Here is a 57,671-nt window from a genome sequence, read left to right on the forward strand (position 1 = left end):
TGTCGTCAACCTCACAACCACCCGGCACCGCTTCGTTCTGCGTCGCTGCATCAGCAGCAGAGAAACGAGATTATGGAGAACGACTGACACGTCGTCAACCCCCTTTTGTGAATTTTCTTTTGACCAAGCGCCGATCGACGCCAGAAACAGGCGTCCCCTATATATAGGGAGAGTGGTGCAAACGCGACCCTGTCGTGTCAGGACGACCGAACTCATCTATAGTGAGAAGCTTGAAATAAGCGAATGTGCACGCACCTAGATGCATCGACCCGGCGACCGCTCTACGCCCGACCAGCGGCCCAAGGACGAACCTGCGACAAACGCGCATGATGAAATGATGTGCACAGGATGAGCGCAAAGGCCCAAGCTCGGATATAATGCGAGCCGCGCGAATTTCGCACATTTCTATCGGCCCGCTTCGAGCGGGCTCATCTTTTTTGCTCCCCAGAGCACAGCCAAACAACCGCGTTGAGTCACTCAGGTGATGTTGAGCCATGCTCGAAACGCCTGACGGTCGCGTCTTGCGTCTCATAGCGAAGCCTCTAGAGGAGAATACGTGAACCCTTTTGATCGCGAAGATTCGCAACACGAAACCGCCACCTACACCGCCAAAGCGCCCTCGGGCCGTACGGCCAAGGGCAAGGGCGCCGGTAAAGCGATCCCCGTGGCGGCCGAGCTGCCGCCGCAGCAAGCCGAAGAACGTCAGCGCCAGATGCGTGCGCTGATCCAGCTGGGTAAGGAGCAAGGCTACCTGACCCACGCGCAGATCAACGACCATCTGCCCGACAACTTCGCGCAAACGGCCGCGATCGACAGCATTGTCAGCGCGTTCAACGACATGGGTGTGCAGGTCTACGAACAGGCCCCGGACGCGGAAACGCTGCTGCTGAACTCGAACGCCCCCGCCGTGGTGTCGGACGATCAGGCGGACGAGGAAACCGAAGTCGCCCTGTCGACCGTCGATTCCGAATTCGGCCGCACGACCGACCCGGTGCGCATGTACATGCGTGAGATGGGCGCGACCGAACTGCTGACGCGCGCCGGCGAAATCGCGATTGCGAAGCGCATCGAAGACGGCCTTCACGAAATGGTGCAGGCGATTGCCGCTTGCCCGCTCGCGATCTCGGCCATTCTGGCGAGCGCCCAGCAGGTCGCCGACGGCGAACTGCGCATCGACGAACTGGTCGACGGTCTGAATGAAGACACGCTCGCCGCCGAAGAAGACAGCGCAAGCGCGGACGCATCCGCCGATGTCGACGCCGACACGGACGGCGACGACGAAGAAGACAGCGACGACGACGTCGGCCCGGCCGACTCCTCGGCAGCGGACGAAGCACGCCTGAAGCAACTCACGAGCGACTGCCTGGAAATCTTCGCCCAGGTCGGCATGCTGTCCGACCAGATGAACGCGTCGCACACGCGCGGCGACGTCACCTCGAAAGCGTACCAGCGCGCGCGCGAAGAGATCCAGCAGCACCTTGCGAAGATCCGCTTCACGGCACGCACGATCGACCGCCTGTGCGGCGACGTGCAGCAACAGGTTGCACAAGTTCGCGCGATCGAACGCAACATTCTGCAAATCGTCGTATCGAAGAGCGGCATGCCGCGCGAGAAGTTCATCGAGTCGTTTGCCGGTCATGAGGCCGACCTCGGCTGGACGGAACGCGCCGCGCGCTCGGCGTCGTCGTACGGCGCGGCGCTGGAGCGCCATCTGCCGGCGATTCAGTCCGAACAGCAAAAGTTGATCGAAATTGAAGCGACGGTTTCGCTGCCGTTGAAGCATCTGAAAGAGATCAACCGCCAGATGGTCGCGGCCGAATCGAAGATGCGCAAGGCGAAGAGCGAGATGATCGAGGCGAACCTGCGTCTCGTGATCTCGATCGCGAAGAAGTACGTGAACCGCGGCATGCTGTTCCTCGACCTGATCCAGGAAGGCAACATCGGCTTGATGAAGGCCGTGGACAAGTTCGAATACCGTCGCGGCTGGAAGTTTTCCACGTACGCAACGTGGTGGGTTCGTCAGGCCGTGACGCGCTCGCTCGCCGACCAGGCTCGCACGATCCGCGTGCCGGTGCACATGATCGAAACGATCAACAAGCTGAACCGCATTTCGCGCGAAATCCTGCAGCAGACCGGTCAGGAAGCGCATCCGTCCGTGCTGGCAGAACGCATGGAACTCTCGGAAGAGAAGGTGCGCGGCATTCTGAAGATCGCGAAGCAACCGGTGTCGATGGAAACGCCGGTCGGTGACGACGGCGACGCCACGCTCGGCGACATGATCGAAGACTCGGCAGCGTCCTCGCCGGCCGACGCAGCGATGCAAGCCGACTTGCGCGCCGCCATCGACGACGCACTCGACTCGCTGTCGCCGCGTGAAGCCAAGGTGCTGCGTATGCGCTACGGCATCAACACGAAGTCGGACCACACGCTCGAAGAAGTCGGCAAGCAATTCGACGTCACGCGTGAGCGGATTCGTCAGATCGAGAGCAAGGCCATGCGCAAGCTGATGCACCCGAGCCGCGCCGACCGCCTGAAGTCGTTCCTCGACCGCTAAGCCAGTCGCTAAGTCAGCAATAGCGCTTGTCGTGCGTCACGCACGGCAAGCGCTTTTTTTTGTCCCTCTCTCAAGCAAGCAGCGAAATGATCCCGCCGATCGTGATTCCCGCTGCCAGCCACCGCCCCGCCGTATAGAACGCGTTGTGCGCTTCCTGAGGCTGATCCGGACGCTCGAGCCCGAGCGTGCCGTACGCAAACGATTTGACCGCTGAGACGCCGGATGCCGGTGCGCCCTCGTCCGCGGAATCGTTCAGCGCTTCACCCTGACCCGTCTTGCCATCTTGAGCCGCCGTCGCCGCGCCGTCCGCGGAGATACGGACGGCGTCGTCCTGCGTGGGTGCATCCACCGTCGATGTCTGCATGACGGCGTCGTCCGCCGCGGACGGGCTTTTCGTCGCCGCGCGATCCGGTCCCGGCAGTGTCGACGACAACGCACTGTCGATTTGCATAGTAACCTCCGTTGGTTTCGCTTATTCGATGCGCCGGCCGCCGTCCGCTAGCGGCAACTCGAAGTACGCTCATGCAGCTGCGCCGTGAACGGCATGTCGACGGCGCACGGCCGGTTACAACACCTATCGACCCCAGTGCGCCGAAACTTGAGCACAGGTAAGAAAGGGTAAGCGCTTTCCTTTGGATCGCTGCGTCCTCGCGCCGCCGGGCGATCACGCGTGACGTAGTGGAAGAGCGGGGATTGGACTCTGACCTTTGACCGTCAGACGGCCGGCAGCGAGCCTCACGAGCCGCCTTCTCGCTGAAGGCGTGCTCGCGGTCGAATTTGTCCACAGCATTTGTCCACAGAAACTGTTCGCAAGCCTGTGGACAACCTGCGCATGACTCATCCAACTCCTTGAACGCATTGGCTTTCACCGCTGCGCTCTCAATGAGGCGCGTGCCTCACGGCTTGCCGCACATCGCGCGAACAGCGGCCCATTCGCGCGGCGTCAGCGCGCTCTCACCGAGCGGGGACCCTTGGCTTTGCTTTTGCCGATCGCTCGTCCGCGGATGATCCGAGAGGAATTCCACCGCAGCGCCGGCACTGCCATTGCGCTTGTCGTTGCGTGCGTCAGTCAGCGCAAAAAACCCGGCGAGCCCGTCGCTGCGCAAGCCGCTTGCTTGCAGATAGGCGACGCCGTTCGCATCGGCGAGGCGCTCCATATCGCGGCTATACGACAAACCCACGAGCCGCCCAGCCAGCGACGAGACGTCGGCAAAACCGAGATTGATGCCGAGCGTCGCACTAATCACACCGATGCCGGCGCCGCGAAACAACGCGACCATCGGATCACGCCGCGCGATATGCCCCGTCTCGTGCGCCATGACACCGGCCAGTTGATCGGCATTGCCGACCTTCTCGATCAGACCGCGCATGATCACCATGCGCGCGCCAGGCAGCGTCAGCGCATTGACCATCTTGCGGTCGATCACCTCCAGTTGGACCGGCTGCGCAATACCCGCCGCGTGAGCGAGCCGCGCTTCGAGTTGCTCGAGCGCGCGCTGTCCCTCTTCGCCGCGACACACGTTGTGCTTGCCGACGACGACCGATTCCACCATCTCGCCGAGCTGGTTTTCCGCGCTGCGCGGCACCAGCGCCGCACCCACCGTGGGCAGTCGCACGACGAGCACGAACGCGAGCACTAGCGCCACCACGCCGACCGCCGTCCAGCCGAGATAGTGCCGCCGCTTCATGCGCCGTGGCACGATCTGCGCCGGCAACGCGGCGGCGTCAGTCGACACGCGACCCGGTTCGCCTTTGCACGACAACGCGACTCGTCCTTCCGGATCGGGTTCGCCGACGATCAGCCGCGCGCGCGGCCACACCGCCAGTTCACCCGCTACGCCGTCGATGAAGAGAAACGTGTCGCTCCAGCGCAGCGTCGCGGCATGAGCCGCGGCACTGCGGCCGTCGTAATAGCGCGTGCCCGTCGAGCGCGCGTCCTCTGAATCAGCGAGGGTCAACACCGCCTCAGAATCAGAACGCGCCGCCGTGATCGAGCAGGTTCAGCATGCCCTCGCCGGTACGCGGCGGCGCCTGATCGCTTTGAGCCAGTGTCTGCGGATCGAGTTGACCGGATACCTGCAGCGTATCCGCCGCGAGTCGCATCACACGATGTAGCACGATCGGTAAACCCAAACCCAGCGTGAACACGACGATGGCCAGGTTGCCGAGGATCATGCCGAGCAGACGCCCCGCCGTGATGCTACTGCCGAAGCGCAGTTGCGAGCCCAACGTCGTATTGCCCATGACATGGCGCGTGACCAGCGCCAGGTAGAAGCACTGAATCAGCAACGCGCCGACGATGAACAGCACGTAAAACAGAAACACCGAGCCGACAGCGGCGAGCGCGGCGGGATCGTTGCCCTTCAGCGGAGCGTGGCCGATAGGCAGCAAAGCCATGAAGCTTTTGAGGAAAATCGCCCCGAGCACGACCAGCAGCGCGACCACGCCCACAAACGTCCCGACGAAAGCGAGATATAACGCGCGAGCGCGGCCTTCGAAATGAAACGGCAAGCTGCCGAAACTGCTTGCGTTGATGCGGCGTTCCGCGAGGCGCATCGACACCCACGGCGCCATCTGACCGAGCGTGACGATGCACAGCAGGCCATACAGCAGCACATACACGCCATAGACGAAGGACGAGCCGGTCATGCCGCCGCGAATCCCGCACCACTGCGTGCGGCTCAGGCGATAACGCTGCGCGCTGAAATAGGCGCCCGCCGCGACCACCGCGATCACGATGTAGAGCGCCAGAAGCGGCACCGCTCCTAACAACGCACTTCCCGTAACGGCGCGCAGAACCACGCTGAGAATACCCGCGCCGACAATTGCGCCGATCATAATCGCGATCGCCAGCAAAAACCCTTTGAACAATTCCCCGCCGGTGCCGGTGTATTCAAATCGCTCACCTTGAAAACGCATGCGCGACCAGATATATCGGCGAGTATTGGTGGTCGCCCAAAATCGATAAATACCTAGCGTGATGATCTGCAGCAGCAAATTTTTGATGAAGATCCCGTACAACTCCCCAATCTTGCCGTCATAGGTCAAGAGCGGCTGCTTCTGGTCGAGTGAATTCATTTTTCTTCTGCCCCATTTCACGAACTGACGTTTTTATGGCCCGCGTTGGCGTTGGTGTAGGCGTTGCGGGCTGGCGACCGCGCCACGCCGCGCCGCGCAAAACTGACTCACGTCGCGCAAGCATTTGAAAACCGGCTGACGAAACAAAGCAAGCCGACGAGTACGATCATTACACGCTTTCGTTGATTTATAAACACGCTTCCTACTTAACGAAATCTCGCCTTTATTAAGTGAAGGTTTATCAACAAATTAAACCATTTCGCATCATCGCGACCAGAAAAATCAGAAGCCGCTCGCTTCCGCAGTTTTTACGGCAATACAAACGTTTTCACGAGCGTCAACTCACCGGCCTTGCGCATGGGCACGCGAATCGTTTCGCTCTTTTCGTTCGGCGTATTCTCGTTCGTGATGATGGTCACTTGCGCGACGGTCATATCGGCGCCGCTATTGCCGCTGCCGTAGTAATTCACATAAACCAGATACGTGCCCTTCAACGGCGCCGCGGACGAGTAAATCTCCGGCCCATAGCCGGTCGTCACGTCGACGTCGAGCGCGCCGCCGTTCGGCGCGACGCGCTCGCCGTACCAGGTGTGCGCGCCGTCGGGCGAGACGACGTGCAGATCGAGATCGGTGCCGTCGGTATCCCACGCGAGCAGCACGCGCAGCTTCGGTTGGGTCTTGCCGCTGTAGGCGTCGTAGAACTGCACGCGCTTGCGGCTGCCATCCGACGCACGCAGTTCGACGCCGTTACTGCCTGCGGGAAACGCATACGGACGCGAGAATTTGCCGTCCTCTTCCACGCGCTGCGGCAGCGGCGTGCCGTCGACCACCAGCGTGCCCACCGAGGTCCCCTTCTTCTTCGGCGCGTTGCGGATCTGCCCTTCGATCAGCGCGAATCTGGACTGCCCTTCCGGCGTCGACACCGCCACCGCCGGGTAATGCACGTCCTGCGTATAGCGCTCGCTATCGCCGCTCGTGTTGCGCCAGCCGTTCAACGGCGCGGCGAAGTCGATGTCGCTCGCGTGCGCCGCCGGCGCCGCCAGCGAGCAGGCCAAGCAGGCTAAACATGCACCTGCGAGCCGACCGCGGCTCGCCTTCATCCAACCCGTCGTCTCGACCTTCATCGTCACTGCTCCCATCCCGCTGTCAGAGTCGCTCGCTTTTCACGAGCATCAGGTCGCCGATCTTGCGCAGCGGCACGACCATCGTTTCACGCCGTTCGTTCGGCGTGTTTTCGTTGAACACCAGCGTCAACGTCGCCGTGATCACGTCGCGATCGTGCGCGGCGGCGTCGAAGTTGTAGCCGGTCGAATCGAAGTTGCCCCAGTAATTCAGAAAGAACAGCCACGTGCCATGCTCGGGCGCCGCCGACGAAAAAATCCCCGGCCCCGCGCCGTCCACCGAATCGACGTCGAAACCACTGCCGTCTTCGAGTGTCGGGTTGGCGAAGAACGCATGCAAGCCGCCCGGCGTGATCACATGCAGATCGACCTGCGCGTGCGGATCATCCCACGTGACCATCGCACGTAGCCTCGCCTGCGGCTTGCTGCGGTCGGCCTCGTAGAACTGCATGCGCTGGTGTTGTTTGCCATCGGCGGAAATCAGCTCGATGCTGTTTGAACCCGCGCCGAACGCCCAGGGCCGCGCGAACGCGCCTTCGTCGTCGGTATAAAGCGGCGTGGGGTTGCCGTTGACGACTAGCGTCGGCGGCTTGCGCGCGTGTTTGTCGATGTGTTTCAGACGTCCTTCGATCAGCGTGCGATAGCGCTGCGCGCCACGATCGACCGGCGGCCGTGGATACGCCGCGACGAAATGTTCGCCTTCGTTGGTCAGTCCGCTGTGACGCCAGCCGCCGAACGCGCCGGTGAGATTAGCGATCGCGCCGTCGGCGTCAGTCGCGGCTTGGGCGTTCGGCGCGATCGTGCAGAGTGCGAGCGTAGCCACGGCTGCGGCTGCGGCCAGCGTCACGACTGCGCGAACGCGAAGAGCACGCCGCAGCGATGGCCAGCGCAACAAAGACAACGGCGAGCGCGAGACGGTATTCATTGGATCGGATTGTCGGTACGAATCAGCGTGCGCGCGGTGCGCTCGACGAATGTCTCATCGAGCCCACGCGGATGATGCTGGAACGCGAGGTGAATGTATTCATGCGCCAACGCGATACGGTCCTCTTCGGTCTGCAGGCGATACACGTACACGCGATTGCGCTGCGCATCCGCATACGGCCGGCCTTCACGCACGGCACACACCGCGGGCAGATCGGGCGTTTCGTAGCCCTCCGCGCCGTCCATGCGCCGCGCCCACAACGGCGCGTTACGCTGCAACCATGCCTGCGCGCCGGCCACCTCAATGCAGTCGCCCGATAGCGGACTCTGGAACGAAGTCAGCGTCGCTTGCGGCCAGGTGCGCGCGAGAATCGCGTCGAACGTCAGGCCGGTTTGCGCGGAGGCCTTCGCCGCCAGCCAGCTCATCTGTCCCGGCGCGGCCTTGTCGTGGTGATACTGAACGGGCACGCCGGTCAGCACGAGCGCGTCGGTCAGATCGGCGGCACGGCGCGCGGCGGCCGTCGGCGCGCGTGGCAGGACGCGCTGCGTGCTGCTGCTGTCGTCGATACGGAAACAGCCGTGATCGTGGTTGCCGTGCTGCACGACGTAAGTGCGCGCCGCGACCGCCAGCGCCTTCGCCGCTTCCGGCTGGCTCGTGTCGCCTTCGCGCTCGACCACGCGCGCCACGTAGTCGTTCATGCCGAAACGGCCGACCACTTGCGGCGCGCCGGCCGCATCGCGATCGAGCCGCAATTCGCCGCGGCTCGTCACACGCGCCCAATTGCCATTGACGAAGCCGACCCGGACATCGCCGCGCAACGGCCCCTCGAACGCCGCGACCGGTCCCTTATCGCCAAGCACTTCGCGAATCGGATAGCGGCTGAAGAAATCGACCAGCACACAAGCGCCGTCGTCCGGCACGGTGACTTGCGAGAGCAGCGGCGCGATGCGCGGCGCGGCGTCTTTCAGCACGCGCGCACTGCCGCCCGAACCGCCCAGCCACACCGGCGTGCCGTCGGCGAGCCAGCCGGCCGCGCCGCCAATCGAGGCGCCCGGCCGCGCTGGATCCGGCATCGTCCAGGTCTTGGCGCGTAGCACGCTGCCGTATAGCGACACCGTGCCTTCACCGCGTCCGCTGGTCAGCACCGACACCAGCGTGCTCGCCGCCGCTTCGCGCGGCCGGGCGGGCATCGCCTGCAAGGCGGCGAGCAGTTCGGCCACCGGTACGCGGCGCGCCGGCGTCATGGCGTGCAGATCGCGCAGCCAGGCGGGCGCATGAGCGGCTGTCCAATACTTGCGCCAGTCGGCGGAATCGAGCTGCAGGCGCGCGGGTTCGAAGAAGAGTCCGCATGACTGCACCAGCGCATGTTCACGGTCGATGTGACCGCCTGTCATGCAGCAATACACTTCTTCCGGATCGCCGCCGTTGCAGGCGTAGTCCGGCGTGGCGACGTTGCGGTCCACCAGATAGCCGTAGACGAACAGTTTCCACACGCTGCCGAGCGGCGTCTCCAGCGTCGCGGGCAAGACACCCGCGCCCTGCGCTGAGAAGCCGACTGCGGCGCCGCTGCCGTCGACTTGCCAAAGCTGGCTTTGGCCGTCGCGCAACCAGGCAAAGCGCAGCATTTGCGATGAGGATGCTGTCGCAGACGCGGCCGGAGACGAAGCCGCCGCATATGCAACCGCGCCGTTGAAACCACACACCATGCCCACGACAAACGCGATCCGCAGCCTGGCTGCCAGACGATCGCGTAAAGGCCGAAGCGCGCGGAACATGACTGTCTCGCCTCGCTTACTGGATGCGCAACGTCGTCACGCGATCGCTCTTGCCGCCTTCGAACGCCTTCGCGTCCGGCTGATACATGCGGAAGTAGCGCGCGGGCGGCAGCGCGAACGTGCCCGGCAACGCGAAGCGCACCAGTTGCCGCAGCGTGACCGGCCGGTCGAGCAAAGGCACAGGCTGGTGATAAGCCAGCTCACCCATCTCGTACGAGGCAACGCGCTGGAACGGCTGCGGGCCGCTGGCGCCGTCTTTCGCGCCCGGCAGACCGTCGATCGACACGCCCCAGCTCGTCGCCTCGACATCGCCGCCCGGCGGCAGCGGCACGTCGAGCAAACCGTAGTGGTAAGCATTGCCCGAGCGCGGCGTGAGCGTGACTTCGTCGACGTACAGCGCATTGCTGTCGATCGCATCGCCCTGCTTCACCAGACGCGCGGTGAATGCGGAGCGGCCCAACTGGCTCTCGCCGGCGGCTTCCTTTTTCTTCGGATCGACTGCGACCTCGACCGGTTCAAGCTTGTAGAAACGCCGCTCGACGGTGATGTTCAGACGGCTGTCCTCACTCGTATGACTGCGGAATGCAACCAGCGCGTTGACGTCGGTGAGCGCGGCGCCAGCGTCGAGCGTGGTTGGCTGCGTCGCGCCAGTCCACTTGTACAGCGGCGTGCCGGTCAGCGTCGCAGCGCGTGTCCAGCCCGCGCCTTGCAGCGACGGCAACGACGCGGTCGGCACATCCCCGCCCAACGCTTTACGCAACCACAAGAGCGTCAGCGCACGATCGAGCGTCGGATAATCGGCGCTGCTCTTCGCGAGCAGGGCCGATGCATCGACCGCCGCGCCGCCGTCGCCACCTGACATGACCAGCAGGCTTTGCACCAACGGCGCCGGATCGTTGCTCAACGCGGTACGCGCGGCGCTTACCGCGGCGTCGAAGCCGTCCGGCAATTGCGCGCTCGTGCTGCGCGCCATGCCGGCGATCAGCAGCGTCGCCATCTGTTTGCCGCGCGGCGAATCGGCTTGTGCGAACACGATGCTGTCCGACGCGCCGTACGTGCCGCTGCGCGCGGGCGCATTGGCCGTGGCCGCCGCGTCGCTCATCAGGTCCGCGGCAACGCCGGACACGGGCGTCGCGACCGGCAGGCCCATCTGCTGCATGAACCACAAGGCGAGCGCGCGATGCAACAGCGGCTCTTTCGCCCCGGCGTCGCGATAGACGTCCATGGCGTGCTGCCAGTTGTCGGCGGGCAGGCTGATGCCGAGGCTGCGGCTCGCGAGCCAGTCCGCGTAATACGCATACGCCGTGATCAGCGCGCTGCCGCCCGTCGTATCGCCCCACCAGCCGAACGTGCCGCCGACGCCCGCGAGCATCGCCAGACGTTGCCGCTGATTGCGCAGCAGCGCTTCGAGCCCTTGCGTCGAACTCGCGCTATCGTCGTAGCCACGGCCGTGGCCGATCGCATCGTGCGCGAGTGCCAGCGGAATCAGCCGGCTCGAAGTCTGCTCGGCGCAACCGTACGGATAGTTGATCAGATCGTCGGCGACGCGCATGAACTGGCTCTGCGCGCTGCCGATGAAACGCACGCTGATGTCCTGCGCATCTTGCGGCAGATTCAGCGGCTTGTTCGAGCCGTCGAGCGCCACCGTGTTCTGATGCAGATCGAGCCAGCCGCTCGCGTCGAGATGAATCGCCGTTTGCAGACGATCGACGTCCTTGCCCGCGCTGCGCAGCGTCGCGTTAATCACGCCGTCCTTCAGCGCGCCGCTCGGCAGACGCAGATAGTTCGCGCCGCGCTTGAGCGTGACCTTCTGATTCAACGACAACCCGCCGCCGTCCACCACCCACTGCGCGTCCATATCCGCATCGGTCTGATTGAAGGCGATCATGTCGATGGCCGGCTGATCGTTGACGCGGAAGTGCGACGGCCCGCTCCACTTCAGATACAGCGCCTTGTCCGAGCGCACGTAAGCGGTGCGTTGACCGACCATGCCGTCCGGCGCTGCAGCGCGCACCGTGATCCGCCAGCGCGCCAGCGAATCCGGCATCTTGAACGTCATGGTGGCATGGCCGTTCGCGTCGGTTTTCAGGTTGCCTTCCCACGCGGCCGTGTCCTGATCGTCGCGACGCGGCCGTTCGAGCACCTTCACGCCGCGCTCGTTGTAGTTGGCGCGTTGCGGTCCACCCGGCGCGCCCTTCAGCGGCGAGCGCGCGAGGTCGTACGTGATGAACGACAGGCTCGACGAAGTCCGCACGTTATTGCGGCGCGGGTGATAAAAGAAGTCGACGATATTCGGCGCGATTTCCGGCTGCAACACGTAGACCATTTCATCGACCACGCTCACCGTCAAATTCGCCGCTTCCGGTTTGCCGTTCAACGTGCTGTCGAAATTCAGCGTGACCGTGTCGCCCGGTCCGTACACCGGCTTGTCGCTCTTTACGTTCAGTTCGATCTGCGGCTGCGCGACCACGATGCCCGCGTTCTGGAACACGTATTCGCCGGCGTGCACGTACAGCACCGAGAACGTCATGTTCGGCGCGAAGTCTTCGCCCACCTTGATCCGCGCTTTCCATTGCGACGGCGCCACGCGCTGCAGTTGTAGCCAGTCGCCGCCCGCCGTGAGCAACGCGCGACGTTCGACGTTGTCGCGTTCGAGTGTAAGCAGCGCGTCGTCGACCGGCATCGGGAACGTGATCAGCGCTTCAGCGGTATCGCCAATTTTGTATCTGTCGCGATCGAACACGATCTCGACGCTGCCCGGAATCGCCTTCAGGCCATCGCCCGCGACCCAGTGGCTGGTGGCGGCGAGCAGGTTACCCAAATCGTCCTTGACCGACAGCATGTACGAACCCGGTTCGTCGAACTGCACCGGGAACGACAGCTTGCCGCCCACGCTTGTGCCCTTCAACGCGCCTTCGCCATGCGTTTGCGATTCGAGGCGCGTCCATTCCCACTTCGACGGCGCATGCGACGCCGGATCGATCGCGCCGAGCGCCTGCAGATCGAAGCTGACCGCTTCCTTCGGTTGCGAGAACGATTTGGCCGTGGTCAAACGATATGGCGTCGCGCCGCGCGCGATCAGCACTTCGCGCGTCACGCGCACCTTGTATGCCGCGCCGTCCTGCGCGAACAGCGTCAACGCGTAGCGGCTCGGCTCCTTCGCAGCCGGCAGCGTGAGATTCGCGTTGCCGTCGCTATCCGTCTTCAATTCCTGTTGTTCGAGTTTGACCGGAAACAGACCCGCGTAACGCAATTCACCGTCGACGATCGTCACTTTCTGCGCGCGCAGCGTGACCGAGATCTTGCTGTCGCGCACCGGCTTGCCGTCCGGATAGCGCAGCTGGATCTTGCCCTTCAGCGCCTCGCCGGTCGCGTAGTCGGCCTTATCCATCGAGAGGTTCACGTCGAAATGCGGCTTCACATATTCGGCGACGCGAAACGCGCTGCCGTAGACATCGCCGTTGTAGTCGAAGCGCAGCGTGTAACCGCCGGCGGTGGCGTCGGCGGGCAGAGTGAACGCGGTATCCGCGCCCGTATCGGACGCGAAATGCGCCTTGCTGGTCGCCACCGGCGCGCCGTTCGGATCGAGCACGTCGAGCTTGATATCGGCCTCGGCCGGCGCGGACGATTGCGTCGCGTTCTGGAACGTGCGGCCGATGAACTTCACATGTACCGGATCGCCCGGCCGGTACATCGGCCGATCGGTCACTGCGTAGATCTTCGTGTTGTAGATCTCGCTGTCGTAATAGAAATTCTCGGAGACGAACATGCCACCCTGCGGATCGGTGCCGAGCACATAGCTGCGCTCGGGGCTCACGTGTTGCAGCACCAGCGCGCCGTCGTTGCCGGTCGTGCCGCTTTGCAGAACGCCCACGCCGTCGGTCCAATTCACTTCCGTACTCGCCACGGGCTTGCCGTTATCGCGCCGCGTGGTCCACACCAGCATGCCGCTCGACGCCGCCTTCACGACCGCCACCGTGTCCGACACAAACAGCAGCGTATGCGCGCGATAGTTGCCAATCACCGCTTCGACGATATACAGCCCCGGCGGCAACTTGCCGACCGGAATCATCACGTTGCCCGAACTGGCTTCGATAAAGTTACTGCTGCTGCCCGCGAGATTCACGCCCTTGGGTGGCTCGATCACTTTCGCGTCCCAGATCGGATAGCGGAAACGCGCGACCATGTCGTAGCCTTTGAGCGGCGCGAATTGCGAGTTCGGCGCGAATTGCGTTTGCTTGCCGGTCTGCTCGCCGAGCTTGAATTGCGGCGCCGCTTCGGTCGCCTTGCTGCGGGTCGCGAACGACAACACGCGCTGCCATGCGCGCCGTGCTTCGGTGAACCAGCGGTCCCAGAGATACGCGAGCGTATTCGCGAGCCCTTCGCCCTGATAATTCGGCGCGACATTCAGCCGATGCAGATTCTTTTGCGCCTTCAGAAAGTCCAGCGGCTTCGGCACGCGATACACGACGATGTCCGCGCCGCCATACGCTTGTAGGGCGTCCTTGAAATCGCGGCCGGGCGCTTCGAGCCGCACCTGCGCCAGTTGATCGCTGCCGAAGCTCGCGTCCGAGAGCAGGAAGAACGGCTGACCGTCCACCTTCTGCGAGCTGAAGTTGCTCGACGGCGCCGTCTGCAGCGTCGGATTTCCGGCGATGTTCGCATCCGTGGCGGCGGCGCTCGATGCATCGTCGTCGGCATGAGCGGCCGGTGCGAGGGCGAGCGTCATGGCGGCAAGCAAGACCGGGAGCAATGCGGCGAACGTGCATGCCGCGCGACGGCGCGCATTGCCCGACCAACCGCTCGATCGTGTGACGGAAATCATTCGGGTCATGGTGTCAAAAAGTCCAAACGAAACACGCCAACGAAATTCGGATTGCCGTCGAGCGGCTGCCAGCGGGAATCTTTCCATTGCATCAGGTCGGAGACGGCGACGGCGCGCAGACCGGTATCGGTCGGCGTGACGGTGCCTGTGTGATAAGCGATGTAGCGATCCAGCCAGATCATCAGATGCTGGTCGTCGCCCTGGTCGAAGAACAACAGATCACCGGGCAGCGCCTGGTTCACGTCCTTCGAAACAAAACGGCTATTACGTTGAATCAGTGCGATCGCCGACGCGTATGCGCCGGTGGAACCGTCGAGCTGAGTCCAGCGGTTGGCGATCGTGCGCTGTGACGCGGACAGTTGCAGTTCGGGCGGCATGCTGCTGGTATCCGCGAGACTGGTCATGCCGTTGGCGCGCAGCCATCTGGTGTCGTGCGGCCTGAGCGTCTCGCCGACCGCGAAGCGCACGAGGCCCGCGCAATCGCGTTGCGTCCAGCGCGGCGTCGGTCCGCGCCGCATCTGCTGGTCGACGATGCGCGCGAACCACGCGCGAAAAGCGGCGGATTGTTGCGGTGAGAGCGCGTCGGGGTCGGGCGATGCGGCGGTGCTGGTGAGCGCGTGCGCGCAGGGTGCGAGGGTCGCGATGGCGAACGCGGCAGCCGCGCGTGTGAGCCACGTGCGGCGCGATGTGGTGAAGGAGTGGATCGTGGCGGGCGTGGCGGGCGTTGCCTGCGTGGCGTGCGCGGACTGCGCAGCACGCGCGAGCTGCAGGGCATGCGTTGCCTGCGTGGCACGCGCGGGCTGCAGGGCGTGCGTTGCCTGCGTGGCACGCGCGGGCTGCAGGGCGTGCGTTGCCTGCGCGGCATGCGCGACATGCGCGGACCGCGCTATAACAACGCGTTGCAGCGCGCGCTCAGGCACGTGCGCCGCGAATGCCGCGCTAAGTACGCGAAGGCGGCGCACTCAGTCGCCCTCGGTGCCGGGCTGATCCGCGGGCGTATCGGCAGCGGTGGTATTCGCACCGGCATCGGCCTTCGCGCGGTCGAACCACCACTCCACCGGCACCCAGCCCGTCGAGCCCGGCAGATCCTGCGGCAGCGTCAGCGAAACCGGCGGGTAATGAGCGAGCGCGTGCAGCTTCGGCACCAGATGCGTGCGCGACGCGTTGCGGAACACCGCTTCCTGATCCGCCGGCAACGCCGCGCCGGCCTCGCGCTCGATCAGCGCGGCGGCCGACGAAGGCGCGAGCGTCAGAATCGTGCGCGGCAGACGTTGCGGCCCGAGCGTATCGGCAAGCGCCGGATAGCGCTTGTCGAGCACCGCGAGCGTGTCGTCGACGAGACGGCCGTCCGGCGAAAAAATCAGATAGCCGTGCGCGAGTGCGAGCGTGACCGGGAAATAGCGTTCCGCCGACAACTGCGAAGCGAACGACGCCTTGCTAGTCACCGCCGTGCCCGAACGCGCGCTGACCGGCCGCTGCCACACGGTGACGTCCGCGCCCTGATCGCGCGTGGTGACCGGCAAGCGGCGATAGCCCGAATCGGTGCCGTCGGCTTTGGCGGCCTTCGCTTCATAAGCGCCGATCACGTCGCCGAAAGTCTTGCCGAGCGAGGTCTTCAATGCGGCGATGCCGGCCGCGTCCTGCTGCTTCACACGCGCGACGAACACCGGCGCGACCAGCGTGGACTTCGCATACCAGCACACCGCCGCGGGACCGGTGAGCTGATCGCCGATCGCGGCAGCGTTGTCCGCGCCGCCGTCGGCCACTTTGCTCAACAGACCCGAGGCCTCCTTCCAGTCCGCCGGCAAGCTCGTGCACGCCGCCGCATTGGCCGGCAAGGCGCGCCACAGGTCGGCGCCGTTCCACTGCTGCGGCAACTTGGCTGGCTCGATCAGCGCCGAGGTTTGCCAGTTCGCAGCAGCATTGCCGTTCGGCGAGAAGTCGAAGCGCAGCGCGTCGATACCGGAGAAAAACGCCTGGTAACCAAACGACAGGTAATTCGCCGACACCACCAGCCGGTGGCCCTTCGGTGCGTCGCCGGACGCGTCGAGCCGATAGGCGTGCGCGGCATCGTCGCGGCCCGAGGACAGCATCTCGGACACGGCGTCGGCCCGCTCGCTCAGCAAGCCGCCCTTCCCGTCGAGCAGTACGCCGGGTGCGGACAGCAACACCAGGCGGTCGTCCTTGGTGGCGAACAGCAGCGTGCGGCCGACCGCGAGTTTCAATGCATAGACCGGCACGTCGCCGGAAAGCTTCGCCACCTGGCTCAGTTGCGCGTCGCTCGTGGCGACGTTGCCCACGCCTTGCAGCAGTTTGGCGAAGCCGTTGCGATGCATCGACATCGCCCAGTAGCCGAGACGGCCGTCGGGCGAACGCCACAGCAGTACGTGCGCGGGTTCGTCGAAGACTCGGCGGATCAGTTCGTCGCGCCAGTCGAGTTGATGTTCGAACGCGAGACGCCGCAGCGCGCCTTCGGCGGACAGCCGCGTATTGCTCGATTCGTAGTAGTCGACGAAGTCTTGCGTCAACACGTCGTGTAACAGCGGCACGCGCAGGATGTCGCGCGGCAAACGCGAGAGCGCTTCGCTGTCGATCACCGCGTCAGGGTGATGAATATCGAGGATGATCTCGCTGTTCTCGGCGACTTTGCGATGCCCAAATGGACGCCATACCGCCTGAATGATCACGCCGGCCACAACCAGAAGACCGACTACCAGGATTGCAATCTTTTTGCGCGACATCTTCATCTGATTTCTTCTGGTTCGATGCGACGGTATTAACGCGGATGCCCGGTAGATTAAGCCAGCGGGATCAATCTCCGAAGGCAGCGATGATAACCGATATTTTTAACCGAAAACCAGCGACACTTCCTATTTAACAGTCGGACTTGCTTGAGGCGTTTGACAAAAATCGGACACATGCCTGATTAAGGCATTAGGAAACGTCTCGATTGGATGCGGCGATTCGATTCGTTAAACCGGTGTGAGCCAGTGCGGCGCTTATATGCAGGAACACGCGGTACATGGCCCCGACGCTTTGAGCATAGTGCCCGTCGGCTTGCATGGCATTACTCGTCCGAAGCCTGTATGCTAAATCCGCTTAATTTAGCGCGCGCATAAAAAACCCGGCTGCAGCAGTGTGCTCGCCGGGTTATTTCAAGCATCGTGATTACTACTTTGACGCGAGTACCAGCTTAGCCGTCGTCAAAAATGTTCGAGCGCCAGTTTCATTCTCTGCACGCCGGTTTCGATATCCGCCACACCGGGCGCGGCAAATGACAAGCGCAGCGCCGACGAATCGATATTGTCTTTATAGAACGCGACGCCCGGCACAAACATCACATTGCGCTCGATACAGGCGTGCAGATAATCGGATGCATTCTGACCGGCCTTCAATCGCGCCCACACGAACATGCCGCCCGCCGGACGATGAAACGCAATGTGTTCCGCCAATTGCGCGTCGAGCGCGTCGCATAGCGTGCGGCATTTCACGGCGTAGGCGTCGACGATGCGTGGCAAATGACGCTCCAGCGCTCCGCTCGCGAGGTACTCCGCGGCGATCGCCTGGGTCCACGGCGAACTGCACAGGTCGACGGTCTGTTTGGCGACCACACAGCGTCGCAGGATTTCCGCGTGCGCGAGCATCCAGCCGACACGCAAACCTGGCGCGACGATCTTCGACAGACTGGAGAAATGCACGACCCAGTCGCGTGAACCCGGCACCTGCTCGCTTAGCGCGAGGAGCGACGGCAACGCTGTGCCGCTGAAGCGCAGATCGCCGTAGGGATCGTCTTCGACGATCAGAAAGCGGTGACGCGCCGCCAGTTTCAGCAACGCCGTACGGCGTTCGAGCGACAAGGTCGCACCGGTCGGATTGGCGAACGTGGGCACCGTGTACAACAGTTTCGGTGCGCGGCGCAGTGTGCCAGCTTCGAGCAGCGCGGCGAGCGCGTCGACGTCGAGGCCGTCCTGATCGACGGGAATGGTGACGACGTCAGCCTCTTGCAGCTTGAGCGCCTGCAAGGTTGCGGGATAAGCGGGCTGCTCGACCAACACGACGTCGCCGGGCGCGACCATCACGCGCAGCAGCAGATCGAAGCCTTGCTGCGAGCCGGTCGTCACCAGCAATTCCTGCGGCGTGCAAGACACGCCGCGGCGCGCCATCAGGTGCGCGAGTTGTTCCTTGAGGACGAGGAGGCCGTCGGTGGGACCATATTGCAGGCAGAGCGTGGTGTGTTGCGACGCCCGCGACGCGGCGGCGTCGAGCCCTTCACGATCGAACAGATCGCTCGCTGGATAGCCGCCGGCAAACGAGATCATGCCGGGTTGCGCCAGATATTTGAAAAGCTCGCGGATCGGTGAACCGGTCGGCGCTTCGAATACGGGATTGAACGTGAACATGGTGACGGGCCGCTTGTCTCGAGAGGGAAGATCGGCGTCGATTGTGGTCGTCGTCAGGATGGGCGGCAAACGATATCTACGCACTACGTATTGCGTTTTCCGCATCACCCCGGCGCGCGCGGCTACACCACGTTCTTCTCCACGATGGGCCGGTTTTCGAGCACGCGCGTGAAGCTCAACGAGCTCAGATCGAGGGTCGTGTAACGGCCATGCAGGATCAGTTCGCTGATGCCGCGCCCCGTTGCCGGACCTTGCTGCAAACCGTGTCCGCTAAAACCGTTGGCGAAAATGCAGTTATCGACATCCGGGTGATAGCCGATGATCGCGTTCTGGTCGAGCACGTTGTATTCGTAATAGCCGGACCAGCAGTTCTGAACACGCAGCGCTTCGAATTGCGGCACACGATGCGCGAGCGTCGGCCAGATCACGTCGTCGAAGAGTGCGTGATCGACTTCGTCGAGCGGCAGATCGTCGGGGTCGTTATCCGCTGACGGCGATGTACCGCAGATAAACGATTTCCCCTCGGGACGGAAATACACGCCGCTCGGATCGATCAGCAGCGGACACCGTTCGAGCTGCCCCGGCGAGGTGACATTGAAAATACTACGGCGCCGCGCATACACCGGGATGTCGATGCCGACCATCTGCGCGACTTTGCGCGACCAGGCGCCGGCGGCATTGACCACCACGTCGCAAGCGTAAGTCTCGCCGTTCGCGGTCTGCACTTGCGTGACGTGTTTGCCGTCGCGATGGATGGCGGTGACGTCGGCGGCGACGTAGCGCGCGCCGAGCGACTGCGCCTTCTTGCGTAACGCCTGCACCAGCCCGTAACCGTCGAACCAACCCTCGCCGCTCTCACCGTACGCACCAGCCACGAGGTCTTCCGTGTTGAGCCAGGGAAAGCGCGCCTGCAACGCGTGGTTGTCGAGCAGGCTGATGTCGGCGCCGAGACTCGTTTGCAGCGCGTGGTTCTCGCGCAGCGTCGTCTCGCCGGCGGGCGTCGCCAGAAACAGATAGCCGCCTTCGTGCAGATCGATCGACGGCCTGGCACCGTCGACCTCGAGCCGTTCACCGATCGAGCGCAGAAACTCGATGCCGAACAACGACATCTGAATGGAAAGCGGTGTGGAGAATTGCTGACGGATCGACGCCGCCGACAACGCCGACGACGAGCGCGCATAAGTCGGATCGCGTTCGATCACCGTGACGCTGACTGTCGGATCGGACAGCCGCAAGAAATACGCAATCGAGCTGCCGATCACCCCACCGCCGACGATCACGACTTTGGAACTCACGTCTCACTCCACGAGTAGCCTGGCCGCTCGCAAACGCCGGCGGCGCAAACGGATTGCTGAAGAAGGTTTTGCAAAGCGGCAGCGGCGCAGGAATGCGCCGCTGCTTTTTGACCGGTCAAGCGAACGGTATCAGCCGATATTGAAGTCGATACCCTGCGCGAGCGGCAACGCCGACGAGTAATTCACCGTGTTGGTGGCGCGGCGCATATAGGCTTTCCACGCATCCGAACCCGACTCGCGGCCGCCGCCGGTTTCCTTCTCGCCGCCGAACGCGCCGCCGATTTCCGCGCCGCTCGGTCCGATGTTGACGTTCGCGATGCCGCAGTCGCTGCCCGAGTCGGACAGGAAGCGTTCCGCTTCGCGCAGATCGGTCGTGAACACACAGGACGACAGACCGTGCACCGCCGCGTTATTTGCCTCGACCGCATCGGCGAAATCGGCGTAGCGCAATACATAGAGAATCGGCGCGAAGGTTTCCTTCAACACCACCGACGTTTGCGACGGCATTTCGACAATCGCCGGACGCACGTAGTAGCCGTTTTCATAGCCCTTCACGTCGACGCGCTCGCCGCCGAACACCTTGCCGCCTTCGGCCGTGGCCTGTTGCAGCGCTTCCTGCATGCGGCCATACGATTGCTTGTCGATCAGCGGTCCCATCAGCGTGCCCTTTTCGAGCGGATTGCCGATCGGCACCTTGCTGTACAACTGCTTCAGACGCTCAATGGTTTTGTCGTACACGCTTTCATGCACGAACAACCGGCGCAGCGACGTGCAACGCTGGCCCGCCGTGCCCACCGCCGAAAACAGAATGCCGCGCATCGCGAGTTCGTGATCCGCGGTTTGCGTGACGATGCCGGCGTTGTTGCCGCCGAGTTCGAGCAGCGAGCGGCCGAAGCGCTTCGCCACTTCCACGCCGACGGTGCGGCCCATTTCCGTGCTGCCCGTCGCGCTGACGATCGACGCGCGCGGATCCGCCACCAGCTTCGCGCCTACATCGCGGCCGCCGTTGATCAAGGCGGTGAGACCGGCCGGCGCGTCGCCGAATTCTTGCAGTGCCTCGTTGAGAATCTGATTGACGGCGAGCGCGGTGAGGGGCGTCTTTTCCGACGGCTTCCAGATCACCGCGTTGCCGCAGACCAGCGCGAGCGCCGCATTCCACGACCACACCGCGGCCGGAAAATTGAACGCCGAGATCACGACGCAGGTGCCCATGGGATGCCACGTCTCCGCCATGCGATGGCCCGGACGCTCCGAGGCGATCGTCAAACCGTACAACTGGCGCGACAGACCGACCGCGAAATCGCAAATGTCGATCATTTCCTGCACTTCGCCCATGCCTTCCTGAAGAATCTTGCCGGTCTCGAGCGTGATGATGCTGCCGAGCGCCTGCTTCTTCTCGCGCAGACGGTTGCCGAGCAGACGCACCAGTTCGCCGCGCCGCGGCGCCGGAACGTTGCGCCAGGCGATGTACGCCTCTTTTGCCTGGGCGAGGGCCGTGTCGACTTCCGCCACCGTGTTGCTGGCCACGCGGCCGATGAGGTCGCCGGTGATGGGCGAGTGAACCGCGATGTCGCCGGCTTGCGCCGCGTGGGCGATGCCGAGGTCGGCGAGGATGGTGGAAGCGTCCATGAGAATCCCTTTAATTTCCGATGCGAAACAAGAGTAAGTTCGGAAACTATACACGCGGGTTTTTGTGGCGGCAAGGGTATTTGCCCGGAGCCGGCTGGTGGAAAGCTCGGAAAGGCTTGCTCTGCACGGACTGGCTAGCACGTCGAGCGCAACGCACCGCGCTCTGCCAGCGCCGGCACGAACCCCGCGCCAGCACGCCAGCGCTGCCCCATTAGTTTCTTATTGGAAATACGTGAACCCTGACTTCGGCGCGTGCGCACGGGCCGCGCTGGCGGCGCCTTGCCGCAACCGGGCCGACAACGCGCACGAGTGAACGCGAACGGGCGTCGGCCTCAAACGCCCGCCATCAGCCTGTCGACCAGCACACGCGCGAACGGCGGCAGGTCCTTGAGGCTGCGCACGCAAATCTTGAGCTTGCGCTCCGCCCAAGGGTCGTTCAGTCCGACCGTGGCGATCTGCATCGTCTTCTTGTGCCGCAGCGCGACCGATTCCGGCACGATGCCGATGCCCACGCCCGCTTCGATCATCCGGCAAGCGGCTTCGAAATTGCCGACCTGAATGCGCAGTTTCAGACGCGCGCCGAGCGCATCGGCGGCACTGGTGATGAACGCGTGGATCGCGCTGGACGTCGGCAAGCTCACGAAATTGGCCGTAAGCACTTGCGCGAAATCGACCGACGCCAGACGAGCCAACGGATGGTCGCGTGACGTGACCAGCACGAGCCGGTCGTCGCGATACGGCAGCATTTCCAGATGCTCCGCATGCACATTGCCCGCGACGATGCCGATATCCGTCGCGCTATCGGCCACGCCCTTGACGATTTCGCCGCTCAGCACTTCGCGCAGATCGATGTTGACGTCCGGATGATCGCGCAAGAAATGACTCAGCACGGCCGGCATGAACTCGCTGATCGCGGTGGTGTTGGCCCAGATGCGCACGTGTCCCTTGATGCCTTCACCGTACTCCTGCATGTCGCCGGCCAGATGCTCGACCCGTTCGAGCACGAGCCGCGCGTGATGCACGAAGGCTTCGCCGGCGGGCGTCAGCGTCACGCCCTGGCTGGTGCGATAGAGCAGCTTGAAACCCAGTTGTTCCTCGAGATTCTTGACCCGGTTGCTTGCCGCCGGCGCCGACAGATGCGAGCGCTCCGCCGCGCGCGCGAGGTTCTGCGTGTCGGCGATATTGAGGAGCAAGCGCAAATCCACGAAATCGAAATGCATGATGAAGGCCTGGGTTGAAGCGCCGCTGGGCGCTCGCAAGACAAAGGCCAATCTTAACCGGGCGTGAAGGAAGCGCTAGACCGTTTCGGCAGAGCCGCCGGTCTCGCCCGTCACCGCATGCATTAGACGCCGCGATACAGGTAAGCGTTGAACCGCTTATCGCGCGCACTCCGACCATCATGCTCCGATCGGCGCGCGCGACCTCGTTGATTCCCTGCAATGCGACTCTCGTGCCCCCGCGCATTGTGTTGAACAGATTCCGGCCGGCGCATGCTGACTCCTCGAAAGCCACACGTACGCGCCGCTGCGCATAACCAGGCACAGCACTTGCTTTAACCTGTGGCTCGACAGGAGAAGAACGCATGGCAATTTAGCCCATGTCCCTGTCACGGCTGGCGCCACGAATACCCGAGGCCCAGTGCAACCGAATATTTCAGGCATAAGCAATATGAGTCGCGTATTACTGGTCGACGACCAACCCGAGGCATTGTCCGCGCTGCGCGCCGTGCTGGTCGGCCGTGGTTACACGGTCGCCACGGCGGCGGACGGCGTCGAAGCTTTTGAACGACTGCAACGCACGCGCGTGAGCGCCGTGGTGTGTGACTGGCGCATGCCCAACATGGATGGCGCCGAGCTGATCGAATCGATGCAGGCACGCAGTGAACTGGCGTCCGTACCCGTCATTCTGACGAGCGGCAGCGGCGAAGCGCCTGCCTTACCCGTCAAAGGCTTTCTCAGGAAACCATTCGCGCTGGACAAGCTGCTCTCGTTGCTGGCCGAATGCGAAAGCGACGCGGCGGCACCAGCCGTCTGCTGAACACTTTGCAGACGCCGGCAAGCGTCGTCGATGTGCTCGCCAGCCAGAATCGCGCACAAAAGCGGGGCACGCGCTGGGTTCGCGAGCGCAGTCGTGCGGCATCGAGGTGCGGTTCCTTTGGCGTGCGATCGCGTCTGAAAGAGCGAATCGACGGACCGCGCTCACGCGCTCAACTGCCTATACCGACTTCTCGAACAATTCTCCGGCCGGCGTCAGCTCGGCATCGGGCGAGATGTCCTCGAGTGTCTGCTGACTCGTTTCGATCCGCAGCGCGAGGATCGCCACGCTCAGCAACAGCAGAACCCCGCCGACCATAGTGAGCACGCCGGTCACGCCGAAGTGCGTGTACAACAACAGCGCAACATAAGGCGTGGACATGGAGGCGGCGCGTCCGCATGTGCCCGCGACACCCGTCCCACGCAGCCGATGCGCGGTCGGAAACAACTCCGGGATATAGCCGAACAGTCCCAGCGTGCAGACCGTATAGATCGCCGTCACCAGCGCAAATCCAACTACGGAAATCGCCGCCGGCGTCCGCATCTGCACGTACACGAGCCCGAGCGCGATCGTTACGAGCGAGAACAGCACGATGCCGTTACGCCGGCCGATCCGGTCCGTGACCAGATATCCGACCACCGCGCCGGCCGGCGCGCCGAACGACATCAACAGCACGAATCCCAGCGACTGCACGATCGTCAGCCCTTCCTTGACGAAGAACGTCGGCAACCACGCGACAAACCCATACAGCGACATGTTGATCGCCATGCAGGTCAGCGCCGCCACCAGCGTGCGGCCGATCATGCCGCGCGCGAACAGCGCCGAGAACGGCGCGGCCGGCACCTCGTGACTCATCACGCGCGCCACCGGCGGCAACTTGCCGACACGCGCTTCGACTTGCCGCTCGATCGCCGATACCGTCGCCTCGGCCTCGTCGAGCCGTCCGACCGTCTCCAGCCAGCGCGGCGATTCCGGCATCCGATGCCGCAGAAACCACACGACGAGCGCACCGATCCCGGCAATCGCAAACATGTAGCGCCAGCCCAGGTGCGGAATCACCCAGTAGCCGATCGCCGTCGCGCCGAGCAGGCCGGAATTGATGATCAACGCAAGCAGCGAAGTCCAGCGTCCGCGCGTGGCCGGCGGCACGAATTCGCACAACGTCCCGGCCGCCACCACCAATTCCGCGCCGAGCCCCACGCCCATGATGAAACGCAGCAGAATCAGCCAGTAGATATTCGGCGCAAAACACGCGGCGATCGACGCGAGGCCGAAGATCGCCAGGTTCGCCTGATACGAATAACGCCGGCCGAACCGGTCGCCGAGATAACCGGACAGACCTGCGCCGATCATCATGCCCATGAAGGTCGCGGAGATGAAAAACGAGCCGAGCCTTAAATCGGTGAAGCCGCTTTTGACCATCGCGGCTAACGCGCCATTGGCCAGATAGATATCGAATGCGTCGAGGAAAGCGCCCGCGCCGATCAGGCCGAGAATGTTCCAGTGGAAACGGGTGATGGGCAGGCGGTCGAGCCGCGCGCCGGAATTAACGGTTGCCAAATTGTGTCTCCTGTCGATTGGAGTTGGCGCTTTAGCGCTTACTCCAGTCCCATGCAAGATGGTTGTTCGTGGTCCGCGCGCGGCTGGACCGCGCACGCAAAACAGTTATGCATGGCTGTCTTTTTATGGCGACGGCTCTGTGCATGATCTTGAGTAACGCGGCGCGAATGCGCCTCTCCGCGTGACGTCAAGATTGCGTCACGCCGTGTTTTCAGGGAATTGGCATTATTGGAAGCCGATGTTTCGTCGCGGTTAATGGCCAGCTCGCGGTCACGCGTCGGCGATGCGTTCGCCGCAGCCTACGCGTCCGCCACGATCCTTCGCGCCTTCAGAATCACCGGCATATCGACCATCTTGCCGTCCACCGCCACCGCCGCGCCGTGGCTCGTTTCCACCGCGGCCAGCACACGTTTCGCCCACGCCTTGTCCGCTTCGCTCCACGCATACGCGCGATGCACCGCATCGATCTGCCGCGGATGAATGCACAGCTTGCCGCCGAAGCCGAAGCGCCGGCCACGGCGAGCGTCGGCTTCGATGGCGTCGGTGTCGGTGATGGTGGTCGACACGCCGTCAACCGGCGCGCCGATCCCGGCAAGCCGCGAGGCCAGCACGATCTGCGAGCGGAACAGATGCAGTTCCTCGCCGTCGCCGTCGATACCGAGATCGATCTGAAAATCCAGCGTGCCGAACACGATGCGCTGCACGCGCGGCGCGGCGCACAACACCGCGAGGTTGGCAAACCCACGCGCGGTTTCGACGATCGGCAACACGCTCAACGTGGAATGCGCCGTCGCCAGCACGGCCTCGATCTGCTCGCGCGTCTCCGCTTTGGGCAACACGATCCCGGCGACACCCGGTTGCCCGGCCAGCGCGGCGACATCCTCGTTGAACCATGACGTGTCCGAGCCGTTGATGCGTACCCATGCAGGCCGCGATGCATCGCTCGATACAGCGGCCAGCACTGCCACGCGCGCCGCCGGTTTTTCATCGGGCTGCACGGCATCCTCGAGATCGCGAATCACCGCGTCCGCGCCGGCCGCGTGTGCTTTTTCGAAGCGTTCAGGGCGGTTGCCTGGCACGAACAGATAGGAACGCGGCAGCGCCGCGCTCATGCGGCCACCGTTGCGTTGGACTCTGCTTCGAATACCGAACCGACCTGCGTTAGCCCCGCGACTTGCCACGCGTTGCCGAGCAATCGCGCGGCCTCGCCTTCGGTGGCCGCGCCCGAAAACGCCGCCAGCCGATGCAGCTTGGTGGCGATCTCATCGCGCGACAGCGTATTGCCTGGGTCGCCTTTCGGTTCGTCGACGCGGCCTTTGAATGTGCGGCCGTCGGTGGTCGTGACCGTCACCTTGCCGATCCAGCGCGCGGGATAGGCGGCATCGACTTCGGCGTCGAAGGCCATTTCGACGTTGTCGCGGAAGGCGGCGATCGCGTCCGCGTCGAAACCCTGCTCGAATTCGGTCACGCCCGCATAACCGTGATGCGCGACGAGCCCCAGCACCGTGCCCATATTGAACTTCGCCTGGTGCACGGTGCGCGGCGTGACGACCGCGCCGAGCACGTCGATCGCGCCTTGATGGACGTGCGCGACGACCTTCGCGATATCGCGCGGGGCGAGACGGTGTTCCTGCACGACGGCGAGCAACGCGTCGGCGGCGGGATGCGTGTGACGGCATGCCGCGTGATACTTGAACGACGTCTCCGCCGTCGCCCACCGGCTGCCCAGGCGGTCGACGAGGCGCGCCGGATCCGCGTCGCTCGACATGCCCGCTGCCATGCCTTGCGCGCCTTCGAGAATGTGCGTCGCGCCCTTGAAGCCGTCGCCCGCGAGTTGCGCGGCCATCAGTCCATTGGCGGCGGCCATTGCCGTGTGCAGTTGCTTCGAGTCGGCGGCGTCGCGCAGAAACTCCCACAGGCCGCTCGCCTGCGTGCCCGCCGAACCGAACGCGTCGAGCATCTGCGCCGGCGACAGTCCAAGCAGCCGTCCCGCCGTCGCGGCCGCTGCCACCGTGCCCGCCGTGCCCGTTGTGTGAAACACCTTGTAGTGCGAGCGCCCAAGAAACTCGCCGATGCGGATGCCGACTTCATAGCCCGCGACCGCCGCCGCGATCAGGTCGCGGCCCGACTTGCGATGCGCTTGCGCCAACGCCAGCGCCACCGGAAACACGACTGTCGCGGGATGAAACACCGAGCCGTTGTGCACATCGTCCTGTTCGGCGAAGTGCGACGCCGCGCCGTTGATCATCGCCGCGAAATACGGCGTGGTGCGGCTGCGGTCGATCAACACTTCGCACGGGCCGTCGTTCGACGCGCCGCCGGCCTGGCGGGCGAAGCGCGCAATCGTGTCGACCGGCCGCGCGCCCTTGCCGGCCAACGCCGAGCCGAGCCAGTCGACGTAGAGGTTGACGGTGCGCTCCACCACCGCGTGCGGAATGCTGTCGAAGTCGAGTTGAGCGGCGAAGGTGGCAAGCGTCAGACTGGGATGGTCGTTCATGATGAGGTCGCGTCGTATTCGTTCAGGTCGCCGGCGTGGCGTCGTTCACGCGCCGGCACAGGAAACATTCAGATCGTGCCGGCGGCTCGCAGCGCGTCGATCCGCACGCTGTCGTAACCGAGTTCGCGCAGGATCGCGTCGGTATGCTCGCCAAGCGCGGGAACCGGGTCCATGCGCGGCTCGAAGTCCGTCGGCAAACCCGGCGGCAACAAGGCCGGCACCACGCCTGCGGCCGTGCCGACCTCTTGCCAGCGCTCGCGCGCCTTCAACTGAGGATGTGCCCATACGTCGCCGAGCGTGTTCATCTGTGCGTTGGCGATGCCGGCGTCATCGAGCCGTTCGATGACCTGCGCCGCGCTCAGCTTCGCAAAGGCCGCGACGATCACCTCGCGCAAGGCGTCACGCGCAGACGTGCGTTTCGAGTTCGAGTTGAAGCGCTCGTCCGTCGCGAGTTCCGGCTGCACAAGCACACGCTCGCAGAAGAGCTTCCATTCGCGTTCGTTTTGCAGACCGAGCATCACCGTCTTGTCGTCGCCGGCGGGGAACGGTCCGTACGGATAGATCGTCGCGTGTGCGGCACCGGAGAGCGCGGGTGGTGGTTGACCGTCGATTGCGTAATAGAGCGGATACCCCATCCACTCGACCATGCTCTCCAGCATCGACACGTCGATGCGGCAACCACGCCCCGTGCGGCCGCGCAAGAGCAGTGCGCTCAGAATGTTCGAATACGCGTACATGCCCGCCGCAATATCCGCGATCGAACATCCGGCTTTTGCCGGCTCGCCCCGCGAACCCGTGATCGACAGAAAACCGGATTCGCTCTGGATCAGCAGGTCGTAGGCTTTCTTGTCGCGGTACGGGCCGTCGGAACCATAGCCGGAAATATCGCAGACGATCAGCTTCGGATACTTGTTGCTCAGCGTGTCGTAACCCAGACCGAGACGGTCCGCCGCGCCGGGCGCGAGGTTCTGCACCAGTACGTCCGCGTCGGCGACCAAGGCGTCGAGAATCTCCGCCGCCGCGGGCTGCTTCAGATCGAGCGCAAGACTTTCCTTCGAGCGATTGGTCCAGACGAAATGCGACGATAGTCCATGCACACGCTCGTCATAGCCGCGCGCAAAGTCGCCGACGCCGGGTCGCTCGATCTTGATCACCCGCGCGCCGAGATCCGCGAGTTGGCGCGTACAGAACGGCGCGGCGATCGCGTGTTCGAGTGTGACGACTTTGATACCGTCGAGTGGCCTCATGTTGTTTGCGCCCGAAAGTCAGAATGAACGCGGCAGCCCGAGGATATGCTCGGCCACGTACGAAAGAATCAGATTGGTGGAAATCGGCGCGACCTGGTAAAGACGCGTTTCGCGGAATTTGCGTTCGACGTCGTACTCACAGGCAAAGCCGAAGCCGCCGTGAAATTGCAGACACGCGTTGGCCGCTTCCCACGATGCATCGGCGGCGAGCAGCTTCGCCATGTTCGCCTGGGCGCCGCACGGTTGATGCGCATCGAAACGGCGCGCCGCCTCGAAGCGCATCAGGCTGGCCGCCTCGACGTTGATGAACGAGCGCGCGATCGGAAACTGCACGCCCTGGTTCTGGCCGATCGGACGACCGAACACGATGCGCTCTTTCGCGTACGCGGTGACCTTATCGACGAACCAGTAACCGTCGCCGATACATTCGGCGGCGATCAGCGTGCGCTCCGCATTCAGACCGTCGAGGATGTACTTGAAGCCCTGCCCTTCCTCGCCGATCAGATTCTCGGCGGGGATTTCGAGGTTATCGAAGAACAGTTCATTGGTTTCGTGATTGACCATGTTCAGAATCGGCTGCACGGTCATGCCGTGACCGATCGCTTCGCGCAGATCGACGATAAAGATCGACATGCCTTCCGATTTCTTCTTCACATCCGACAGCGGCGTGGTGCGCGCGAGCAGAATCATCAGATCCGAATGCTGCACGCGCGAGATCCACACCTTCTGGCCGTTGATCACATAACGGTCGCCGCGTCGCTCGGCAGTGGTCTTGATCTTCGTGGTGTCCGTTCCCGTGGACGGCTCGGTCACGCCCATGGATTGCAGACGCAAGTCGCCGCACGCGATCTTCGGCAAGTACTTTTGCTTCTGCTCTTCGGAACCGTGGCGCAGCAGCGTGCCCATGTTGTACATCTGGCCGTGACACGCGCCCGAGTTACCGCCGGCGCGGTTGATTTCCTCCATGATGACCGACGCTTCCGTCAGCCCCAGCCCCGAACCGCCGAAGTCCTGCGGAATCAGCGCGGCAAGCCAGCCGGCTTTGGTGAGCGCGTCGACAAATTCTTCCGGGTAGCCGCGGGCTTCGTCGATCTTGCGGAAGTACTCGCCGGAAAATTGCTGGCACAGATCGCGCACGGCTTCGCGAATGTCCTGGAAGGAATCCTGCTGCGTGGTTTGCATAAATCGAATCTCTTGTAGGTCAGGCGAAGCTCAGGCAATGGCCGCCGTGGCGCGCATGGTCAGATAGCCTTCGTGGTCTTTGGCCCATAGCTCGATGAGCTTGCCGTCGGCGGAAGGCTTGCCGCACACCGTGAACGCCTGGCCTGCGAACGTCGGACGCACCGCCTTGAAGGCGAAACTTTGCAGCGTGGCGTTTGGTTGTTCACGGCGCACCAGATCGACCAGCAGGGTCGCAATCAACGGGCCATGAACGATCAGGCCTGGATAGCCCTCGACTTCCGTGACGTACGGGTAGTCGTAGTGGATACGATGGCCGTTGAAGGTCAGCGCCGAGTAGCGGAACAGCATGACGGCGTCGGCGTCGATCGCGCGGCGCCACGTCTCGCCTTCCGGCGCAAGCTGCGGCTGCGGCGGCCGCGCGCCCTCCTGCGGCGCGTCGCGATAGACGATGTCGTGCTCTTCTTCGAGCTTCAGTTCGCCACCGGCTTCGATGGTGTGCTGCACCGTGACGAACACGAGACGGCCGGATCGTCCGGTCTTGTCTTCGATATTGGCGATCGTCGAAGTGCGCGTGGCGTGCTCGCCCACCTTGAGCGGCGCGTGGAAGGTCAGCCGGCCGCCGGCCCACATGCGGCGCGGCAGCGGCACGGGCGGCAGGAAACCGCCGCGCTTCGGATGGCCGTCCGGGCCGACTTCGGACATCGGCGCAATCGGCAGGAAATACAGCCAGTGCCACAGCGGCGGCACGCTGTCACCGCTTTCTTCGCGATCGAGCGTGGCGGCCATCGCCTTCAGTGGAAAGGCGGTGATGTCGTCTTTGAGCACCTCCTGCTTGTCGAGCCAGTCGTCGAGTTTCTGCGGGGAAGCAGACATGGGCACAGTCTCCGGATACACGCATTCGGGTTAATAGGGTCCTACTATGAACGACGCAGCACGTCCCGCGAAGTTCGCATTTCCGAAGCGGGCGTTTGGATTTGCTTAAGGCTCGCTGGGCCGCCGTGTGGCGGGCGCTGCCGTTGGGTCGTTCTGAACATAATGCGCTCGTTGCCAAGGCGCCGGCCGTGAGCAGCATGGAATTGAACAGCAAGAGTCGGAGTGCGCGGCATGGCGCGCGTGCTTACACTCAATCATCGTTCTGGTGATCGCTTGATGGAGAGGGCTTATGGATACGGTTGCGAAGGGTACACAGTCGCACTCGCTGGAATTGGAGCTGGACTTGAAGCCCGATGCGGGACGGAAGCCGGAGGTGAAAGGCGCTGAGGCAGAAGCGCGCGGTTCGCTTGCGCAGCGTGTCGGCGCGATCGACTGGTTCGATGTCGAAGAAGGCTTGAACGCGTATGGCTGCGCGATGCTGCGCAATCTGTTCAGCTCAGAGGAGTGCGACGCGCTGACCGCGCTCTATCCGCGCGATGCGTTGTTTCGTAGCCGCGTCGTGATGGCGCGGCACGGTTTCGGCCGCGGTGAATACAAGTACTTTGCGTATCCGCTGCCACCTTTGATCGGCGATTTGCGCACCGCGCTTTATCCGCGTCTCGCGCCGGTGGCGAATCGCTGGAATGAGGTGATGGGTATCGACGTCCGCTATCCGGCCGCGCATGCGGAATTTATCGAGCGTTGTCATGCGGCCGGTCAGACGCGCCCCACACCGCTGATGCTTCAATACGCCACCGACGACTACAACTGTCTCCATCAGGATCTCTACGGCGAACACGTGTTCCCGCTGCAGGTCGCGATTCTGTTGTCCGAGCCCGGCGCGGACTTCACCGGCGGTGAATTCGTGATGACGGAGCAGCGTCCGCGCATGCAATCGCGGACGGAAGTAGTGCCGCTCGGCAAGGGTGACGCGGTGGTGTTCGCGGTTCATCATCGGCCGGTTCAGGGGACGCGCGGTCCCTACCGCGTGAATCTGCGGCATGGCGTGAGCCGCTTGCGCTCCGGACAGCGGCATACGCTCGGGGTGATTTTCCACGATGCGGCCTGACGCGGCCTCGACTTGGCTTCGCTCGGTTTGATGCGCGCCTCGTGCTGCTGCGCTGCGGCAAAAAATTAGACAATCGCAATTTTGACCCGGTATCATCCGGGAAAACCCGAACCCGCTTGATGCGCTGCGCCACCCTTTGCAGTGCATTTGGCTTGTCTGTTCGAGTGTTATCGCCCGTCGTCGGACGGGGGCTTTCAGCCGGTGATCCCGGCGTGGCGGCCCAGTTCGACGATACGAAGGTGGCGGGCCCGCGCGCCCGCCCTGTCGCAATCGGCCAAAAGCCGGTGGCGGCCATTTAGCCTGGATATCATCGATCATGATTGCTGCCGCGTTTTCGCGCGTCGCCGACCGCCTGCTAGTTGCGGACCCGGGCCTCGCGCGTCTCCATACCGCGCTGCGCGTTGCGCTCGCCTGCCTGCTCACCGGCGTGGCCAGCATCGCGTGGACCGTCTGCCAGGATCAGCCCATTACGCTCGCCGCGCCCGGCATCCTCTTCGCGATGGTCGCGCCGCTGTTCGTGCGCGACGCGCGGCGGACCGCCTGGTTCGGCACGCTCTTCAGCCTTTATCTCTGCGCTTGCGTGTGCTTCGCTACGGCGAGCGTACTGTGCCGTTATCCATTGGCCGGCGATGCGGGCTTCCTCGTCGTGATGTTCGTCGGCATGCTGTGCCAGGCGTGCGGGCCGCGTGCATTGGGTTGCGCGATGCTTGGCGTGGTGTGTTTTTACCTCGGCCTGTATCTGCATCCCTCGGCGACGCATCTCGCGCAGTCGCTCCTGCTGTCCGCGTTCGGCCCGTTGATGGTCGCGCTGGTGGGCCGCGTGATCGTGCCGATGCGGGCGGCGGCGACCTTTCGCCTCGCCGTTCATACGGTGACGTTGCGTGCTTCTCGTGTGCTTCACGCGCCGGTTACCGAGCATCTCTCCGCGTTGAACGAAGCCGCGCTCTCGCTCGAAGAACAGTTGGCGCTGCTGAATCCGTCGGATGCTGAAACGATTCGAGAACGGATCGTCGAAGTGGAAGTGGCGGCCGGGCAGCATGCGTTTGCATCAGGACCCGCGGATGGCGGCGTCAAGGCGAGTGCCAATGTATTGCGTCACGCGATTGCGCGGCTCAGGGAGATTGCGCACCGAGGCGACACGCGACGCGCTTTATCTACACCGGCGAGCAATGCGGTCGCGCTGACCGCGGCGCAGCGCTTTGCCGACTTGCGCAGCAAGCTCTGCTGGCTTCCCGCCACGCGCGCCACGACCGCTGCGTTGCTCGCGATGCTGATCGGCCACTCGCTTTCGCCGGAGCGTTGGTTCTGGGCAGTTATCACGACGTTCGTTGTGTTTCTCGGCACGCGGTCGCGCGCTGATACGGTGTATCGCGGCGCGCAGCGCCTTGTAGGGACGTTGGCCGGCGCGCTCGTCAGCGTGTTGCTGGTCGCGCCGCTGCACGACTCGCCAGTGCTGCTCGTGGCCGCGATGGTGATGTGCGTGTTCGGCTGGGCTTACTACATCTTGAGTGCGTATGCGCCGGGGGTGTTTTTCATCACCGTGCTTGTCGGGTTGGTCTACGGCGAACTGGGGTTCGCGATGGGGCCGCTGGTCGAAATGCGGATCGAAGAAGTGCTGGTGGGTTGTCTCGTGTCGTTCGCGGTCGCGATTCTGATGATGCCGCTTGCAGCGACGCGGCATGTCGAGGCGAGACTCGCTGCGGTGCTGGGAGCGTTGCGTGAGGGCGTGCGGTTGACCGGGTCCGATGCGCACGCGGCCGATGCGGTTGCGGCGATGCGTAAGCTCGATCGCAGTTGGCATGATCTGCGGATCGCGCTGCGGCCGCTGCAGACGCAGCGTGTGGTGGTGTGGAATCCGGATGTCGAGCTGGCGACGGGTTCGTTGCTATGTTGCCTGCATTGGGCGCGGGTGTTGAGCGATTCTGCGCGGCGAGGCGCATTGCGGGATGAGGTGGCGCTTAATACGGCGGAGGTGGGCTCGGCTCATGTCGCGTCGATCGTGGCGCGGCTGGATTCGTTGATTGCGCGTTACAACGGCGGTGTGGCGGGTGCTGCGCGTGGTGGGTCAGATGAGCGTGTGCGTGTGATGCCTGCCGTTGATTTCGACGTGAACAAGGCACCCGCACTTGCGCAGTTGGATGGCGCGGTCGCGCAGTTGTTCGATCGGTTGATGCAGCCGGTTTCGGATACGCGGCGGGTGTTCAATTGGGCGTTGAGGGGGAGGGGTGTGTAGGGCAACACGGCAGGGCTGCTTGGCTATTTAAACGAAGAAGACCCAATACGCGAGTCTTCTTCGTTTGCATTTCCCGCTACGCGGCGATGTTTTAGGTGGGAATCACGTCAGGTATAAACCTGAGTGTCGCCCAATTCGGTTGTTGCAGTGGCCCGTCTCCCCAGCGCAGATATTCAAGCTCATACAACCGGTCGGCTGGATCGGCAAACAAAAGCAGGGCTATCGGCGCGCCATCCGCGTCGTTCATCTCTCCTTCAACCGGATATAGACTCTGGCCGCCGCCGTGTGGATGCTCGTATCCATCAAGGTGCAATTGGATTAGTTCTCCGTCGGCCAGTCGGCTTCTACCTGTGCGATTGCCAGGTCACTCAGCAGCCTGTCACGCGCTTCGCTGTCAAGCCGAGCAGCTACGCCCCTGATAAAAAATATCTCGTCGTCGGTCAGTGCGCGAATCACGTCAATATCCTTTTACTGGAAAAATCGTTCCAACATTTGGTGTACCGTTGGGCAACATACGTACTCGGAACACGCGTCGGAGTGATGCCAGCACGCCGCACCCGCTGTTCATCGCGCAACACACGTGGATGTTCTTCGCCTTTGTGCTCTTTCAGATACCGGTAAAGGCCGTCCACGAGGAAGGCGCTGGCACTCTTGCCCGGCCGGAAACTCAACGCCATAAATCACGCCCTATGATTTTTGGAGATCAGGCCGTTGCACCTGAAGATGCCCGCTTGATCGGCTTGCGTGCCTGCCACAAATCGTAAGCAAGCTGCATCTCCAACCAAAGGTCAGCCCGGCCTCCATGCCTAACACCGAGCCACCGCTCGATGCGCATAGAAATTTCGGGGGTAATCCCGCCACACTTGTTGAGCAGGCGGGCCAAGACCACACGGGACACGCCAAGTTGCTCGGGGCCTCGGTGCCTGCCGTCGCCGTCCGCTTAGAATCGTGCTGCCCTTTCAACGAGACAGCCGCCAAGCGGAATGGGTGGCGCGCGCTGCTAACGCTGCTGTCGCCGAGGTTTAAACCCTACTTCTGGCGGCGCGATATCCGGATGGTCTTCGTACAGCGGTTCGAGGCCAATCACATACAGGCGATCGAGCAACCTTCCCATTGCTCGACAGAATTCTTTGAATTCCTCTTCTGGGCAGTTTTCCCGCACATACAGAATGGTTTCGTTAATCGAACCGCTCATGGCATAAAGCCGTCTACCTACTTCGGCGGCCACATCTCTGTTTTCAATCATCATTTTCTTCAACATCCCTCGCGTTCAAGACATTGTTGTCGGCACCTAAAGAAACCGGCTCCTTGGCCAGTCATCAAAGTGGTTTCAGTACAATAGTCGATACATTTCTGCAGTACAGCTTTGCAGCGTTGAGTCCAAGGCGGCGGCCAAGCCCCACATTTGACCATCCCCGGATCGGAGTCTCCGTTCGTGTTAAACAACTGAGCATAGAGTACGGCCCGCTTGGATTGAGCCGACTGATCAGGCATCAGAAGGGGGAACGGAACCTGCTCTTGGCCCGCAATTTGAAGCTCAGGCACGTTTCCTGGTACCGGCTGAGCAGATTGCGTAACAGTCAAATCGCGGTAGAAGAGTTTCCATGCGAGTTTTGCCTTCGCGAAAACGTAGCACCCCGGACACACCGGTGAAATCGTCGTTGGAGCGCCGGCCCTAAGTCTAATGCGCGCCCCGGACAGATTTGCAGCCGGCCCGACGGGATCAACACCAGCCTCATAATTGGCAACCCACTGGTCGATTTCGTCGCCCGTTATCGCCTGCGCAGCTCCACCATTCTTCGAGACCGTTCCTGTCCGGCTTGCGATGCGTCCATCGGGCGCGTAACCGTAGTCAACGGTCAGAAACCGCTTCAGTCCAACGGTCGATGCGACGGCGTCTTCGCTGTATGTGAATCGGCTTACGCGTCCCCGCTTATCGTAGGTAAACCGTGCTTCACGGTTGTTGCCGGTCACGACCGTTACACGATTGGACGCGTCTCGGTACCATTCACCAAGGAGCCAACGCGAAGCCAAATCCTGAGCAATTTGAAGGTTGCCGGTTTCATCAATCGTGTACACCCAGTCTTCTGTTTTAATGCCATTTACATAGACTGTCGCTTGCTTGAGACGATTGTTGGAGTCATAGACAGCACCAACCGTCAACGTGCTTCCGGTACTGGTCGCGTCGAAACCGCTCGCTCCCGTTGAATCGGTTGTGTTCAGTTCGCTGTAGCCGGTTACGTTACCGTTCGTGTCATACACGAAAGCACGCATCTTGCCGGGAGTTGCGACCAACGACGGATGCAGCGTCATCGCATCGGCGTATCGCACCGACGTAATTATCGTACCACTCAGATTACTAACAGCCGCTCGCACCGGTCTTCCCAAAGTGTCGTAGGAATAAGCAGCAGTTCCGTCGGGCGACGTTTTCTGAAGCAGGTTCCCGCTCGTATCCAGCGTCCGGGTTTCGGTCCCGTCAGAAGTGCTGCCTCCAGTAAGCCGCAACATGCCACCGATCGATGCGAAACTACTTGAGCCTGAGATGCCCGACGTGGACATGGTTGCTGTCCCGCTCCCGTATCCGAACTGGACATTTTTCGTGGTATCGGGATGCGTTACGGAGACAGCACGACCCATACCGTCATACGACCACGTTGCAATGCGTGCGCCGGTTTCGTCTATTACGCCCGTCAGTGCGTTCTTGAATCGTGAATCGTCGTAAATGTAGCGACGCACGTAGCCATCCGGCCATGTGACTGACACAAGATTGCTGTTTGCGTCATAGCCATATTGTGTGAGACCACCGCCTGGGTCAGTCATGCGGTAGATACGGTCCTGGCTGTCGTATTCGAGTTTGATAGTCAGATGGTCACAGTTTGGGTGCCCGCCCGCCGCACGCTGACCAATCGATGTCAGTCGCCCCGCTGCATCGTAGGTGAGCATTCTGGTGAACCCTGTATGCGTGGTCTCGGACAGCAACACACCCTGCATCGAGTACGACTCGACTGCATCGGTAGTCAGGTCTGTTAGTGTCCATCCCGCTCCAGTCTGAGCGAGGGCCAGTCCGCTAACAGCTGCGGCCCTCCATTGCCCACCGCTTAGCTGAAATGTAAGTGGTTTGCCATTTGCCCGATACGCGACGACTTTTGGCGAGTTGCCGCTCGAACCGGAAACGTTCAACAGCCGTTGCCAGTTATTCAACCACACCGGACCCATTGACCTCGCTGACGTCAGATACGGAGAAGACAGATAGCTTCTCGTGAACGTAAATGGTACGTCGTCACCGCTTCGGAAATCACTTTCTGTCAGGGCAACCTTGCCATTCGACGGGTAGACAGGATCAGCAACCGGACAAGCATCGTCCGGGTCTGTCGGGGCAGAGCACCACTGATCAATCAGGGCAAGGTCATTTATGCAAGCGTAGTTGCCCATGCCGCCTGGGGTATTGCTGGTCACATCAAGCTTGCAAGTCCTGGAACCCGGCGTCGCGCCGGACTTTGAGTAGAGTGAGAAACAGTCATCTGCGTGCACGCCGAACGCAAGTACCAGCAGTATGAGCGCAGTCAACAGGCGGCCAGCGAATCCTGCAACCTCCCCGTCGTATCTAGAGTTTTTCATTGTCATCCCTATTGGTTGTACTTGCTTGCAGCAAGACCCTATAGGGGCCGCGACGAGCGGAAAATCCGATAATTCCTAAAATTACGAAGTCCTTGCGTCAGCCTAAAAAACGCTCGGGAAATAGCCGCATCAGGCGTAGGAAATCCAGCGGTCACCGTCAGGCGTCACTGAATCACGACGTGGAAAATAGCAAGTGGGAGCGGCCGCAGGGTGTCGGCGAGCGCAAGAGAATTACTTGAGGAAATGATCGGTGGCCGAAGGTCGGACGTAGGGCCGTCACCGGAAAAAGGTGGGGTGCCGTGAAGGCCACCCCAAAGGAAGTACCATGCGGGGAAGGGGGCATCCAGATAGAAATGCGAAGTTATGTCTCGACAAACAAAACGCCGCGCATCATCAAGTCACGTCCCAATCTGTGCCCTGCCGTAAGGGGCGGTTCTGTTCAGGATAAGCTCCATGAACTGTTTTTGCGCTGCACGTAGCGCACATAAACCGGTTGCCACGAGAACGTCCGTGTCGGTGATAGGGCCGTGCAAAAAACCGACGCCCTCGCGGGTGCCGGAGAATCACAGGGTGTGATTTTTCCAGCGCTTCCGTCCCGCTTCGTACCACCGTACTCCCTGTCCATCGTCATTCACCTGGGCGAGCGCGCGCTGATCAATCTCGACGTCGACCTGCTCGAACGTCTTGGCAATGCCTACTTCGACTGGAACATGAACTACACGAACGATGCTTAGATCAAGGCGCGTGGATCAAATGGCTTGCTGGAGAAAGAGGTTGACGTGTTTCGGAGTTCCCTTAGTTGACGCAATCTTCGTAATCGACAAGGATCGCGTCCTCGCCGTCAAACTCGAAAGTCAGTCTCCCAGGATTTCAGTAGTTTCGTCCGGTGATACGCGATTAGAGCTGCTTCAAATGACGGCGATAGGTGATGACCGCTGCTGCTCAGACGGGCGACGCCTGTTGCCTCTATGGAAAAGGCGCGACGAGCGCACCCTATAGAGCACGGCACCAGTGCTACTGGATTGGTGACGGCTTTGGGACTATCTGTAATGTCGTCCAATCCGGTCCCTGCAGCCCCCCGTCTCCCCACCGTAAGAACTCGAGTTCCAAAAGTCGGTTGCCCGGGTCAGCGAACAACAGAACACAAACTTCTGCGCCGTCCGCATCCAGTACCCTTCCCTCAAATGGAAATGTATGCTGCCCGATATGGGGGGGCCGCTGGTAACCCTCGATGTGGAAAAGAATCAACGAGCCATCGTCAAGTGTCGGTTCTGCACGGGCCCTCTCCAAGTCAGACAGGAGTTCTTCCCTCTCCTTGGCATCGAGCCGGGATGCAATACCACGAACAAAAGCCCTCTCGCCATCAGTTAGTTCACGAAGCATCATTTGATCACGAAAATTGTTCCAACACTCACCTGTCCGTCTGCATGCACATATGCCCTGAATTCCACATTATTTTTCATCGTCATCCCTTTGGTTGCACTTGTTTGAAGCACAAGCACCCTATAAGGACCACGCCAAACGGAAATACGACAACTCCTAAAATTACAGATCCCAGTTATTTACGAAAAAAACAACTTACACGTTAAGACACTATGTGTAGGAAACTAGCCATAGACCTGTCAGATATCAACGGATAAGACAACGGCACCGGACATCGCCAGCGTAAGGAATTCCTGCGTTCAGGTTGGCAAAGGTAAACTGTGGAGTGTCACCGCGAGGCTACCGACCCGACATAGGTCCGGCTCCAGGGAAAAAGGATGGGATGCCGTGAAGCCCCCTAAAGAAGTACCATAAAGGGCACATCCTAGATGTAATGCCGCTCAGTTAAAAACTGAACAGCATTTGTGCTCTTGAGGCTGAAAGAGGTTATAAACGAGCGGCAGAGCTGTTAATTTTGCGGCGCCATGGCCTCCAGCCACCTCACCTATCTGCTCGAAGTACAACAGTTGGTCGCCGACCAAACCGGCGGCCTGAGCATATGCCATACGAGTGCTTTAAGAGGTAGTTAAATGAATGACGCAACCGACGAATATGAGGATGATTTAGATGATGAGTAAGCGTTGCACGAGAACCGTCTAGACCGATAGCGCCAAAGTGGACACAGTAGGCCCCACCAAACGAGTGGTGGAGACTACTTTGTCACCTGAGATAGCGACAGCAGCGAGACGGACGCGTAAAGGTACCCCCAACCACCCGATCGAGTTTCGGCGAGAACTCGCAAAGCTGGCATGTGAACCAGGCGTCTCGGTCGCACGACTGGCTCTGGAACACGGGCTCAATACGAATCTGTTGTTTAAATGGCGCCGGGCCTATCAGGCCGGGCAGTATGAGCCGCCGACACTATTGCCGGTAGAAGTGGTGCACGAGGAACGCACGATTCAGAGCGCAACTGCATTGCCCGTTCAGTCGCAGAGCAAGGCCCAGCCGGTCGTCGGGGGAGTGATTGAGATTAGCGTCGGCATTGCACGCGTGCGTATCGAAGGCACGCCCGACGCAGCCACGCTGCGTGTTGTGCTGCGTACTCTGCGTGCTGCTGCGGAGGCTGAGGCGTGATCGGTCTTCCTGGCGGCACCCGTGTATGGCTGGCTGCCGGCGTGACCGACATGCGAGCCGGATTCAACAGTCTCGCCGCCAAGGTGCAGACCGTGCTTGAACGGGATCCGTTCTGCGGACACGTCTTCGTGTTTCGCGGCAAACGCGGCGACCTGCTCAAAGTGCTGTGGTGGAGCGGCGATGGCATGTGCCTGCTGATGAAGCGACTCGAGAAGGGGCGCTTCGTCTGGCCTCAAGCCGACGGTGGCGTTATTTGCCTGAGCCCGGCGCAACTATCGATGCTGCTGGAAGGCATCGACTGGCGGCAACCGACGAGAACGGCACGACCCACGTCAGCGTTGTAAACGTCGCTGCCGGCGCGTAAACTGCTCGCATGACGCGCGCGAACCCACTTCCCGACGATGTCGAAACGCTGAAGGCCATGCTGCTCAGCCAGGAGGCAGCACTGCGCGAGCGCGACGCGCAAATGCTCAAACTACAAGAAACGGTCGACTCACAACAGGCCGCGTTGGCTTCGCGTGCAGCCGAAGTCGAACACTTGAAACTGCTCCTTGCCAAGCTGCGCCGCATGCAGTTCGGTCGCAAGTCGGAGAAGCTTGACGGTCAGATCGAGCAACTCGAGCTGCGCCTGGAAGAGCTTGAGGCCGGCGAAGGCGCAGCGCCGGTCGAAATCCCGAAGACGCCGCGCACGGCTGCAGAACAGACACCGCGCCGGCCGCTGCCTGAACATCTGCCCCGGGAGATCCGAACACACTTGCCAGAATCTGCCGGGAAGTGCACGGAATGCGGTGGCCGGATGAAGTCGCTGGGCGAAGACGTCGCCGAACAACTTGAGTACGTACCGGCAAGCTTCCGCGTCATCCGTCATGTGCGCCCGAAGTTTGCGTGCGTGTGTTGCGACTACATCTCTCAGGCGCCTGCACCGAGTCGTCCCATCGAACGCGGTCTCGCCGGCCCGGGGCTGATGGCACACGTGCTGGTCTCGAAGTTCGCAGATCACGTGCCGCTTTACCGGCAGTCGGTCATGTACGCGCGAGAAGGCGTCGAGCTTGATCGCTCGCTGCTTGCGAAGTGGGTCGGTCACGCGGCGACGCTGCTGCAGCCGCTCGTTGAAACACTGCGTCGCCACGTGATGTCAGCGACGAAACTGCACGCCGACGACACGCCGGTTCCTGTGCTTGCCCCGGGTAACGGCAAGACGAAGACCTGCCGCTTGTGGGTGTATGTGCGCGATGATCGTGCGTCGGCCGACATGACGCCGCCAGCGGTGTGGTTCGCCTATACGCCGGATCGCAAGGGCATCCATCCGCAGCAGCACCTCGAGTCGTTCAACGGTACGCTGCAAGCCGACGCGTACGGTGGCTACCAGGCCATCTACGAAACCGGGCGCGTCACGGAGGCGGCCTGCTGGGCGCACGCCCGACGACAGTTCTATGAATTGCACGCAGCGCGCCCCAATGCGTTGAACACCGAAGCGCTCGAGCGTATCGGCGCGCTATACAGGATTGAGGAAACGATCAGGGGTAAGCCGCCCGACGAGCGCCGTGCGCATCGCCAAGCGCACGCACGGCCGCTACTCGATCAATTCCATGCGTGGCTCACGACGACGTTGGAAACGCTCTCGCGCAAATCGGACTCGAGTCGGGCAATCCTCTATGCGTTGAACCGTTGGGCAGCGCTCACACGCTATTGCGATGACGGTCAGCTCGAAATCGACAATCTGCCAGTCGAGCGCGCGCTACGCGGGGTGGCCCTCGGTCGACGTAACTATCTGTTCGCTGGGGCAGACTCCGGCGGCGAACGTGCCGCCGCCATCTACAGCCTCGTCGGCACCGCAAAACTCAACGGCATCGACCCTGAGGCGTATCTGCGCTACGTGCTCGCACGCGTCGCCGACCATGCGATCAACCGTATCGACGAACTCGCACCGTGGGTCATCGCCGATCAACTCCACACCGCAGCTTAAAGGTCACGATCTCCAGTCAAGACGTTGCTGGTGCCACGCTTACGACGATGACGGAGACGATCCTCCTTTGACCCCCGCGCAACAAGCTGCTGCCGATCGTCTGACCGACGCTGACCTGCGCCTAATTGATGCCGCACTTCTCAAGCATCTGACTGGGCATTATCGAAAGGTCGCCTTAATCGTGTCACTTGGCATGGGCTCCGATACGACGTTTTACCCCGACATCATCGACGTGTTTTACGCACAGCGAATCAAGTTGATGGCTGAAAAGGGTTTGGTTGAGTCAGTCGGCGATCTGAATAGAATGCGCTACAGTGAGGTTCGCTTGCCGCAGACTGCGAGCGGTCAGGACAAGCCGATATCGGGCGAATAGCCGTAACCGGTTCTTCGTTCCCAGCAAACATATCTAGAAGGAAGGCGCGAGACGCGGCACGAAGCATCGTGCCAACCTTTCGCTGCAAGGGTTCCAACGCCCCAAAAAGTTACCCACAGAAATTGTTCTTAAGCCTGTGGATAACCACCCCACAACCGCCCCAACTCCTTGACGCAGAACCCATCTTGACCACTGCGCGCAAAGCGCCGAGAGCAAAGCACAGAGCGCAACCGCCAAAGCAGTTGCGCTCCTCAAATCCAAACATCAAACCGACTTCACCGCCGACCTTCCCCCCACCCGCATAAACGCGCTCCGCTCAACCAGCGCGCCAAACAGCAGCCCAATCGTCGCCCACATGATCGCCTGCATACCCAGCGCCGCGACGCGGAACTTCCACAGCAGCACCGCCGGGAAAGCCTCCGGCACTTCGTTGATCGTAGGCATCGACAACTGCACCGCGGCGATGATCACGATGAACACCACCGCCCCCACAATCGAGCCATTCCACGCGCCAAGCTTCACGGCCGCACGGCGCCGCACCTTGAGCGAAAACACCATCGCGGCCAGCGAGATCGCAATCATCAGGAAGAACAAACCGGTCCGCGTCCCAATCGTCTCAGGATCGCCGACCGAGGGCGGGTTCGCCGGATACTTCAGATTCGGCACGACCGCCAGTGCAATGAACGCGCCGAGCGCAAGCCACGCGGACAACGCGCGCGGGCTCAATGCGCCCACTCGTCCATAGGCGTACGCGAACACCAGCGAGAAGAGGCCGCCGAATGCCGCCCCGTAAGTCACCACGCCAGTCAACAGACCGATACCCCGCTGCGTATCGCGGCTCACAATCTCCGGTTCAGCGGCCTCGCCTTTCGCGGCGTCGGCTTTTTCTTCGAATGAAATCGCCTGATTGACCTGCGGCTCGCCCACCACCCGGGCGAAGCCGAACGTGAGCAGTCCCGCGGCGATGCCTGCGAGCATCCCGCGTACCAACAATTTACCAACCATGGTCGACTCCGTTAGTGGCAGGGAAAGCCGAGCAGATGGCGGCCGTCGTGCACGAACTCATGCACGTACATGCCCGGCACCAGCGAGGTGGCGCCCTGTTCCGCACCCACGAAGTAAAGCGCGAGCAACAGCAACAAACCGCCGAACACGACCCAAGGCAACAACTCGCGCAGCGGAATCGGCGTGGGTTGAGCAACAGGCTGGTTGGCGGGATCGAAAACAGCTTCGTTCATGATGGACATCTCCTGGGGTAACGCGCCCCGATAGTCATTGCAGAGGATTGGTGCGAAGCTCAGGTCTGGCTTTCGGCTTGTGCTGCCGATTACAGTGGCGCGACCGCGCCGGGCTCTCACCGGCTTCCGCGCTTCGCAGTCCCGCTATTCTACGCGCTAAACTTCGGCACCCGGCAACCCAAAACGTACGCTTCATCCCGCCCGCGTTCGGCTTCGGGGCGTGGCTTCACAGGACATGAACAGATGGACACACGGCTGTTACTGGTCAGCCACGCATCGACCGCCGCCCAGCGCGCAGGCCGTTTTCCCGCCGATGACCCGCTCGACGCCCGCGGCCTCGCCGAAGCCCACGCCGCACGCACGCGTCTGGCGACAGCGGACGACGCGGCCGCTTTCGTCAGCCCGGCCATCTGCGCGCGCGATACGGCAGCGGCCCTGGGCCTCGCGGCATCGGTCGATGCCGGTCTGGCGGATATGAACTACGGCACATGGCAAGGACGGCGACTAGCCGACCTCGCTGCCGAAGCGCCGCAAGACCTCGCCGCATGGACGCGCGATCCCGACGCCGCGCCACACGGCGGCGAGTCGTTCAGTCAACTCGTGAAACGGGTGGGAGAATGGCTCGACGCGCTAGATGGCGCGAAGGATCGTGCACCGACCCATGCGCGCGACGTGATCGCCGTCACCCACGCGCCGGTGCTCCGGGCAGCAATCGTGTATGCGCTCGGGGCATCGCCCGTAGTGTTTCCGCGCATTGAAATCGCGCCGCTTTCGATGATCGAGTTGCGGCGCTCGCCGCGCGGCTGGACATGGTGGCCGGCGTCACACTAGCCGCTTTCGCCTGGCGGCTTACTTACCCGACACCACCAGACGCAGCTTGTTCGAACCGGTCGGCGTCAGCGTGATGTCGGTCCGCTTGCCCTTCGCTCCCAGATAAAAGTGCTGACGTCCCGGCGAATTCTGATCGTGTGTCGCGTCCGGCAGACACGATGCGATGTCCGCCGCGACAGCTTGCAGCGCATCGGCATTCGAACCGGCGTCGTGATGCGGCGTCCATGTGCATTGATACGCACCGCGGCTCGGCGAACATTGCGCGTCATCGCCGTAAGGTTGCGCGACGCCCTTGCCGTCGTCCGGCGTCAATGAGGCAAGCCCGCCAGGGGCGGCCGCGACAATCCGTTTCAGCGATGTACAGGGGCTAGGCGCATCGTCGGCATACGCGCTGCCGGTCGGCAAGGCGCCTAGGGATGCAACGGCAAGCGCGGTGGCAAGTAATCGGGTTCTGTTCATGTCGGCGCGGTCCTTGAAAGTCACTCATAGGTATTAGCGCGGTAGCACGCTTCGTGCCCATGCACACTCACGGCCCAGTGCCAAATAAAGCCGCCAGCCCCTGCGCCGAAGCAAAAATGCCCTTGGCATCGTGCCCGACACCATCGATCACATACGTCCGATGCTTCGCCAATCCTTCCGGATGCCGCAACGCCATATAGCGCGCATAAGCCAGTCCGCGCCCGAGCCGGTGTTCCCCTTGCGTCAGCGCGGCGCACGAACGGTCGAGCGCCGGATGTTGCGGATCACAATCCGCGCCGCCGAGCAGCACGGTGACGTCACGCTGCGCGTAACGCGCTTCGAGCGCTGCGGCAGAAGCTGCGTTGTCTGCATAGCCCGGCAAATCCTCGAGCCCATACTTCCAGCGATTGAACGATGGACACATCGCCCGATCGAACGCCGCGAATTTGCCGGACGCAACGGGCCGCAGCGCATCAAAGTACACATACGACGAAGGATTCGCGACCACATAGCGTAGCGCGATGCCGCGCGCCGCGAGCGGCGCCTCGTCGCGCGCCACCACCGCATAGCGCTGCACGACCTGCGCGCCGCCTGAGTGTCCCGCGATCACCACCTCGGCAAGCGACGCGAACTGCTCGCGCGAAGCAAGCGTATGCAGAATGGCGTCGAGCACATCGAACGAACTGATCGGTGCGGGACCTTCGGCGTTTTCGCCGCCCATCCAGCTCGTCCAGTCCCAATGCAACGTGGACGGCGGCACCTCATGCGCCTCGACATCGGCAGTTGCGAGAAATTGCGGCACGATCAGCAGCGTATCGGCCGCGCTGCCGCCGGCGAGCGCGCACGAACGTTGCGCGAGTTCGAAATACGTGTCGCCGTTACGCAAGCGACCATGAATCAGAATCACGGCGCGTTGGACTTCGCGCGTCGGCGCTAGCCAGTCGCCGTTCGAAAACACGGGCACGGTGCCGCTGCCCGCTTGCGTCGTGACGCTCAGATGCCGGCTCGCGACGACCGCGACCGGGTGCTCATTCGGCGCGCGTTCGTCGTCTGTGATGAAAGGCTGGGTCATGCAATAGGCTCGTGGTTGATCAATGGGTGGCGGGCCTCGCCGCCGCGCCGCCCGACATGCGTCCGGCGCGCGTGAAGTACACCATCGCGAGCGACACGAAGCCGGCAAATATCAGGTAGAACGCGGGCGTGAGACTGCTGCCGGTCACGCGCGTCAAGCCGGTGATGGTGAGCGGCGCCATGCCGCCGAACAGCGTCACCGCAACGTTGTACGACAGCGCCACGCCCGCCGAACGGCTGCGCACCGGGAACAATGTCGCGAGCATGCCGGGATGCGCGCCGGACATCGCGGCGAGGAACAGCGTCGCGATCATCTGCGCGATGAACAGATGCCCCGGCGTCGGATTCGTCACGACGAAGTGATAGAGCGGATACACGCAGACCATCCACGCGATTACGATCGGATAGAACAGCCTGTACGCGCCATAACGATCCGCGAGCTTGCCCGACAGCGGAAACAGAAACAGATTCAAGACGCCGGACACGAACGCGCCGAGCAACGCGGTGGAGAGAGGCAAATGCAATTGCCGTTCGACATACACCGACAGATATGAATGCCACACATAATTGGTCGCTGCCCCGATGATGATCACGCCCATTGCACAGATCGCCGCGTCGCCGTTATCGCGGAAGAACTGGCGGATCGTGACGCGCGGCGGTTTGTCCTTGTGATCGAGCAGCCGCTCGAACTCCGGCGACTCGGCCACGCGATGCCGGATGTAGAAGCCGAACGGCCCCGCCAACGCGCCGAATAGGAACGGCAGACGCCAACCCCACGCCACCAGTTGCTCATGCGTGAGCTGCGTGGTCAGCAGATAGCCGACCCCGGACGACAACAGCAACGCGAACGCCTGCGCCGACATGTTGAAGCTGCCGTAAAACATCTTCTTGTGCGGCGGCGCGTACTCGACCAGCATCGCCGACGCCGTCGCGAACTGTCCGCCCACGGAGAGCCCTTGCAACAGGCGCGCGAGCACCACCAGCAACGGCGCCGCGATGCCGATGCGCGCATAGCCCGGCGTCAAACCCATCAGCAAGGTGCTGGCCGCCATCGAAATGATCAGCAGCGAGAGCGCTTTGCGGCGCCCCGCGCGATCCGCGTAGATACCGAGCAGAATGCCGCCGATCGGCCGCACGATGAAACCGACGGCGAACGTGGCGAGCGTCAGCATGATCGACACGAAGCCACTGCCGCCGGGAAAGAACACTTGGGCGATGATCTTCGCGAAGTAGCCGTAGATCAGAAAGTCGAACCACTCGAGCCCGTTACCGAGCACGGAGGCGAAGATCGCGCGCCGCACCATCGACGGACTCAAGGCGTTCGACGCATCGGCGCCGGACGCGGTAGCGTCGCGCTGATTGAAGGTCGCTTCGCTCATTGCTCGCATCCCTGAGTGTCGAACATCGCCGCCAGCGCGCACACCGAGGTCAGCATACGCGCACCGTTGTGCCCCACGCCCGGCACGATATGAAAACTCTGCTTCAGGCCGTCCGGATGACGCGACTGGATATACCGGTAGTACGCCTCGGCGCGCGCGACGCGTTGCGGCCCTTGCGCTTCTGCGGCGCAGGTTCTGTCGAGCGCGCTTTGCTGCGGATCGTCATCCGCGCCGCCGACGAGGTAGTCGATCCGGCGCGCCGCATAGGTCGCTTCGAGCTGCGCGGGCGTCCGGTCGTCGAGATAGGGCGGCCGGTTGTCCATGCCGTATTTCCATTGATTGAAGTCCGGACATTGCGCCGCGTCGAACGGCGCTGCAATGCCCTGCGCGTTGGGCCGTTGCGCATCGAAATACGCATACGTGGACGGACTCGCCACCACGTACCGCACGTCGATACCCTCGCCGGTCAGCGCGGCGATGTTGCGCGCCGCGACGGCGTAGCGCTGCACGACTTGTCCGCCGCCCGAATGCCCGGCGAATACCACATGTCGCAGATTGGGAAACAGCTTGCGATCGGCGAGACGCGTGACGATCGCATCGAGCACCTCATAGGAACTGATCGGCAGCGGCGCGCGCGCCGCTTCGCCGCCCATCCAGGCGTCGCCGGTCCAACGCAGCAGATCGGCGGGTTCATCATGCACGCGCGTGTCGAGCGTGGCGAGGAATTGCGGCGCGATCAACAGCGTGGCGTCGGGGTCCGCGTGTGCGGCATCGCGAGCATTCTGCGCGGTGCGAAAGTACACGTCCGCGTTGCGCAGCTTGCCGTGAATCACGATCACCGCGCGCGTCACTTGCGGCTGCGCGACGTTCCAATCCTTCGACAGATACAGCGGAAATTCCGCTTGCCCTTGCGGCGTGTCGAGCGTGAAGCGCGTATCCGAGATCGTCGCCACCGGCTTCAGATGCGGCTCGTAGGCATGGACCGCGAGCGCGGGTCGCACGAGCGTCATCAGCAGTGCAGCGGCTGTTGCGGCGCATAGCAACCCAAGACGTCGTGAAAGAGTAAAAGTCATGCAGCTTGCTCCTGATCACCGTGTACTGTCTTGAACGCGGCGCATCGTCAAATCCGTCGTTGAAAAACCGAATACTCAGAACCGGTGGCGAATACCGAGCGTCACGCCGGTCTGATTCGGACCGAACGCGGTGTCGCTCGTCAAGCCGACGGGGGTGTACTGATCGTTGGCGTAGTGCGTGGATGCGGCATAGGCGACGGTTGCGTACACATCGGTTCGCTTCGACAGAATATAGTCCGCCCCCAGTACGCCCATCAACGAGTTCGACACGTTGTCCGCCTTGTTGCTCTGGTAGTACGCGGCGGCCGTCAGGCGGAAAGCCGGCGCGATCAGATAACGCACGCCGCCGAACCACAATGCCGACGACACTGACTTGCCCTTGGTCGGGTTAAACAAATAGTGCTCATAGCCGCCCATGACCGTGACGTCGCCGAGCTGCTCGCGCGCCGAGGCGCTCCAGTTGCGCGACTTGGTCCACATGCCGGTCGAGTTGATCGCGCCGTTGCGGTAGTCGTAGGCCACGGCCGCGGCGAAGCTGCCCATGTCGTAATCAAGCGCGCCGCCGTAGGCCGCGCTGCTCTGAAACGAATCCGCCGAGCCACCGAAGCTGTAATCCGCCGTCGCCGTCAAACCGCCGAAGCGCCCCACATATTTCACCGAGTTGTTCACGCGCGCCTTGAACGAAAAGCCGTCGACGGAACCGGTGGTCGGCATCCACGTGTATTGCTGGCCGAACACCATCGGGTCGTATTTGATGAGCGTGTCGTACATCGCCGTGTACTGCAAGCCCGCTGACAGCGCGCCGTACGCATTCGAAAGCCCCACTGCCGCGGTGCGGTTGAACAGCACGCCGGCGCTCGCGTTGGTGCCGTCGTTGCCATTGAATCCGGCTTCGAGAATGAAGAACGCTTTATTGCCGCCGCCGAGATCTTCGGCGCCGCGAAAGCCGAAGCGCGAATTGCTTAGACCGCCGGAATTCTCGCGGACCAGCGAGCCGCCGCTGGCGCCCGCGTGGTTGAGAAATTCGAGGTTGGTGTCGATCACACCGTATAGCGTGACCGATGCTTGCGCGTGTGCGCCTACACAACTCACCACGGCCAAAGCGGCCGCCGCACATTGTTTTTTCACTGACGTCTCCGTTGATCTTGTTGTATGTCGCTGTCATGTCGATGCGATGGACGAGATCGTAGGATCGGCCGTGGTAAATGTAAAATACCTGTTTCACGCACAATCCATATCTATTCGATATGGCAGCAAACCAACCTTCGGGCGCTGTCCGGGAGACAAAACACCATGGAACTGCGGCATCTGCGTTACTTTCTGGCGGTCGCCGAAGAAGGCCAATTCACGCGCGCGGCGGAGCGGCTGGCCATGCAACAGCCGCCTCTCTCACAGCAGATTCGAACGCTGGAAGAGGAGATCGGCTTCGAACTTTTCGTGCGCATGCCGCGTGGCGTCACCTTGACGCCGGCCGGCCAAGCCTTCGCGGAAGACGCGCAATGCTTGCTGCAGAATCTGCAGCAAGCGGTCGAAAAAGCGAGCCGGATTGCGCGCGGCGAGCTCGGCACGATTTCGATCGGGCTGACGAGTTCCGCAGCGTTCCATCCGTTCACGACCGAGGCGATCCGTGCGTTTCGCTCGGTGTGCCCCGAGGTCGCCGTGGAGCTTGCCGAACTCAACGCGGCGGAGATCATCGAGCGTCTCGCTGCGGGCCAGATTCAGGCGGCGTTTCTACGCAAACCTGTCGACTCGCGCGAAGGCGTGGCGTTCGAGTTACTGCTCGACGAGCCGATGGTCGTGGTGTTGCCGGTCGGTCATCCGTTACTCAAGGGCAAGAAGCGGCCGCAAGTGTCGCTGAAAGCGTTGGCGCACGAAGACTTTATTCTGGTCCGCCGCCCAGGCGCACCCGGCATGTACGCCGATATCCTCGCCGCGTGCCGGCAGGCCGGCTTCGTTCCGCGGATTGCCCGTGAAGTGCCGCGCATGGTGTCGGGCATCAACCTCGTTGCGGCGGGTCTGGGCGTGACGCTGGTGCCCGCTTCCATGCAGCGTTACGACCAGGTGGGCACCGTGTATTGCACGCTCGCGAATCCCTCGAAACTCAGCGCGCCGCTGCACCTCGCCTATCCCACGGCGTTGCATAACAGCGCGGCCACGCGCTTCATTCAACTGGTGAAGGAGCGCGCCGGCGGATGAGTCCGTTAATGGGCACAGATATTGCGTTCTCGCCGTACCGGCTGAACAACCACCAGCCACTCATCGACGCCAAAACGCTACGCCATGTCAAACAGACACGCCGCCGCCAAGCCGGCCCGCCTTTCCTCGGGAATCGACGGAATCGACGACATCCTGGGAGGCGGTCTCACGCCGCACCGCATGTACCTGGTGGAGGGTGCGCCCGGTACAGGTAAAACTACCCTGGCCTTGCAATTCTTACTCAAGGGTGTCGAAGAAGGACAAAGAGGTCTGTACATCACGCTGTCCGAAACCCGCTCCGAATTGATCGCGGTGGCCGACAGTCATGGCTGGGACATCAGCCGGTTCGCGATTCTCGAATTGCTTTCCGACGAAGGCCTCGACCCGCAATACGAGCAGACCGTGCTGCACCCGGCCGAGGTCGAACTCGGCGAGACCGTGCGCAACGTCATCCAGCAGGTCGACGAACTCAAACCGTCGCGCATCGTGCTCGACAGTCTCTCCGAGTTGCGTCTGCTGTCGCAGAACCCGCTGCGTTACCGGCGGCAGATTCTCGCGCTCAAGCGCTACTTTGCCACCCGTGAATGCACGGTGCTGCTGCTCGACGACAATACGGCCGATCCGAGCGACGTGCAGTTGCACAGCATCGCGCACGGCGTGATCAGCCTCGACAATCTCGTGCACGACTACGGCGGCAACCGGCGGCGCACGCGCATTGCAAAGATGCGCGGCATCAAATTCCGCGAGGGGTACCACGACTTCACGCTCGACACTGGCGGCATCCACGTGTATCCGCGCCTCGTCGCGGCCGAACACCACGCGAAGTTCGACGCCGAGGTGGTCAGCACCGGTACGCCGGGACTCGACGCATTGCTAGGCGGCGGTCTGATCCCCGGCACCAATGCGCTGATGATCGGCCCTTCGGGCGTCGGCAAGACTACTACGGTGGTGTCGTGCCTGGTCGCGGCGCTCGAACGCGGCGAGCGCTGCGTCTACTACGTGTTCGACGAGACCCTCACCACGCTGATGATCCGCTGCTCGACGCTCGGCATGCATCTGGCGCCGCACGTGGAGAGCGGCCTGCTGACGCTGCGCCAGATCGATCCGGCCGAAATCTCGCCCGGCGAATTCGCGAGCGACGTGCGCCACTCGGTCGAGAAGAGAGACGTCAAGTACGTCGCGATCGACAGCCTGAACGCCTATCTTCAGGCGATGCCCGGCGAGCGCTATCTGCTGCTGCAAATGCATGAACTGCTCGGCTACCTGAACCAGCAAGGCATCATCACGATGCTCGTGCTGGGACAGCACGGCATTATCGGCGAGGTCCAGAACGATATCGACATCAGCTATCTGAGCGACGTGGTCGTGCTGTTCCGCTATTTCGAACACCACGGCGAAGTGCTCACCGCCGTGACGGCCGTGAAGAGCCGCGCCAATGCCCACGAGCGCTCGATCCGGCAGTTCCGGCTCGGCAGCAACGGCGTGGAAGTGGGCGAGGCGCTGCGCGACTTCGAGGGTGTGCTCTCCGGACTGCCGGCTTATCGCGGCAGCACTGCGCTGCTCGGTGCGACGAACCGCGTCATCGACACGTCCGGGCAGTAAGTCATGGAGCAACGCGTCCTTATCCTGGCGCCGTTTGGCCGCGACGCCGATGTGATTGCCGAGGTGCTGCACAAAGATAAGCGCCTCTGCGTGGCATGCCGCGATGCCGACACGCTCACCGCGGCGCTGGACGCCGGTGCGGGCACCGCGCTGATCGCTGAAGAAGCGCTCGCGGGCAACCACGCGATCCGGTTGTTCACCTGGCTCGAACAGCAGCCGGCGTGGTCCGACTTCCCGTTCATTCTGCTCGCCGCCTCACGCCTCGGACATCGCTCCGAACGCGGCCTGGAAGTGCTCGAACGGCTCGGCAACGTGGTCGTGCTCGAACGTCCGCTGAATTCGGAAACGCTGCGGCGCGCGGTGGCGTCGTCGTTGCGGGCACGCGCGCGGCAATACGAATCGCGCCGCCATCTGGCCGAGCGGATCGAAGCGCAAGAGGCGCTGGTGCAATTGAACGACTCGCTGGAAAGCCGCATCGCCGAACGCACTCACGAACTCGCCTCCGCCAACAATCGGCTGATGATGGAAATTCACGAGCGCGCCAAAGTGCAGGCGGTGCTGGTGCAATCGCAGAAGATGGAAGCGCTCGGGCAACTCACCGGCGGCATCGCGCACGACTTCAACAATCTGCTGAACGTCATCATGGTCAACGCAGAGCTGATTGCGCGCGTGAGCAGCGACGAGCGCCTGCGCGGCATGGCGGCCACCGTCAAACGCGCGACCGAACGCGGCGCGAAACTGACGGGACAGTTGCTCACTTTCTCGCGCAACAGCAACCTCGATCTGAAAGCGGTGGACGTGGTGGCGTTGCTGCAAGGCATGCGCGACATCATCACGGTCTCGCTCGGGTCGAGCATCCGTTATACCAACGAGTTCGACGGCGAAGAGATGTGGACTGAGGCCGACGCCAATCAGCTCGAACTGGCCGTTCTCAATCTCGCCATCAATGCGCGCGATGCCATGCCGGGCGGCGGCCAGCTCGGCATTCGCGTGAAGGAGCGCGACGCGCCCGACCAGACACTCGACGAAGGCCGCTACGTGGTAGTCGAAGTCGCCGATACCGGCTCGGGTGTGCCGGTCGATGTGGTGTCGCGCGTGTTCGATCCGTTCTTCACCACCAAGCCGATCGGCAAGGGGACGGGGCTCGGCTTGAGCCAGGTCTACGGCATTGCGAGGCAGGCGGGCGGCACCGCGCGTCTGTTCAGCGAGGAAGGCGTGGGCACCACCGTGGAGATCTGGCTGCCATTGCGCGAACGCGTGGCGCCGCAGGCCGAAGCGGCGTCCAATGCGGAAGCGAACGTGGTCGGCGAAAAGCGCGTCCTGGTGGTTGAAGACGACGGCGAGGTGCGCGCCATGCTGGTCGAGTCGCTGAGAATGCTTGGCTACACCGTGACCGAAGCCGCCGACGGACGCGCGGGCCTGAACCGTTTGCAGGACGACAACCCGGACCTGCTGATGGTGGACTTCGCGATGCCCGGCATGAACGGGATCGACGTCATCGCCGAGGCGCGCAAGATGCGCGAGGATTTGCCGGTGATCCTCGCAACGGGTTATGCGGACGTGGATATTTCCGGGCTGGCGGTGAAGCGCTGCACGATTTTGCGCAAGCCTTTTCAGCTCGATGATTTGGCGCGTACGGTAAGGCTTGGCCTCGCGGCTTGAGCGACGTTGGCATAGCGAAGCCCGGCGCCTGTCAACGCACGCGGCCACCACATCGCCACAAAAAATTCCGATTCAATAGTTTGCTAACGAATTTTTTGGAAATACAATACCGGCCATGTCGAATCTCGATACCTTGCGCCGGACAGTCAGCAGCACGCTGGTCGTCGCCGCCCGAAAATGGCGGCGCACGAGCCACGGCGTGCTGGCGGCCTTCAATGTCTCTGAGGCGTGCGCCACGCCGCTCCTGACCGCCAGCCGGCTCGGCGCAGCGGTGCGCCAGGTCACGCTCGCCGATCACATCGGTATCGAAGGGCCCTCGCTCGTGCGGCTGCTCGATCAACTGTGCGCCGCGGGTTTGATGCGTCGCGACGAAGACCCCGAAGACCGGCGCGCGAAAACCGTGGTGCTCACTGAAGAAGGCCGCGCCGTCACCACGAAGATGGAAGAAGAACTGGTCACGCTACGCGCGCAAGCGTTGAAGGGCGTCTCGCGCAGCGATCTCGAAGCGACCTTGCGCGTGCTGGCCGCGTTCACGGCCGACGCCAGCGAACGCGCCGATCAGAACAGCGATTCCAGCGGCGATCTGGACAGCGATAAGCGCGCCCAACGCGCCTCGGGCGAACGAGCCCAGGCCGCCAACCAGCCGCGCAAAGCGACCAAAGCAAACAAGTCGAACAAAGGCAAAGCAGACAGCGCCGCGCCACATAGCGCCGGCGATCCGGCGTAACGGTTTATGGTCTACCCTTCCCTTCGCGACTGGCTGTTCTCCGTCAAGACGTTTGCCGCGGCGATGATCGCGCTCTACATCGGCCTCGCGCTCGAACTGCCGCGGCCGTATTGGGCGATGGCGACCGTCTACATCGTGTCGAACCCGTTCGTCGGGGCGACGCGCTCCAAGGCGCTCTATCGTGCGCTTGGCACCATGCTCGGCGCCTCGGCCGCGGTGCTGCTGGTGCCGCCCTTCGTCGAATCGCCGTATCTGTTCAGCGTGATCGTCGCGCTATGGACCGGCACGCTCCTGTATCTGGCGGTGTCCGACCGCACCGCGCGCAGCTACGTGTTCCTGCTGGCCGGCTATACGATGCCGATCATCGCGCTGCCCTCGGTGACCAATCCGGGCGGCGTGTTCGATCTCGCGGTCAGCCGCACTGAAGAGATCACGCTGGGCATCGTCTGCGCGAGCATTGTCGGCGGCGCGCTGTTTCCGAGCCGGCTTGCACCGACGATCATCGAGCGAACCGACGCATGGTTTCGCGACGCCGCGTTCTATGCGACCGAAACGCTGTCCGGGCGCATTGCCGGCTCGGCGATTTCGGGCGCCCGGCAGCGCATCGCGGCCACCATCAATGGTCTGGAATTGCTACTGAGCCAGCTTGCCTACGATCACACGCGGCCCGACATTCTGGCGCGCGCGCATGAACTGCGCGGTCGCATGCAGTTGCTGCTGCCGATCATGTCGTCGCTCGCCGATCCGCTGATCGCGCTCTACAACAGCGGCCGGCAGACCTGGCCCGAGGGTCTCGAAAGCCTGCTCGCCGATGTCATCAAGTGGTTCAATGAGCCGATGCCCGCCGTAAGCGAAGGCTATCATCCCGACCCGACGGCCGACGCGTTGCGTGAACGCATCGCGTCGATGCAGCCGCCGCCCTCCGCGCTCGCGGGCTGGGACGGCGCGTTGCTTTCGAACGCACTGTGGCGCATGAAACAGGTGATCGACGTCTGGCAGGACTGCCGCTCGCTGCGCATCATCATCACGCGGGAAGAAGGTTCGTGGCGCCCGCGCTTCCGTCATTGGCGGCTGGGCGGCACCGAGCGCTTCTACGATAAAGGCATCATGCTGTTCTCGACCGGCTCGGCCGCGGCGGCCGTGATTCTCGCGTGCAGTTTGTGGATCAGCTCAGGCTGGAACGACGGCGCAAACGCGGTCACGCTCGCGGCCGTGGCATGCTGTTTCTTCGCCGCGCTCGACGAGCCCGCGCCGTTCGTGTTCCGCTTCTTCGTGGCGACCGCGATCAGCGTGGTGGCCGCGGGCGTCTATCTGTTCGTCGTGTTGCCGCACGTGCATGACTTTCCCATGCTGGTGATCATGTTCGCCGCGCCGTTCATCTTCGTCGGCACGCTGATCCCGCGCCCGCAGTTCAACCTGGCCACGGTGCTGGTCGCGGTGAACACGGCTACCTTCATCAGCATTCAGGACGCGTACGACGCCAACTTTCTGGTGTTCATGAACAGCAATCTCGCGGGCCTCGCCGGCTTGCTCTACGCGTATCTGTGGACGCGCGTGACGCGGCCGTTCGGCGCCGAACTCGCGGCGGCCCGTCTGTTGCGTTCGAGCTGGGCCGACGTGGCGCTCACGGCATCGACGCGGCCGATCCAGGATCCGCGCAATCTCGCCGCGCGCATGCTCGACCGCCTGATGCAATTGATCCCGCGCCTTGCCGCCACCGACGACCATCGCCATCCGTCGATCGAAAGCTTTCGCGATCTGCGCATCGCCTTCAACGCACTCGATCTGCGCCGCCTGACCCACAAGCTGGGCGGCGAAGCGCCGGCCGCGATCGATCACGTGCTCGACGACGTGCGTCAATACTATGAAAGCTGCGTCAATCGCCGCAAGCGCGAGCCGGTGCCCGACAGCCTGATGTCGTCGATCGACGCCGCCGTCGCGCGCGTGACGGCACAGGGACTCGCCAACGCCGGCGCGCCGAGCCCGGCCTCGCAAACATCGGCACGCCGGTTACGCGAGGCGCTGCACGCGCTGGTCGGCTTGCGTCTTTCGCTGTTTCCGGCCACGCTGATGCAACCCACGCCGCCCGAACCGGAGGCCGCTGCCTGATGCGCCCAGCCCATCGCCACTTTCCAGCCCTCTCCACCCTTTCCCCCTTCCCGCGATGATCGGTGAAATCGATATCTTCGGCGTGTTCGTGCCGGCCGTGCTCGTGCTGATGTTGGTCGCGTATCTGATCAACCTGGCCATTCGCACGGTGCTCGCGCGCGTCGGCTTTTACCGTTTCGTCTGGCATCGCTCCATCTTCGATCTCGGCATCTATGTGCTGGTGCTGGGCCTTGTCGTTGTCGTTTCGCACAGACTAATAACGTGAAAAAAACCTGGTTCTCCGTCGGTCAAATTCTGCTGACCCTGATCGTCGTCGTCGTCGCCGCCTTCGTGCTGTGGAAACTGGTCGGCTACTACATGTTCGCGCCGTGGACCCGCGACGGACACGTGCGCGCCGACGTGATCCAGGTCGCGCCGGATATCTCGGGGCTGATCTCGTCGGTCGAGGTGGTGGACAACCAGCAGGTCAAGCAAG

Annotated in this window: 48 protein-coding genes and 1 riboswitch (1 of these 49 running past the window's edge); of the genes, 17 read left to right on the forward strand and 31 right to left on the reverse strand. The window is 62.7% G+C overall.

Going from position 1 to position 57,671, the window contains the following annotated elements; genetic code table 11:
- Nucleotides 1-556 precede the first annotated feature (556 nt).
- Nucleotides 557-2,554 (forward strand): RNA polymerase sigma factor RpoD, encoded by a 1,998-nt coding sequence (rpoD, locus tag PQR42_RS38820; RefSeq protein ID WP_408390897.1) that lies wholly within the window; start codon nt 557-559, stop codon nt 2,552-2,554.
- Between the two features lie 70 nt (nt 2,555-2,624).
- Here the strand turns inward: rpoD and PQR42_RS38825 are convergent, their stop codons facing one another.
- From PQR42_RS38825 to PQR42_RS38885, 13 genes are all read right to left on the reverse strand, one after another.
- On the reverse strand, nt 2,625-3,005 hold the full coding sequence (locus tag PQR42_RS38825; RefSeq protein WP_408390895.1) for a hypothetical protein: 381 nt from the start codon (nt 3,003-3,005) through the stop codon (nt 2,625-2,627).
- Between the two features lie 445 nt (nt 3,006-3,450).
- Complete coding sequence (locus tag PQR42_RS38830; protein ID WP_408390893.1) at nt 3,451-4,512, reverse strand: M48 family metallopeptidase; 1,062 nt, start codon at nt 4,510-4,512, stop codon at nt 3,451-3,453.
- A 13-nt stretch (nt 4,513-4,525) separates the two neighbouring features.
- Nucleotides 4,526-5,632 (reverse strand): YjgN family protein, encoded by a 1,107-nt coding sequence (locus PQR42_RS38835; protein ID WP_408390891.1) that lies wholly within the window; start codon nt 5,630-5,632, stop codon nt 4,526-4,528.
- Between the two features lie 308 nt (nt 5,633-5,940).
- Nucleotides 5,941-6,756 carry a YfaP family protein gene (locus PQR42_RS38840; protein ID WP_408390889.1) on the reverse strand — a complete coding sequence of 272 codons (816 nt, stop codon included), beginning with the start codon at nt 6,754-6,756 and terminating at the stop codon, nt 5,941-5,943.
- 22 nt (nt 6,757-6,778) lie between these two features.
- Nucleotides 6,779-7,678 carry a YfaP family protein gene (locus PQR42_RS38845; RefSeq protein ID WP_408390887.1) on the reverse strand — a complete coding sequence of 300 codons (900 nt, stop codon included), beginning with the start codon at nt 7,676-7,678 and terminating at the stop codon, nt 6,779-6,781.
- Entirely contained in the window at nt 7,675-9,303 is a 1,629-nt protein-coding gene (locus PQR42_RS38850; RefSeq protein WP_408390907.1) for a DUF2300 domain-containing protein, read from the reverse strand. The genes PQR42_RS38845 and PQR42_RS38850 overlap by 4 nt, the downstream gene beginning before the upstream one ends.
- Nucleotides 9,304-9,469: 166 nt before the next feature.
- Complete coding sequence (locus tag PQR42_RS38855) at nt 9,470-14,287, reverse strand: alpha-2-macroglobulin family protein (RefSeq protein ID WP_408390884.1); 4,818 nt, start codon at nt 14,285-14,287, stop codon at nt 9,470-9,472.
- Nucleotides 14,284-14,982 (reverse strand): DUF1175 domain-containing protein, encoded by a 699-nt coding sequence (locus tag PQR42_RS38860; RefSeq protein WP_408390905.1) that lies wholly within the window; start codon nt 14,980-14,982, stop codon nt 14,284-14,286. The genes PQR42_RS38855 and PQR42_RS38860 overlap by 4 nt, the downstream gene beginning before the upstream one ends.
- A gap of 258 nt (nt 14,983-15,240) precedes the next feature.
- Nucleotides 15,241-17,025 (reverse strand): DUF2138 domain-containing protein, encoded by a 1,785-nt coding sequence (locus PQR42_RS38865; protein WP_408390882.1) that lies wholly within the window; start codon nt 17,023-17,025, stop codon nt 15,241-15,243.
- A 456-nt stretch (nt 17,026-17,481) separates the two neighbouring features.
- On the reverse strand, nt 17,482-18,678 hold the full coding sequence (locus PQR42_RS38870) for an aminotransferase-like domain-containing protein (protein ID WP_408390880.1): 1,197 nt from the start codon (nt 18,676-18,678) through the stop codon (nt 17,482-17,484).
- A gap of 122 nt (nt 18,679-18,800) precedes the next feature.
- The gene (locus PQR42_RS38875; RefSeq protein ID WP_408390878.1) at nt 18,801-19,973 is read right to left on the reverse strand and encodes an NAD(P)/FAD-dependent oxidoreductase; all 1,173 of its coding nucleotides are present in this window, start codon (nt 19,971-19,973) and stop codon (nt 18,801-18,803) included.
- 129 nt (nt 19,974-20,102) lie between these two features.
- Nucleotides 20,103-21,602: an L-piperidine-6-carboxylate dehydrogenase gene (gene amaB, locus PQR42_RS38880; protein ID WP_408205141.1), complete on the reverse strand. Its 1,500-nt coding sequence runs from the start codon at nt 21,600-21,602 to the stop codon at nt 20,103-20,105.
- Between the two features lie 332 nt (nt 21,603-21,934).
- On the reverse strand, nt 21,935-22,822 hold the full coding sequence (locus PQR42_RS38885; RefSeq protein WP_132383953.1) for a LysR family transcriptional regulator: 888 nt from the start codon (nt 22,820-22,822) through the stop codon (nt 21,935-21,937).
- 448 nt (nt 22,823-23,270) lie between these two features.
- On the opposite strand from PQR42_RS38885, the gene PQR42_RS38890 reads away from it, so the two are divergent.
- Nucleotides 23,271-23,639, forward strand: a complete 369-nt coding sequence (locus PQR42_RS38890) for a response regulator (protein WP_408390874.1) — start codon at nt 23,271-23,273, stop codon at nt 23,637-23,639.
- Nucleotides 23,640-23,816: 177 nt separating this feature from the next.
- On the opposite strand, the gene PQR42_RS38895 is transcribed toward PQR42_RS38890, so the two are convergent.
- The 6 genes from PQR42_RS38895 to PQR42_RS38920 form a co-directional block, all read right to left on the reverse strand.
- The gene (locus tag PQR42_RS38895) at nt 23,817-25,196 is read right to left on the reverse strand and encodes an MFS transporter (RefSeq protein ID WP_408390872.1); all 1,380 of its coding nucleotides are present in this window, start codon (nt 25,194-25,196) and stop codon (nt 23,817-23,819) included.
- Nucleotides 25,197-25,495: 299 nt separating this feature from the next.
- Nucleotides 25,496-26,308 carry an HpcH/HpaI aldolase/citrate lyase family protein gene (locus PQR42_RS38900; protein WP_408495201.1) on the reverse strand — a complete coding sequence of 271 codons (813 nt, stop codon included), beginning with the start codon at nt 26,306-26,308 and terminating at the stop codon, nt 25,496-25,498.
- A complete protein-coding gene (locus PQR42_RS38905; RefSeq protein WP_408390868.1) occupies nt 26,305-27,693 on the reverse strand; it encodes an MmgE/PrpD family protein in 1,389 nt (462 codons plus the stop codon). The genes PQR42_RS38900 and PQR42_RS38905 overlap by 4 nt, the downstream gene beginning before the upstream one ends.
- 68 nt (nt 27,694-27,761) lie before the next feature.
- The gene (locus PQR42_RS38910; protein ID WP_408390866.1) at nt 27,762-28,940 is read right to left on the reverse strand and encodes a CaiB/BaiF CoA transferase family protein; all 1,179 of its coding nucleotides are present in this window, start codon (nt 28,938-28,940) and stop codon (nt 27,762-27,764) included.
- Between the two features lie 18 nt (nt 28,941-28,958).
- Nucleotides 28,959-30,122, reverse strand: a complete 1,164-nt coding sequence (locus PQR42_RS38915; RefSeq protein ID WP_408205147.1) for an acyl-CoA dehydrogenase family protein — start codon at nt 30,120-30,122, stop codon at nt 28,959-28,961.
- A gap of 30 nt (nt 30,123-30,152) precedes the next feature.
- Nucleotides 30,153-30,995, reverse strand: coding sequence for an HTD2 family dehydratase (locus PQR42_RS38920; protein WP_408390864.1), 843 nt, complete (start codon nt 30,993-30,995; stop codon nt 30,153-30,155).
- Nucleotides 30,996-31,284: 289 nt separating this feature from the next.
- Between PQR42_RS38920 and PQR42_RS38925 the strand changes: the two genes are divergently transcribed.
- Both PQR42_RS38925 and PQR42_RS38930 read left to right on the forward strand, forming a co-directional pair.
- Nucleotides 31,285-32,103, forward strand: a complete 819-nt coding sequence (locus tag PQR42_RS38925; RefSeq protein ID WP_408205149.1) for a 2OG-Fe(II) oxygenase — start codon at nt 31,285-31,287, stop codon at nt 32,101-32,103.
- A gap of 316 nt (nt 32,104-32,419) precedes the next feature.
- On the forward strand, nt 32,420-34,336 hold the full coding sequence (locus tag PQR42_RS38930) for an FUSC family protein (protein WP_408495203.1): 1,917 nt from the start codon (nt 32,420-32,422) through the stop codon (nt 34,334-34,336).
- 91 nt (nt 34,337-34,427) lie between these two features.
- On the opposite strand, the gene PQR42_RS38935 is transcribed toward PQR42_RS38930, so the two are convergent.
- From PQR42_RS38935 to PQR42_RS38950, 4 genes are all read right to left on the reverse strand, one after another.
- A complete protein-coding gene (locus PQR42_RS38935; protein ID WP_408390860.1) occupies nt 34,428-34,649 on the reverse strand; it encodes a DUF6984 family protein in 222 nt (73 codons plus the stop codon).
- A gap of 5 nt (nt 34,650-34,654) precedes the next feature.
- A complete protein-coding gene (locus PQR42_RS38940; protein WP_408390857.1) occupies nt 34,655-34,792 on the reverse strand; it encodes a hypothetical protein in 138 nt (45 codons plus the stop codon).
- A 544-nt stretch (nt 34,793-35,336) separates the two neighbouring features.
- Entirely contained in the window at nt 35,337-35,597 is a 261-nt protein-coding gene (locus tag PQR42_RS38945; protein WP_408390855.1) for a hypothetical protein, read from the reverse strand.
- Complete coding sequence (locus PQR42_RS38950) at nt 35,591-37,954, reverse strand: DUF6531 domain-containing protein (protein WP_408390853.1); 2,364 nt, start codon at nt 37,952-37,954, stop codon at nt 35,591-35,593. Before PQR42_RS38950 ends, PQR42_RS38945 begins: the two co-directional genes overlap by 7 nt.
- Nucleotides 37,955-38,481: 527 nt before the next feature.
- Here PQR42_RS38950 and PQR42_RS38955 point away from each other — a divergent pair.
- A complete protein-coding gene (locus PQR42_RS38955) occupies nt 38,482-38,688 on the forward strand; it encodes a hypothetical protein (protein WP_408390851.1) in 207 nt (68 codons plus the stop codon).
- A gap of 280 nt (nt 38,689-38,968) precedes the next feature.
- Here PQR42_RS38955 and PQR42_RS38960 read toward each other — a convergent pair whose 3' ends face one another.
- Nucleotides 38,969-39,340, reverse strand: coding sequence for a DUF6984 family protein (locus tag PQR42_RS38960; protein ID WP_408495205.1), 372 nt, complete (start codon nt 39,338-39,340; stop codon nt 38,969-38,971).
- A gap of 753 nt (nt 39,341-40,093) precedes the next feature.
- On the opposite strand from PQR42_RS38960, the gene tnpA reads away from it, so the two are divergent.
- The 4 genes from tnpA to PQR42_RS38980 all read left to right on the forward strand — a co-directional run bounded on the left by tnpA (nt 40,094) and on the right by PQR42_RS38980 (nt 42,849).
- Nucleotides 40,094-40,510, forward strand: coding sequence for an IS66-like element accessory protein TnpA (gene tnpA, locus PQR42_RS38965; RefSeq protein WP_408390849.1), 417 nt, complete (start codon nt 40,094-40,096; stop codon nt 40,508-40,510).
- Nucleotides 40,507-40,854, forward strand: coding sequence for an IS66 family insertion sequence element accessory protein TnpB (tnpB, locus tag PQR42_RS38970; protein WP_035936947.1), 348 nt, complete (start codon nt 40,507-40,509; stop codon nt 40,852-40,854). Before tnpA ends, tnpB begins: the two co-directional genes overlap by 4 nt.
- 29 nt (nt 40,855-40,883) lie before the next feature.
- On the forward strand, nt 40,884-42,476 hold the full coding sequence (tnpC, locus tag PQR42_RS38975; RefSeq protein WP_459252333.1) for an IS66 family transposase: 1,593 nt from the start codon (nt 40,884-40,886) through the stop codon (nt 42,474-42,476).
- A gap of 67 nt (nt 42,477-42,543) precedes the next feature.
- Nucleotides 42,544-42,849, forward strand: a complete 306-nt coding sequence (locus PQR42_RS38980; protein ID WP_408390847.1) for a DUF3658 domain-containing protein — start codon at nt 42,544-42,546, stop codon at nt 42,847-42,849.
- A 264-nt stretch (nt 42,850-43,113) separates the two neighbouring features.
- Here PQR42_RS38980 and PQR42_RS38985 read toward each other — a convergent pair whose 3' ends face one another.
- Entirely contained in the window at nt 43,114-43,854 is a 741-nt protein-coding gene (locus PQR42_RS38985) for a CbtA family protein (protein WP_408390845.1), read from the reverse strand.
- Nucleotides 43,855-43,865: 11 nt separating this feature from the next.
- Nucleotides 43,866-44,087, reverse strand: a complete 222-nt coding sequence (locus PQR42_RS38990; protein WP_408205154.1) for a CbtB domain-containing protein — start codon at nt 44,085-44,087, stop codon at nt 43,866-43,868.
- A 2-nt stretch (nt 44,088-44,089) separates the two neighbouring features.
- Nucleotides 44,090-44,243: riboswitch (adenosylcobalamin (AdoCbl) riboswitch) on the reverse strand.
- Between the two features lie 87 nt (nt 44,244-44,330).
- Here PQR42_RS38990 and PQR42_RS38995 point away from each other — a divergent pair.
- A complete protein-coding gene (locus tag PQR42_RS38995) occupies nt 44,331-44,918 on the forward strand; it encodes a histidine phosphatase family protein (RefSeq protein WP_408390843.1) in 588 nt (195 codons plus the stop codon).
- 18 nt (nt 44,919-44,936) lie between these two features.
- Here the strand turns inward: PQR42_RS38995 and PQR42_RS39000 are convergent, their stop codons facing one another.
- From PQR42_RS39000 to PQR42_RS39020, 5 genes are all read right to left on the reverse strand, one after another.
- Nucleotides 44,937-45,377: a hypothetical protein gene (locus PQR42_RS39000; RefSeq protein ID WP_408390840.1), complete on the reverse strand. Its 441-nt coding sequence runs from the start codon at nt 45,375-45,377 to the stop codon at nt 44,937-44,939.
- Between the two features lie 67 nt (nt 45,378-45,444).
- Complete coding sequence (locus tag PQR42_RS39005) at nt 45,445-46,449, reverse strand: alpha/beta hydrolase (RefSeq protein WP_408390838.1); 1,005 nt, start codon at nt 46,447-46,449, stop codon at nt 45,445-45,447.
- A 19-nt stretch (nt 46,450-46,468) separates the two neighbouring features.
- Nucleotides 46,469-47,827 (reverse strand): MFS transporter, encoded by a 1,359-nt coding sequence (locus PQR42_RS39010; protein ID WP_408205158.1) that lies wholly within the window; start codon nt 47,825-47,827, stop codon nt 46,469-46,471.
- Nucleotides 47,824-48,900: an alpha/beta hydrolase gene (locus PQR42_RS39015; protein ID WP_408495210.1), complete on the reverse strand. Its 1,077-nt coding sequence runs from the start codon at nt 48,898-48,900 to the stop codon at nt 47,824-47,826. Before PQR42_RS39015 ends, PQR42_RS39010 begins: the two co-directional genes overlap by 4 nt.
- A 75-nt stretch (nt 48,901-48,975) precedes the next feature.
- Complete coding sequence (locus PQR42_RS39020; protein ID WP_408390834.1) at nt 48,976-50,028, reverse strand: porin; 1,053 nt, start codon at nt 50,026-50,028, stop codon at nt 48,976-48,978.
- Nucleotides 50,029-50,193: 165 nt separating this feature from the next.
- Here PQR42_RS39020 and PQR42_RS39025 point away from each other — a divergent pair, with 165 nt between their 5' ends.
- The 7 genes from PQR42_RS39025 to PQR42_RS39055 form a co-directional block, all read left to right on the forward strand.
- Entirely contained in the window at nt 50,194-51,096 is a 903-nt protein-coding gene (locus PQR42_RS39025) for a LysR family transcriptional regulator (RefSeq protein ID WP_408390832.1), read from the forward strand.
- Between the two features lie 84 nt (nt 51,097-51,180).
- Nucleotides 51,181-52,698 (forward strand): ATPase domain-containing protein, encoded by a 1,518-nt coding sequence (locus PQR42_RS39030; RefSeq protein WP_408205392.1) that lies wholly within the window; start codon nt 51,181-51,183, stop codon nt 52,696-52,698.
- A 3-nt stretch (nt 52,699-52,701) separates the two neighbouring features.
- Nucleotides 52,702-54,360, forward strand: a complete 1,659-nt coding sequence (locus PQR42_RS39035) for an ATP-binding protein (RefSeq protein WP_408205162.1) — start codon at nt 52,702-52,704, stop codon at nt 54,358-54,360.
- Nucleotides 54,361-54,475: 115 nt separating this feature from the next.
- Nucleotides 54,476-55,087, forward strand: coding sequence for a MarR family winged helix-turn-helix transcriptional regulator (locus PQR42_RS39040; RefSeq protein ID WP_408390831.1), 612 nt, complete (start codon nt 54,476-54,478; stop codon nt 55,085-55,087).
- A gap of 6 nt (nt 55,088-55,093) precedes the next feature.
- Nucleotides 55,094-57,196, forward strand: a complete 2,103-nt coding sequence (locus PQR42_RS39045) for an FUSC family protein (protein WP_408390829.1) — start codon at nt 55,094-55,096, stop codon at nt 57,194-57,196.
- Between the two features lie 55 nt (nt 57,197-57,251).
- On the forward strand, nt 57,252-57,461 hold the full coding sequence (locus PQR42_RS39050; RefSeq protein ID WP_115778589.1) for a DUF1656 domain-containing protein: 210 nt from the start codon (nt 57,252-57,254) through the stop codon (nt 57,459-57,461).
- A protein-coding gene (locus PQR42_RS39055; protein ID WP_408390825.1) for an efflux RND transporter periplasmic adaptor subunit crosses the window boundary here: on the forward strand, nt 57,458-57,671 show its beginning. Its footprint extends 785 nt past the window's final position; 214 of the gene's 999 nt are visible here — the first part of the coding sequence; it begins with the start codon at nt 57,458-57,460; the stop codon falls past the right edge of the window. Before PQR42_RS39050 ends, PQR42_RS39055 begins: the two co-directional genes overlap by 4 nt.

It is taken from the genome of Paraburkholderia sediminicola (genome assembly GCF_046027355.1).
GTDB classification, from domain to species: Bacteria; Pseudomonadota; Gammaproteobacteria; order Burkholderiales; family Burkholderiaceae; genus Paraburkholderia; species Paraburkholderia sediminicola_B.

Excerpts from the sequence above, each read along its gene's own strand:
- PQR42_RS38825 (WP_408390895.1), bottom strand. The coding sequence starts at position 3,005 with ATGCAAATCGACAGTGCGTTGTCGTCGACACTGCCGGGACCGGATCGC.
- PQR42_RS38835 (WP_408390891.1), bottom strand. The coding sequence starts at position 5,632 with ATGAATTCACTCGACCAGAAGCAGCCGCTCTTGACCTATGACGGCAAG.
- PQR42_RS38840 (WP_408390889.1), bottom strand. The coding sequence starts at position 6,756 with ATGAAGGTCGAGACGACGGGTTGGATGAAGGCGAGCCGCGGTCGGCTC.
- PQR42_RS38845 (WP_408390887.1), bottom strand. The coding sequence starts at position 7,678 with ATGAATACCGTCTCGCGCTCGCCGTTGTCTTTGTTGCGCTGGCCATCG.
- PQR42_RS38850 (WP_408390907.1), bottom strand. The coding sequence starts at position 9,303 with ATGCTGCGCTTTGCCTGGTTGCGCGACGGCCAAAGCCAGCTTTGGCAA.
- PQR42_RS38855 (WP_408390884.1), bottom strand. The coding sequence starts at position 14,287 with ATGACCCGAATGATTTCCGTCACACGATCGAGCGGTTGGTCGGGCAAT.
- PQR42_RS38865 (WP_408390882.1), bottom strand. The coding sequence starts at position 17,025 with ATGAAGATGTCGCGCAAAAAGATTGCAATCCTGGTAGTCGGTCTTCTG.
- PQR42_RS38870 (WP_408390880.1), bottom strand. The coding sequence starts at position 18,678 with ATGTTCACGTTCAATCCCGTATTCGAAGCGCCGACCGGTTCACCGATC.
- amaB (WP_408205141.1), bottom strand. The coding sequence starts at position 21,602 with ATGGACGCTTCCACCATCCTCGCCGACCTCGGCATCGCCCACGCGGCG.
- PQR42_RS38885 (WP_132383953.1), bottom strand. The coding sequence starts at position 22,822 with ATGCATTTCGATTTCGTGGATTTGCGCTTGCTCCTCAATATCGCCGAC.
- PQR42_RS38890 (WP_408390874.1), top strand. The coding sequence starts at position 23,271 with ATGAGTCGCGTATTACTGGTCGACGACCAACCCGAGGCATTGTCCGCG.
- PQR42_RS38900 (WP_408495201.1), bottom strand. The coding sequence starts at position 26,308 with ATGAGCGCGGCGCTGCCGCGTTCCTATCTGTTCGTGCCAGGCAACCGC.
- PQR42_RS38905 (WP_408390868.1), bottom strand. The coding sequence starts at position 27,693 with ATGAACGACCATCCCAGTCTGACGCTTGCCACCTTCGCCGCTCAACTC.
- PQR42_RS38910 (WP_408390866.1), bottom strand. The coding sequence starts at position 28,940 with ATGAGGCCACTCGACGGTATCAAAGTCGTCACACTCGAACACGCGATC.
- PQR42_RS38915 (WP_408205147.1), bottom strand. The coding sequence starts at position 30,122 with ATGCAAACCACGCAGCAGGATTCCTTCCAGGACATTCGCGAAGCCGTG.
- PQR42_RS38920 (WP_408390864.1), bottom strand. The coding sequence starts at position 30,995 with ATGTCTGCTTCCCCGCAGAAACTCGACGACTGGCTCGACAAGCAGGAG.
- PQR42_RS38925 (WP_408205149.1), top strand. The coding sequence starts at position 31,285 with ATGGATACGGTTGCGAAGGGTACACAGTCGCACTCGCTGGAATTGGAG.
- PQR42_RS38930 (WP_408495203.1), top strand. The coding sequence starts at position 32,420 with ATGATTGCTGCCGCGTTTTCGCGCGTCGCCGACCGCCTGCTAGTTGCG.
- PQR42_RS38945 (WP_408390855.1), bottom strand. The coding sequence starts at position 35,597 with ATGTTGAAGAAAATGATGATTGAAAACAGAGATGTGGCCGCCGAAGTA.
- PQR42_RS38950 (WP_408390853.1), bottom strand. The coding sequence starts at position 37,954 with ATGAAAAACTCTAGATACGACGGGGAGGTTGCAGGATTCGCTGGCCGC.
- PQR42_RS38960 (WP_408495205.1), bottom strand. The coding sequence starts at position 39,340 with ATGATGCTTCGTGAACTAACTGATGGCGAGAGGGCTTTTGTTCGTGGT.
- tnpC (WP_459252333.1), top strand. The coding sequence starts at position 40,884 with ATGACGCGCGCGAACCCACTTCCCGACGATGTCGAAACGCTGAAGGCC.
- PQR42_RS38985 (WP_408390845.1), bottom strand. The coding sequence starts at position 43,854 with ATGGTTGGTAAATTGTTGGTACGCGGGATGCTCGCAGGCATCGCCGCG.
- PQR42_RS38990 (WP_408205154.1), bottom strand. The coding sequence starts at position 44,087 with ATGAACGAAGCTGTTTTCGATCCCGCCAACCAGCCTGTTGCTCAACCC.
- PQR42_RS38995 (WP_408390843.1), top strand. The coding sequence starts at position 44,331 with ATGGACACACGGCTGTTACTGGTCAGCCACGCATCGACCGCCGCCCAG.
- PQR42_RS39000 (WP_408390840.1), bottom strand. The coding sequence starts at position 45,377 with ATGAACAGAACCCGATTACTTGCCACCGCGCTTGCCGTTGCATCCCTA.
- PQR42_RS39005 (WP_408390838.1), bottom strand. The coding sequence starts at position 46,449 with ATGACCCAGCCTTTCATCACAGACGACGAACGCGCGCCGAATGAGCAC.
- PQR42_RS39010 (WP_408205158.1), bottom strand. The coding sequence starts at position 47,827 with ATGAGCGAAGCGACCTTCAATCAGCGCGACGCTACCGCGTCCGGCGCC.
- PQR42_RS39015 (WP_408495210.1), bottom strand. The coding sequence starts at position 48,900 with ATGACTTTTACTCTTTCACGACGTCTTGGGTTGCTATGCGCCGCAACA.
- PQR42_RS39025 (WP_408390832.1), top strand. The coding sequence starts at position 50,194 with ATGGAACTGCGGCATCTGCGTTACTTTCTGGCGGTCGCCGAAGAAGGC.
- PQR42_RS39030 (WP_408205392.1), top strand. The coding sequence starts at position 51,181 with ATGTCAAACAGACACGCCGCCGCCAAGCCGGCCCGCCTTTCCTCGGGA.
- PQR42_RS39035 (WP_408205162.1), top strand. The coding sequence starts at position 52,702 with ATGGAGCAACGCGTCCTTATCCTGGCGCCGTTTGGCCGCGACGCCGAT.
- PQR42_RS39040 (WP_408390831.1), top strand. The coding sequence starts at position 54,476 with ATGTCGAATCTCGATACCTTGCGCCGGACAGTCAGCAGCACGCTGGTC.
- PQR42_RS39045 (WP_408390829.1), top strand. The coding sequence starts at position 55,094 with ATGGTCTACCCTTCCCTTCGCGACTGGCTGTTCTCCGTCAAGACGTTT.
- PQR42_RS39050 (WP_115778589.1), top strand. The coding sequence starts at position 57,252 with ATGATCGGTGAAATCGATATCTTCGGCGTGTTCGTGCCGGCCGTGCTC.